This window comes from Brevibacterium sp. LS14 (genome assembly GCF_012027885.1).
In the GTDB taxonomy this organism is placed as follows: Bacteria; Actinomycetota; Actinomycetes; order Actinomycetales; family Brevibacteriaceae; genus Brevibacterium; species Brevibacterium casei.
The window spans coordinates 229,124-280,134 of record NZ_SJXG01000047.1; the positions used below are offsets into that span (position 1 = coordinate 229,124).

The following is a 51,011-nucleotide window of genomic DNA, read 5'->3' on the forward strand; positions in this document are numbered from 1 at the left end:
CATCAGCGTGCTCATCGCCTCGTGTCTGTTCATGGGCGGCCTCGCGACGATCCTCCAGTCGTGGGGCGTGCCGTTCTTCGGGTCGCAGCTGCCGCTCGTCCAGGGCGTGTCGTTCGCCGGCGTCGCGACGATGACGGCGATCCTCGCGGGAGGCGACGGTCTGCCGGAGGTCTTCGGAGCGGTCATCGTCGCCTCGGCGATCGGCCTCATCGTCGCCCCGGGATTCGCGCTCATCGTCAAGTTCTTCCCACCGGTGGTCACGGGCACGGTGATCACGACGATCGGTCTCTCCCTCATGCCGGTGGCAGCGGGCTGGGCGATGGGCGGCAACGCCGAGGCCCCCGACTACGGGAGCATGCGCAACATCCTCATCGCCGTCGGCACCCTCGCCGTCGTCCTCCTGCTCAGCAGGATCCCGGTCGCCATGATCTCGCGGCTGTCGATCCTCCTCGCGATCGTCGTCGGCACGATCGTCTGCCTGATCTTCGGCTGGGCGGACTTCTCGAACGTGCTCGACCGAGGCGTCTTCGCCTTCCCCGAGCCCTTCGCGTTCGGCATGCCGACATTCTCCGCGGCGGCGATCATCTCGATGTTCATCGTCATCATCGTCACCTTCGCTGAGACCACCGCCGACATCATCGCCGTCGGCGAGATCGTGAAGACGAAGGTCGACTCGAAGCGCATCGCCAACGGCCTGCGCGCCGACATGCTCTCCTCCGCCGTGTCCCCGGTCTTCAACTCGTTCACCCAGTCGGCGTTCGCACAGAACGTCGGTCTCGTGGCGATCACGGGCGTGAAGTCGCGGTTCGTCGTCACGGCCGGCGGCGTCATCCTCGTCGTCCTCGGTCTGCTGCCCGTCATGGGCGGGGTCGTCGCGGCGATCCCCTCCCCTGTCCTCGGCGGCGCCGGCATCGTCCTCTTCGGAACCGTGGCTGCGTCGGGCATCCGCACCCTGTCGAAGGTCGAGTACGAGGGCAACCTCAACATGATCATCGTCGCGGTCTCGCTCGCGTTCGGCATCATCCCGGTCGTCGCGCCCGAGTTCTACAACGCCTTCCCGTCGTGGGTCGGCATCATCCTCCACTCGGGCATTTCGTCCGCGACGATCATGGCCGTCCTCCTCAACCTCATCTTCAACCACATCGGCGCGAAGTCGAAGGACCGCTCCGATCGCTCGGTGTTCGTCGCCGGCACCGGTCGCGTGGTCCGCAGGGAGGACCTGCAGCGCCTGCTCGATCACGAGGCCATCCTCGCCGAGGGCGACACCATCAAGGACGGCCGCATCGTCGACTGCAACGGTGAGGAGGTCCCGGTCGTCACCGATGACCAGCACGAGAAGATCGCCGAGGCGGTCCGCAACGGCGAGGTCAAGACCCGTGACGATGTTCGCCGGGTGATCGAGGAGACGGGAACGGAGACGCCCGACCGCTGACAGACCGGGTCGGTGAGCCTGTCGAAGGTGGAGAGCGGTGCAGAGAAGGACGGCCCAGTCAGTCTGACTGGGCCGTCCCCCTTTGAGTGGTCGTGCGGTCATGCGGTCATGCGGCTTTCTGACCCGGCTATCGAGTAGTCGTGGGAGTGGGTGGCCAAGCGGGCCTGGTCGAAAGACTGAGGAACAGGCTGGTCAGAACGGCGGGGGTTCGCCGTTGTCCCAGACCCAGCGCCGTACCTTCGAGTTCTGTGGGTTCGACTTTCGAGCGCCCGGATTCTTGGGGCCAGGATTCCGGGAGTTTCGCTCCGGGGAGTTCGTGTGCGCCAGGGTCGGATCGCCTGAGTCCTCACCGTCACGGCACCGGAGCAGCCACGGGGAGATTTCCGGCGCGTTCACCCAGCCTGGAGAGCCGACGCTTCCTTCGGGACCCGGGCACTCCTCAGCGAACATGATGTCACCCGGTTCCGGCACAGGAGTGACTGCATCGCTATCAAAGCCACTGTCGCGCTCCGAGCCACCGTCGCCACCCGCAGCGCTGCCTCGTTCCGAAACAGTGCCCGCGCCATCGTCTGTCGCTGGAGCGTCTCCCACGTTCCCGCTCACGCTCTGAGCCCCGTCGCCCATCAACCGAGCCGCGTCACCCATCAGCCGAGCGTTCTCGATGTTGACAGGGTTGTCCCCTGCAGCCACCGTCGCCCTGATTCCGTGCGGGAATCGGTACTCCAGCACGCCGTTCTCGTCCATGCTCACCGAGCACTTCCCGTCGGTCTTCGCCTGGTGGTCCTTCTTGCACAGCGGGTGGAGGTTGCCGAACACGGTGAGTCCGCCCGTGGCCGGATCATCGTGGTTGTAGGGGATGATGTGATCGACTTCGGAGGACTCCGCTCGCCGTCGACAGCCGGGCATCGTGCATCTCTGCCATTTCGTCACCAGCGTCTGTCGCACCGACTGCGGGATGTAGTAGCTCTTGGCCTTGGCGTCGATGGGAGTACCGGTGGCAGGATCGGTGAGGATCCTGGTCCAGGTCGAGCACTGGCCAGCGATCGCCCTCGCCGTCTCCGCCGGGATCGGCGACCCATCGGGGAAGGCGCCGGGCAGGTCGGACTGTCCGAGAAGAGTCATACAGGGCACGGTGGTGATCATCTTCGCCTGCAGGGCGAACCAGTACGGACCCGTCGGCATCGACACGAGCACTTTGATGCGACTGCGACCCTGTTCGTCGCGATCGACGACCGAACCGGAGTCCAGCTCGTAATCCTCGGCGACGATGCCATCGGACTCGGCAAGTCTGCCGGAACCGTCATGGGGAAGTCCGTCAGCGCGGAGTCCGTCAGCGCGGAGTCCGTCAGCGCCGGCCCGGGCGCCGTCCTCGGCCCCGTCCCCGGTTCCGCCGCCGACCGAATCGGTGCTCTTGCCGGCCGGGATGCTCGTGGCGGTGTCGACCGCCTCGGCGATGGAATCATCGATGTCGTCGACGCTGCGGACGTGCTCGAGGTCGAGCGGGATCTGCCGAGTCGTCGTCGCCCCAGTTTCGGTGTCTTCCGCGAGGACTTCGATGCGGACCTGGGGACGGGTGCATGTGGCGATGTCGAACATCAGCGCGTCGATCGCACGATCGTCTTCGATGACGGCACCCTCGGGCAGCTGGTCGGCGAAACAGGCCGTGTTGCCGTTTCGGATCGCCTTCGCGAATGCCTCGATCCGCAGATAGTAGGCCTGCAGGTCGGCCGAGGGTCCGACGAGGGAGACGCTGGCAGTCCCGTCGGGATACGTCGTAATGGACACCCGTCGTTTCTCGTGCGCCGTCTTCGTGCGATCGGGTTCGGGCTGGATCGCATTGATCCGTGTGCCCAGGGACTTCGCGAACGTCTCCGGGGTGATGTCGGCACGCCTCCCGGCAAGGTAGTCGTCGATGTTCGGCAGCAGTGCGAAGCGCACGTCCTGGCACAGCCGCGTCGCGACGTTGACGTGTTCGATGGTGAACTCGCCGTCGAGGCAGCGCTGATAGAACTGCGGCAGCCCGTGAACGAGGATCATCGACGCGGTCACGTGGCTGTAGGTGCGCGAGGTCGTCGCGCCGAGGACGGTGGCGAATTCGGCAAGGTCCTCGGTGTGGGAGTACATGTGCACCCAGTTGTAGAACGTCGAGTCCGGCCGAAACCGCGGGAACCCCGGCAGATGCTCGGGTTCCGGGGAATCTGCGCCGAGTCCTGCTCCACCGAGTCCTGCTGCAGAGACTGCTGCTTCGCCGGCAGCGCCGACAGCTGCTTCGTCGGGGGAGGCATCGGTGGGTCCGTCCGCGTTCGAGGACTCCGCTTCGTCGGTACGGCCATCGGAGTTCGCGGACTCACCCTCGTCGGTCACAGCCTCCGCAGACGCACCACTGTTCGAAGGGCCTTCGAGCTCGTCGCTCTCGGGAACCTCATACCTGTGGGCGGTGTCGATGAACGACGCATGTGCATAGGGCTCATCGGGCCGGGGATTGAGGAGGCGGAGGTGCTCGATGACTTCGTCGAGGAACAGCCCGGCAGTGGTCCGCATCGCGTCGAAATGCGCGCGGTCACAGGCGGTGTAGACAGAAAGGGCGTCGGCGAACGGGGAATCGGGGTCGACATCGAAACGAGGAGTGCGCGGCTGATTCGGCTGGTCATCACCAGCGGCATCGCAAGCGGCCCCATCAGGGTTCGAAGGGTCCTCCACTGCCGGTCACCTGCCTTTCCACTTCAGTGTGGATCGTTGATTCCAGTGTAGGTCACGTCACAAATCGTGTCAATCCTTTTTTCGAAATCTCTTCGAACGTCGAATTCATTGAATTTCGGACGCTCAGTGATTTTCGGCTGCCAATCGGCAGGCTGGGGCAACCTATCGGCAGGCTGAAAGGACGGACCGACTGGACGGCCGAGCAGGCCGACTGCACGGCCGAGCAGGCTGAATCGGCAGCCCAGAGTGCAATTCGTCGTTCTGGAATCAGAGGCGGACAGGTGGGAAACCCAGTCCCCGCCCTCACCCCTCGCGCGTGACCAGCCCCGGCAGCTCCGCCATCGAGTCGAAGGTCGCGTCGGCGCCGGCGGCGAGCAGGGTCTCGGGCGTCTGGTGCACGGGCGACGGCGGGCAGAAGCCGAAGACGTAGGATCCGGCGGCCCGCCCCGCGATGACGCCGGTCGGGGAGTCTTCGATGACGGCCGCCTCGGCGGGGTCGACTCCGAGCGCATGCGCGGCGGCGAGGTAGACGTCGGGGGCGGGCTTCGACCGCGGCAGCTCCATGCCGGAGAAGATCCGTCCTTTGAAGACGTCGTAGAGGCCGATCTTCTTCAGCTGCAGTTCGATCTTGGGCCGGTCGGCGCTCGAGGCGCACGCGAGCCTGCCGGGGTAGGCCTTCTCGATGATGTGCACGGCGTCGACGACGCCGGGGATCGCCTCGAGGCGGGCCTCGAGCTCGACGTTGCGTCGCTGTCGGAAGTCGGCGAGCCAGTCGGCGTCGATCCGCACGCCCGTGTGCTCCTCGATGACGTCGGCCTCGTCGCGGAGCATCTTGCCGACGAACCTGGCGACGGCCTCCTCCTGGGTCAGGTCCCATCCCATGTCCGCGAGCATCCCGCGCAGCACCTCGTTCGTGATGCTCTCGGAATCGACGAGGACGCCGTCACAGTCGAACAGCACGGCACCGAACTTCGGGCTCAGATCCATAGTCCGATTCTGTCATCCCACCGTGGCCGCCGCGTGCGGGTGTCCCGTGCATCGCTCCCAGGCGACCGCCCAGGCGGGGAGGTGGAGCATCACCTCGCCGAGGCGGCTGTGCCCGCCCGCACGAATCGTGCACCGCCGTTGGGGTGGCCCGGTCCCCAGTGACTGCGGTCGCCCGGTCGCCCTGTAATCTTCGGCGGCCCCAGGACCTCCGGCCACCCGCGGAACCCCGGTCCTGGGGAACGAGGGCTCCTTGGGAACTCCGGCGCCTGAGGAAACTCGGATCACCGGGAAGATCCGGTCCGGTGGAACCCCGGTTGACCAGGGATCCCGACGACGGTCGGGATTCGGGGGGCAAGCCCCGCCTCGGCGAGGGGATCAGACGACGAACGCCGAGTAGAGGAGGAGTCCAGACCCGATCGCGCACCCGACGATGACGAGGGCGAACAGGGTGAGCCAGCCGCCCGCGGGGATCGCGGAGACGCGGCTGAGGATGAACGCGTCGGACTGCTGGACGTTCCGACGGCGGGTGTGGACGCGGATGACCTTGACGAGGTCCTTGAGCGAGCCGAGGGCGAGCGCGACGCCGAGCCCGGCGACGAAGACCGCGATCCACTCGGGCGGCAGGAAGACGACGAGGAACTGAGCGGCCACGGCCGTGCACACGGCGATGACGACGCCGGCGACGTTGCGGATGAAGATGAGCGCGATGAGGAGGACGAGTGCCCCGAGTGAGAGCGCGAGCGGTGCCCAGCCGTAGATCGCCGAGGTGATGAGGACCAATCCGAGCACCGCCGGTGCCGGATATCCCCAGAATCCCGCCCATGTCGCGGAGAATCCGACCCGACCGAACGAGTTCATCTGCCCCGAGTGGTCGAAGTTGAGCGAGATCCCGCGCACGACCCGTCCGGTCGTCAGCGCCGCGAAGGCGTGACCGAGCTCGTGGACGAAGGTGACGAAGAGCCCGAAGAACCGCCAGATCGCCGGCGTCATCGTGATGATCAGAGGCACGCCGAGGATGATGAGCAGCTGCGTCGGCCCGAGCTCGAGTCCGTCCCCGCGCCCGAAACCGGAGGTGATGGCCTCCCACCACGTCTCCACGCCCTGCCTGAGATCCATCGTCACCTCGTCGATCCTCGCTCGCCCCGTCCCGGCCCAGTCCTGAGCGCCCAAGTCTAGGAACGGAGTCTGAGTGACGCGCTCAGCTCGGTGGGAGGCTGTCCACAGGTCGGGCGGGCAGCACTGTCGGCGAAGCCGGAACGAACGACTCCGATCGACAAGTCCCCTTTCTGCGTCGGAGCCTCGGGGGCTGTGTGAGAACGCGGAGCTTGCCCCACTACGATGGGAACAGGTCAGCCATGACGATGAGGAGTCCCCCATGCCCCGCAGTCGCGCGTTCGCCCAGGTCGATGTCTTCTCCCGCGAGCCCTTCCGAGGCAATCCCGTCGCCGTGATCCTCGACGCCGAGGGACTCACCGACGACGAGATGGCACAGATCGCGAACTGGACGAACCTCTCCGAGACGACGTTCGTCCTCCCGCCCACCGATGAGCGGGCCGACTACCGCCTGCGGATCTTCACCCCCTCCCGCGAACTGCCCTTCGCCGGACACCCCACGCTCGGCTCGGCCGCGGCATGGCTGGCCGCCGGCGGCACCCCGCACAGCGAGACGACGGTCGTCCAGGAGTGCGGCGTCGGCCTCGTCGACCTCCGCCGCAGCGGCCCCGACAGCAGCACGACCACCACTGCCGACCTCTCCTTCGCCGCTCCCGATCTCCTCCGCTCCGGACCGCTCGACGAGGACGACGTCACAGCCATCGCCTCGGCGCTCGGCGTCGACCGGACCGAGATCCTCGACCACGCGTGGGTCGACAACGGTCCCGGCTGGGCGGCGGTGCGCCTCGACGCCGCGGAGAGGGTCCTTGCCCTCACCCCCGACTTCTCGGCGATCCCGGACACGAAGCTCGGCGTCGTCGGCGCCCACCCGGCGGACTCCGAGCACGCCTACGAGGTCCGCGCCTTCGTCCCCGGCGTCGGCGTCGCCGAGGATCCCGTCACCGGCAGCCTCAATGCCTCGGTCGCGCAGTGGCTCATCGGGCAGGGGCTCGTCCCCGATTCCTACACCGCCACCCAGGGCACCGCGATCGGCCGCGCCGGGGTCATCAGCATCAGGTCCGAGCGCCCGACCCCGGGCGACTCAGACCCGAACCCCGACGAGGCAGCCCCCACCAAAACAGCCCCCGCTCCCGCCCCGTCGATCTGGGTCGGCGGCCCGACGACGGTGCGCATCACCGGCACGATCGAGGCGTGAGGAGCTGACGATGCCGCACACCCGCCCCTCCACGGACCTGCCGCTCACCCGTACCCATGCCCGGATCTGGTTCGCCCTCCAGGCCCTCGCCGGAGCCGCATGGTGGTTCGGCGTCTTCACCGTCCCCGGCATCCGCACCGCGACGCTCGGGTCCCTCGAGCCGGTCGTCGTCGCCGTCTTCGACATCCCGCTCTTCGTCCTCGCCTCCGCGACCGTGGCCCTCGGCGTCCGCCTGGCCGTGTGGGTCGTCGTCCCCTGGACGATCCTCGTCGCGCTCGGTACGACCGTCTACGCGACCGTGACCACCGAGGCGGGCCTCGGTGCCGTGGCGATGATCGCCGCCGCCGTCGCGAGCACGATCGCCGGTGCCCTCATGCTCGCCGGCCGCGTCCCGACCGAGCGGCTCCTCTTCGGTCCGTTCGCGTTCTCGAGCTCCCGGACCGAGGACGAACGCTCCCTGCTCATGCGCACCGGCATCCAGCTCGTGTGCTTCTGGGGCGTCTTCCTCGTCATCCTCCCGTGGATCATCTCCGCGCTCGAAGAGCGCTGGGTCCTCGAGGTGAAGTTCCCCGTCCTCGTCGTCCTCGCCGGCTTCGCCCTCCTCGTCCTCGCGAGCGCGCTCGGCATCTGGGCGGCGGTGACGATGGCGCGCTACGGCGGCGGCACGCCCCTGCCCGCGGAGATGCCCAACCGTCTCGTCGACGACGGCCCCTACCGCTTCCTCCGCAACCCGATGGCCGTCGCCGGGGTCGCCCAGGGCGTGGCGATCGGCATGTTCATCGACTCATGGCTCGTCATCGCCTACGCCCTGGCCGGGTCCCTGCTCTGGAACTGGATGATCCGCCCCCTCGAGGAGGCCGACCTCCGCGACCGCTTCGGTGCCGACTTCGACGACTACTCCGCCGAGGTGGCCTGCTGGGTCCCGACGCCCCGATCGACCGCGCGCAGCGAGTCCGACTGAGTCCTACCTCCCCTCACCGAGGTGACGCCTCGTGGACGGTGACCGCGTAGCCGTCAGGGTCGGCGAAGGTGAAGGTGAGCCCGAACGGGCTCGGGGCCGGTTCCCGGAGGATCGGCACCCCCGCCTCGGCGAGGGAGTCATGCAACCCTGCAGCGTCCTCGCAGGCCAGCCACAGCGCCACCCCGACTCCTGGCCGCTCGACCGCGTCGAGATCGACCCCCGGCAGGGGCTCGCGCACGGCGAAGGGGATCGGCGTCGTCTGGAAGACGACGGCCCCGGGCGGGCTGGCGTCGGCGCGCTCGAGGCCGAGCCGGCCGGTGTAGAACTCTGCCGACGCCTCGACGTCGCGGACCTGCAGGGCGACGAAATCCACTCCTGTGACATCCATGGTCTCTGTCCTCTCTCGTGTCTCGAACGGCTCCGTTCTCGCACCGACTCGATTCCTATGTCAGGTTTCTGACACTGCGAATGTATGTCAGAATATTGACATGAGTCAAGAGTCTCCGCGCCTCGAATCGAAGATCGGGTATCAGCTCAAGCACCTGCAGTCTCTGCTGCGCGCGCACATGGACGACGTCCTGCGTCCGCTTGAGCTCTCCATTCCCCAGTACGCGTGTCTCGAACTGCTCCAGCGGACTCCGGGGGCGTCGAACTCGGATCTCGCCCGCGGCGCGTTCGTCACCCGGCAGGCGATGAATACGCTCCTGCGCGGGCTCCAGGACCGCGGGCTCGTCACCCGTCCGGAGACGGTCGACACGGGACGGTCGCGTCCGACGACGCTGACCCCCGCGGGCGAGGACCTCCTCGCTCAGGCGGTCGTGCGCGTCGAGGAGGTCGAAGCGCTCATGGTCAGCGGACTCGATCCGCAGGCCAGGCGACGCCTCGGCGAGGCTCTCGATCGGTGCATCGATTCGTTCGAGGGCGCCAAGGGCTGACCTCTGCGACATGAGTCAGCTCGGCTCACCGCACCGCGAATTCGGCGGGCTCCCTTTCGACGCGCTTGGGCAGGAGGAGCATGACGAGGAGCGCGAGCGCGGCTCCGAGCCCGGCGCCGAGCGTGTTCGTCACGAGGTCGCTGATCGTTCCGAAGCGCGTCGGGGAGAGCAGGGTGAGCTGCGTGGCCTCGATGAGGCAGGTGAACGCGGCACCGGCCACCCAGCCGATCCACCAGCGCCGCACGCCGAGCTGGAATGCGAGCAGAAACCCGAAGGGCACGAAGAGTCCGACATTCGCAAGCATCTCCACCCGCTCGTAGCTCAGCCACTCCGTCGCCTCATGGGAGGCGAAGAAGGCGAGCAGGCGGGCGATCGGTGACCCCGGCGACGTGTCGAGCTGCTGCGGGGTGAGGGTGATGAGGGCGATAAACGCGGTGTAGAGGATGAGCAGGCCCATAGGAACCGTGCGCACGCGCTGCCTATAGCCTCTCATCCCCGTCAGAGTACGGGCCGATCCTGAGACGGACCGGTGACCGGGCGGGCCTCTGGGTCCGGTCCGCCCCGGCGCATGACGGCACGAGGCCTCACGCGAAGCGCGCGCTGAGGTCGGCGACCCGCCGAGCCCGGTCCGCGGTCTTCATCCGTCCGGCGCGCTCGAGCAGGCTCATCCCATGCAGGGCACCCCAGAAGACCTCGGTCGCGGTGTCCTCGCCGATGACGTCGGCAAGCACCGTGAAGGTGTCCCTGAGCTCGGGTTCGTTGTCCGCTTCGGCGAAGCGCGCGCCGATCGGCTCGGCGAACATCGCCTCGTAGACGGCGGGGTGCGCGTCGGCGAAATCGAGGTAGGCGTGGGCGAGCGCCTCGACGACCCCACGCGAATCGGGTCTAGCTTCAGCGCCCGCCGTCTCGATCGCCGCCTGGCACCGCTGCCGCAGGTCGGTGAACCCGTCGAGGGCGACGGTGCGCATGATCTCGGCCTTGCCTCCGGGGAAGTGGCCGTAGAGGACGGGCTGCGAATAGCCGATCGCCTCGGCGAGGCGCCGAGTCGTCACCGCCGACCAGCCTGAGGAGTCCGCGCTTGTGCGGGCGGCCGCGAGGATCGCGGCACGCCGCTCGTCGAGTCGTGTCTGTCTGTCCGTCACCGCCAGCCTCCCTCGATTCCCTTGCGCCGCTGTCCGTCCCGCCCTACTCTAGCAATGATAGAATTCCTAGCATTGCTAGATTGTGAGCATGGCTCGGTCGAAGGCGCCGAAGAACACTCGAGGCAGCACACGAGCGCGAACCCGAACCAGCACACGCCATCACACCAGCACCAGCACATGTCACTGGAAGGACCGCACCGTGGACGTCATTCTCGGAATCCTCGCGACGACGATCGTCGGCATCATGGTCGGCGTCGAGCTCGCCGTCGCCGTCGTCGTCAATCCGATCACCCTCCGCCTGCCCGCCGGCCCGTCGCTGACGGCCCGAGCCGACGGTGCCCGCATGCTCGGGGCGGTGATGCCCGTGTGGTACATCGCCTCGCTCGTGCTCACGGGCGCGTTCGCGGCGCTGACCTGGGGCTCGGCATCGGCGGGGACGGCCGGTATTGCCGCCGTGCTGCTCGCCGGCAGCGTCATCATGTCTGTGGCCCTGCTCGTCCCGATCAACAACCGCACCCGGACGTGGAGCGCCGAGTCCCATCCCGCGGACTGGCGAGAGCAGATCGGGCGGTGGGACCGGCTCCACATCGTCCGCGTCGCCGTCATCGTCGCCGCCTTCGCCCTCCTCGCGTCGGCGGCGACGCTGCTCTGATCGGCGCTGAAGGCTCTGACCGGCACTCCGGCGCCGAAGCGCCCGCGCCTCAGAGTGCGGGTTCCACCTCGGCGTTGTTCAGCGTCGCAATGTCGATGACGGCGCGGAAGTAGACCTCACCGGCGACGACACGGTCGTAGGTCGAATCCGCCTCGGTGATCCCGATCGTCTCGATCTGGGCGGCGATGCCGTGCTCGGCGCAGAAGTCGAGCATCTCCTGGGTCTCGGCGATGCCGCCGATGTTCGACCCGGCGAGCACCTTGCCGCCGCCGATGAGCGAACCGAAGGAGAGCTCCTGCTTCTCCGGCGGGAGGCCGACGACGGCCATGACGCCGCGCGGGGCGAGGAGCCGCAGGTACTTATCGACGGGGATGTCGGCGCTGATCGTGTTGAGGATGAGGTCGAACTCGCCGCGGTGCTCGGAGAAGAAGTCCTCCTCCGCCGTCGAGAGCATCCGCGTGGCCCCGAGGTCGATCGCGAGCTGCTCCTTCTTGAGGCTGCGGGAGAGCACGGTGACCTCGGCGCCCATCGCCGCGGCGATCTGCACACCCATGTGCCCGAGTCCGCCGAGCCCGAGGACCGCGACCTTCTTCGGCGCCCCGTCCTTGAGCTCGCCGGCACCCCAGCGGTGAAGCGGCGAGTAGGTCGTGATGCCCGCGCACAGCAGCGGGGCGGCGACGTCGAAGTCGAGGCTCTCGGGGATGCGGAGGACGAAGCGCTCGTTGACGACGACCTTCTCCGCGTACCCGCCCTGCGTGACCGTGCCGTCGACGTCGGTCGAGTTGTACGTGCCGACATTGCCGCGCAGGCAGTTCTGCTCCTGATCGGCGAGGCATTCGGCGCATTCGCCGCACGAGTTGACGAGACAACCCACGCCGACGCGGTCGCCGACCTTCCACTCGGTGACCTCGGATCCGACGGCGGAGACGACGCCGGCGATCTCGTGGCCGACGGTGAGCGGGAAGCTCGCCTCGCCCCATTCGTTGCGGATCGTGTGGATGTCGCTGTGGCAGATGCCCGCGGCCTTGATGTCGATGACGACATCGTCGGGGCGCGGGTCGCGGCGGTCGATCTCGGCGACGCGGAACGGCTGATCAGGTCCGGTCTTCTGCAGTGCCTTGACGGTGATCGACATGGGTTCCTCCAGTGCTCGAGACAGGGATGAGTGCGGACTCCGCACACACTACATCCTGCCGCTGACATGTCCCCCTGCGTCAAGGCCCGTGTCCCTACTTCGCCGCCGCCCGTTCCCCGATCGTGAGGTCGAGGGGGAAATCGACGGGGGCACCGGAGAAGAGGAGCCTGCCCGCCGAGGCGGCCGCCTCCCTGATCGCGTGCGCGGCGGTGTCCGCGTGCGCCTCCGGGGCATGGACGATGACCTCGTCGTGGAGGAAGAAGACGAGGTGGGCGCTCCGCGAGAAGGCCGGACCCGAGGCGGTCGCGGGCGAGTCCTCGACCGTAGGCAGCCGGGCGAGGCGCTGCCGGAGGTCGGCCAGCCACGCGAGCGCCCATTCAGCCGCGGTGCCTTGGACGACGAAGTTGCGGGTGAAGCGCCCCTGGTCGCCGGCGGCCCGGCGCGCGCGGTTCTCATCGGCGGTGGTCGCATCGACCTGGTCAGCCCGGGACTGGACCCGGCGCCAGCCTTCACTCGGCTCCGGGGAAGTCCGCCCGAGCCACGTCGTCACCACTCCCCCGGTCCGTCCCGCCTCGGCGGCGGAGTCGACGAGATGCATCGCCGCGGGGAAGGACTGGCGCAGTCGGGGCACGAGGCGCCCGGCCTCCCCGGTCGTCGACCCGTACATTGCGCCGAGGACGGCGATCTTCGCCTCCTGCCGCGTGGCGACGATGCCCTCGTCGACGAGACCGGAGTAGAGGTCGCGGCCGGACCCGGCCTCGGCCATCGCCCGGTCGCCGGACATCGCGGCGAGCGCCCGGGGTTCGAGCTGGGCGACGTCGGCGGAGATGAGCCGCCACCCGGGATCGGCGCGCAGGGCAGGGCGCAGCTGGCGCGGGATCTGCAGCGCCCCGCCGCCGCTCGCCGCCCAGCGACCGGTGACGACGCCGCCGGGGACGTAGACGGGACGGTAGCGGCCCTCGGCCACCCACTCGGCGAGCCAGTGCCAGCCGTTGGCCGAGAGCAGCCGTGCCATCCGCTTGTAGCGGAGCAGCGGTTCGATCGCCGGGTGGTCGGATTCGGCGAGCTCCCACTTCGCCGTCGAGGACACGTTGATCCCGGCGTTGCGCAGGGCGGTGAGCAGTCGGGTCGGGGAGTCAAGACTCACCCGCGAGTCGTCGAGGGCGGTGCGGACCTCCTCGGCGGCGGCGAGCATCTTCGCAGGCTTCGCCCCGGCGGCGGGCCTCGGACCGAGGAGGTCCTCGAGGATCCGCTCGTGCTCGGTCACGTCCCACGGCACGCCGGCCGCGTGCATCTCCGCGGCGACGAGGCCGCCCGCGGACTCCGCGGCGAGGAGGAGCCACAGCCGCCCTGGGTCGGTCGCCGTCTCGAGCGCCGCCTGCTGGCGGGCGAATTCGGTGAGCGCGGCGTCGATGCCGTGCGGGACTTCCTTCGGACGTCCGCGTCCTCCCGCGACGTCGAAGAGGGTCTCGGCCTGTCCGACGGAGGGTGCCGTGACGGGCCCCGCGTCCCATTCGTCTGCCGCGGTGAGCGCCGAACGGTCGGTGACGAGGGAGGATCGGGCGAGGATCGCATGGGCGAGCCGGAGGTCATGGGCGCGGTCGATGCGCACCCCTGCCGCGAGGAGCGCCGGATACCACTTCGGGGTGTCGCTGACGACCCACCTCGGCGGTGGCGTCGACCGTCCGTCTGACAAGGAGACCGCCCCCTCGGGGGCTCCCGACCCAGCACCGCCCTCACGGTCGCGGACGAGGTCGGGCAGGGCCGCCTCGGCGAGGGTCGTCCTCCCGATCTCCTCACCGTCCGGTCCGAGGTCGACGACCGTGACCCGGTGGTCACGCATCATGGGCGCGTCCGCCTCCGATTCCGCGCGCCCGAGCACCGTCCACGCGGGAGTCGGCGCGGTCTCGGAGAGCATGGACCCACCCTACTGCGCGGCCCTGACGCGGCGAGACCGTCTCAGGCTGGCGGGAGGAGCACCGCGGTCCCCGAGGTGCCAGAGACGATGATCAGGCCGGATTCGATCCGCAGCTCGGAGTACCCCAGCGGCCATTCGCCGACCTCCGCTCCCGTCTCGTCGAGGAGAACAAGGCCGTCGGGTCCCCGGTCGAAGAGGAGCAGCGAGCCGTCGGCGCTCACTCCCAGGAGTCCGATGATGCTGCCCGGAAGGTCCTCGATCTCACCGGCCTGCGTGAAGTCGCGCTGCCGTTCGTCCTGGAAGAGGGCGGGCGTCCCGGCGGCGCTCACGCCGACGACGGTGCCCGCCTTCCGATGGTCGGCGATGGGGAAGGTCACCCCGTCGCGGGGAGACGGGACGAATGGGTACTGCGAGACGCCCTTCGTCCGGTCGATCTCGTTGCCGCGCAGGTCGAAGTACGCGTACTCGGGGTCGGTCTCCTGGACGTTCTCCACATATCCGTCGCTTGCCCACGTGATCTCTGAGGCGTCGGGCACCGGCTTCGAGAGGACGTTCTCTCCGGCCGCCATGTCGATGACCGACACCCGGTTCACCGACACCTGGGTGACGCCGAGGTGATCGTCGCCGAGCACGGTCACTTCGGCACCCGAGGCGATGGGCTGGCGCCACGCCTCGTCGCCGCGCTCCCCGCTGGTTCCCAGCTCGAGGCCGACGACGTCGTTGCTGTCCGTCTGGACGACGACGCCGGCACCCGCCCAAGCCAGCGGGCGGACGCTCGAGACCGCGGCCCCCAATCCGAGTGCCTGCCGTTCGGTTCCCGTCGCCGGGTCGTAGAGGCTCCAGGCTCGCTTCGCGCTCAGCCACTGCGTCCCGACGACGACACTCGCCGAGGCGGCGGCCGGGACCGTCGACTCCGGATTCTCCGGCAGCAGAGCTCCCCGCCCGCAGGTCGCATCGTCGATCTCCCAGAGGATCCCCCCGCCGCGCAGCTGTCTGCCCATCACCGTCGCGCCACCGCCGATGCCTCGTTCGACTTCGACGACCACATCGTCGGTCACGGCGCAGACCTCGTTCGGCGTCGCGTACTGGTCAACGAACCCGGCCGCGTACGCATCGTCGAGCCACGTGCCCGCATCGCCGTGCGGGGTCAGCTGCAGATCCGCCTCGGGCGGCAGGTCCGGATCATTCGGATCGGGAGTGCAGGCGGAGAGCACGAGGAGTGCGACGGCAAGCGCGGTGATCGTGCAGACAGTGGGACGACTCGAGGACATGGAAGCGAATCTATCCCCGAATCCGCTCTCAGAGCTTCCGGCGCTGTTCCGATTCCGGCACAGAGTCGATTCCGGCACAAATCCTGGTCCGGAACAGCGCTGCTTCCGGCGCAGCCTCACCCGAGTGCGAGGGCGAGCGCGAACCCGAGTGCGGCGACGACGCTGGCCCAGCACCGGATGAGGTTCCAGCGGTTCCACCTCGCCTCGAAGCCCGTGCGCGCAGCCGCGCAGTCAGCGGCGGTCTCGATCCTCGCTCGGACGAGTCGGGTGTTGAGCGGGACGTTGACCGTCATCGTGATGATGAGGGAGCCCAGCGACCCGGCAGCCCCGACCCAGAGGAGCGGCACGGTGCCCGTTTCGACCGAGCCGACCACCGCGGCGGCGAGCGCCGTGAGCGGGGCCCCGAAGAAGACGACGAGGAACGAGGGCCCGAGGATCGCCTCGTTGACGGCGCGGAATCCGCGGACGAACTCCTCGTCGCTCAGCCGGCGGTAGGCCGGGGAGACCGCGCAGACGAACGCGAAGAGGAGTCCCGCGAGGAGTCCGTTGAGGACGACCGCCGAGGCGGCGAGCAGTGCCGTGGTCATGACCGTTCCCCTGCCCCGGGATCCGTCCCGCCCGCGCCGAGGAGTCCCGCGATCGTCTCCTCGATCGTCGTCGTCACCGTGACCGACCGGTCCCCGCGCGGGGCGAGGAGTCCCGCCTCGTCGGCGCGGTAGAGCTCAGCGAGGCTCTCGGCGACGTGCGGACGGAAGCCTGCCTCGGTCAGGGCACCCGCCCACGCGGGGGCGGGAACGAGGTCGACGGTGAGCTCACGGCCGAGACCGCGCCCGAGCACCTCGGCGACCTCCTGTTCGGACCGGGTGGGCCCGATGACGTCGACGGTCTCGCTCGTCTCCGGCGGCTCGAGCAGCGCCCGGGCGGCGGCCGCACCGAGGTCGCGGGTCGCGACCATGGGCACGGGCACCTCGGCGGAGGAGGCGAAGACGGGGTAGAGCCCGGTGGCCCGGGCGAGGTCGATGACGTCGGCGACCTTCTCCTGGAAGTGCCCCGAGCGCAGTGCGGTGAGCCTCGTTCCGGTCGCCCGCAGCGCCTCCTCGAGGCGGTGGAGTCCCGTGATCGGGCCCGTGCCCGTCGTCAGGTCAGCGCCTCCTGAGGAGAGCATGACGACATGGGGCACGGCTGCCCGGGCCACGGCTGCGGCGATGGAGGCGATGAGCCGGTCGGCGTGGGCGTCGAGGTCGTCGGCACCGAGGTCGAACGGGAGCAGGGCGAAGAACCCCGCGGCTCCGTTCAGCGCAGCAGCCAGACCCTCCTCGTCGTCGAGGGCGGTGACGACCGCCTCGGCGCCGGCCTCCTCCCACACGGCCGCGTCGGTGTCCTGGCGGACGATGACGCGGACCTCGGCCCCTGCCGCGAGCAGGGCCCTCGCGGTGGCCGATCCGACGCGTCCCGTTGCTCCTGCGATGACGTACATGGTCTCTCCCCTTCTGCTCTGTGGCTGCTCCGTGGCTGCTCGTCCGCTCTGCGAACCGTTCAGCCTGCACCTCTGACGCTACTGAGCACCTCTCGGTCGATCCATGCCCGAACGACCGCACTTCTTGCTCGATCGTCCGAGAACCGCAGACGATCGGTGGGATCGTGTGCGACGATGCGGTCATGGCGACAGGCCCCAGCAGAATGGACACAGTCCCCCGGAGCACCGGCACCGTGCCCACGCCGGGAGGTGCGGACGACCGGCTCGCGCGCGTGCTCGCGAACCTGCGGATGCGGTCGACGTTCTACTGCCATGCCGAGTTCGGGGACCCGTGGTCGCTCGAGATGCCCGCGATCCCCGATTCGCTGAGCTTCCACGTCCTCATCGCCGGCACATGCTGGCTCCGTCTGCCGGGGGCAGGCTCCAACGGATCCACCCTCGTCGAACTCGCCGCCGGTGATCTCGCCCTTGTCCCGCACGGGGCCGGCCATGACCTCCTCAGCGACCCCGATTCCCCGCGCGGACCCCGCGTCGACCTGCTCCCCCAGGACTACCTCAGTGAGAGCTACTCCCGCCTGCGCTACGGCGGACCGGGGAGGACCACGACGCTCATCTGCGGGGTCGTCGCCTTCGACGATCCGGCCGCACGCGAACTCATGCGGGCCCTTCCGCCCGTCCTCCACGTCGGCGGGGACTCGGCCGCCGTCGCCTCCTCGGTGCGCGAGACCCTGCGACTCATCGCTGCCGAACTCGCCCACCCGCAGCCGGGCGCGGAGACCGTGGCGACCCGGCTCGCCGACGTCCTCGTCGTCCAGGCGATCCGCTCGTGGATGAACTCCGACGCCGAGGCGAGCGCCGGGTGGCTGCGCTCCCTCCAGGACGAGCGCATCGGCCGGGTCATCGAGGCCATCCATGCATGCCCGGGCCACGAGTGGACGCTCGAGCGGCTCGCCAGGGTCGCCGGGATGTCCCGGTCGTCGCTGTCAGCGCGGTTCGCCGAGCTCGTCGGCGAGGCCCCGATCGCCTACCTCACCCGCTGGCGGATGAGCATCGCCGAGTCCCGCCTGCGCGAGACCGACGTCACCGCGGCCCGCCTCGCCGGAGAGCTCGGCTACCGTTCGGAGGCCGCGTTCAGCCGCGCCTTCACCCGCGCGAACGGCCGCACCCCCGGTTCCGTGCGGAGGGAGAGCGCTGCGCACAGGCGGAGCGCTGAGCAGAACGCGAGGCCCCGGTGACCTGAGCCGAGCGCCCGGTGACCTGAGCCGCAGAACCGCAGCCGAATGACCCGAACCGCTGCGAATTCACCGAATCGTAGCATTTGCGCAGGCCGGAGCGGTGCGAAGATGCAGGCATGGACACTTCGCAGCAACGACCCACTGCGAGTCACCGCAGCCGACTGATCCTCGGCGCGAGCCTCGCCTTCGTCATCGGCGCGACGATCATGATCCTCCTCCACGAGACCGGTCACGCGGTCATGGGTGCCCTGCTCGGCTACCACCCGCAGCAGCTGCCGTTCGGAGTCGACTACACCCCGGCGCCGCCGCCGGAGCCCCACGTCCTCACCCTCCTCGCCGGCCCCGTCTTCAGCTTCGTCACCGGTGTCATCGGGGTCATCGTCGATCGCGCACTGACACCGTTCCGGAACCGTCCGTTCTGGCGTCTCGTGTGGCTGTGGACGATCTTCACGAGCATCCAGGAGGGTCTCGGCTACCTCCAGGTCACCGCCCTCATGCCCGCCGGCGACACCGCGCAGGCCTTCACCCTGCTCGGTCTGCCTCCCGGCGCCTTCATCGCCGCCACGGTCATCGGCTGGCTGGGCCTGCCGCTCACGGCGTGGGCGTTCGCCGCCCCGATCCGCGAGCTCGCCGCCAGCGACCGTGATCGCACGGCGATGGCCGTGTGGGCGTGGCTGCTCGGCACCGGCGTGCTGCTCGCCCTCATGGCGCTCTACGTCGTCCTCAGCCCCATCGACGACTCCGGCGCCGTCACCGCGGTCCTCGCCGGGGCCGCGGCGATCGGCGTGTTCGCGCCGGTGTCGATGATGTTCCGTCCCGGGGCCGGTGCGGAGACCGCCCCGCAGTTCCGGTGGCCCCACCTCGGCGGGTTCGTCCTCCTCGCGGTCCTCGTCGCCGTCAACCTCGTTCTCACCCGCGGGTGGTTCTGGCCCTGATTCGGCCGGCACTGATCCCGGCGGCCCGGACCGTGTGCCCCTGGCCCGGGTGATCCGGACACGCGAAGAGCCCCTCACCGGAATCCCGATGAGGGGCTCTCGTCCGCTGGTGCGCGAGGGGGGACTTGAACCCCCACGACCTTGCGATCACTGGCACCTGAAGCCAGCGCGTCTACCAATTCCGCCACTCGCGCGAACAAGAGAAGACTCTATCATCGCGGGCGACCGATCCGGAAACCCGCAGAGGCTCGGAACGGGCCGAACGTGGCGACCTTCACATTTCACTCCCTCCGTGAGACCCCACAGGAGCCCGGCCCGACCCCTGCATTCCGCGCACCGGCGGGTGAGCGCGGGTCCCTGTGACCTCCTCGGCGGGCGTCGCATCCTTCCTCATCGACCGATCAGTCACCTCGGTGCTCTCAGGTGCCGTCCCGCCCGTCCTGCCAGGCTGAACGCACACGGTGAATCCTCGCCGAGGTGGGTCCCTCTCGCGCTTCGAACGTGAGTTGAGGCCGCCTCCGCGTTAGGATTGGGTGTTGGTGTACCCGAAACGGCGCCCGCCGTCGGAGCAGGGCACGCCCGTACAGAAGCGCAGGACAGACCATGTGCCCGGGTTCGACCGCGAACCCGACCACGACAACGACGGACTTGGACTTGAGGAGGTGCCATGGGGATTCTCGATCGCTTCGAGAGGGGACTGGAGAACGTCGTCAACGGCGCCTTCGCGAAGGCCTTCCGCTCGCAGGTCGAACCCGTCGAACTCGGCGGAGCACTGCGCCGCGAGGCCGACAACAAGGCCGCCGTCGTCTCCCGCGGCCGCACACTCACGGCCAACCACTACACGATCGAACTCTCGCCCGCCGACTTCGAGCGCCTCTCCGGCATCGAGACCGAGCTGCGCGCCGACCTGCGCCAGGTCATCGGCGATCACGCGATCGAGCAGGCCTACAGCTTCGTCGGACCCGTCTCCGTCGACTTCGTCGAGGCCGACGACCTCGACACCGGAATGTACCGCGTCGTCTCCTCGACGCAGCGCCCCGACGGCTCCCCGGCCGCGCAGCCGGCCAACCGCGGCGGCTACGACCCGGCCTCCCGGTCCCACAGCATCGTCGAACCCGCGCCGAGCTCCGGCCCGCGCCCCGTCGCCCAGCGGCACCGCACTCCCGAGCCGGCACGCTCCTCGACGCCGATCCGCCCGGCCGCTCCGGCCCGGTCGCGGACCATCGAGGCGAGTGTGACGATCGACGGGCGGACGTACCCGCTGCGCCAGGGGGCGAACGTCTTCGGCCGCTCGTCGAACAGCTCGGACTTCGTCATCGACGATCCCGGCGTCTCCCGGCGCCACTTCGAGATCGTCGTCGAGGGCGACCACGCCGTGGCCAACGACCTCGGCTCGACCAACGGCACGCTGCTCCACGGACGCAAACTCACCTCGGCCAACCTCACCAACGGTGACGTGCTCACGGCGGGAGACGCCGAGGTGCGCTACACCGAACAGGACTCTCTGTGAGCGAATTCACCGTCACCGTCTTCCGGTTCGCCTTCTTCGTCATCCTCTGGCTCTTCGTCTTCGGGGTGGCGGGCGTGCTGCGACGGGACATCTTCGGAGCCAAGCGCGGCACACACAAGCCCCGAAAGGCCAAGAACTCGCAGGACTCCGCGCGGCAGTCGGCCCCTGCCCCGAGCCGGCCCGCCCCGCAGCCGCGACCGACCCCCGCTCCGCCGCGGGCCAACCCCGGCTCGATCCGGGTCACCGCGGGACCGCTCGCCGGCACCTCGCTCATCCTCTCCGGCGCACCGGTGACCTTCGGCCGCGCCCCTGACAACACGATCGTCATAGGCGACGACTTCGCTTCGAGCCATCACGCCCGCATCATCGCCCGGGGCGGCGCATGGGTGCTCGAGGACCTCAGCTCGACGAACGGCACCTTCGTCGACGGCTCGAAGATCACCGCGCCCTTCGATCTCGGCATCGGCAACCAGATCACCATCGGCCATACGACGTTGGAGACCCAATCGTGACGACCGACGGAACGATCACCCTCCGCTCTGCCGCTCGGTCGCACACCGGGCTCGTGCGCAAGAACAACCAGGACTCCGGCTACGCGGGTCCGAACTTCCTCCTCATTGCGGACGGAATGGGCGGTCACGCCGGCGGCGACGTCGCCTCGGCGATCACCGTGGCCCGGCTCGCCGAACTCGACGACGGCGTCGCCGGCGACGACGCCCTCGAACTCCTGCGCGCCTCGATCCTCGACGCCAACGACCGCATCTGCCGCGGCGTCGCCGAACAGCCGGAGCTCGCGGGGATGGGCACGACCGTCACCGCGCTCCTGCGGGCGCCCGGCAACCGGTTCGCGCTGGCCCACATCGGCGATTCGCGCGGCTACGTCTACCGCGACGGCGAACTCCACCCCGTCACCCACGACCACACGTTCGTCCAGATGCTCGTCGACGAAGGCCGCATCACCGCCGACGAAGCCGACACCCACCCGCAGCGCTCCGTGGTCATGAAGGTCCTCGGCGACGTCGGCACCTCCCCCGACCTCGACCTCTCCCTGCGCGAGGCCTACGTCGGCGACCGCTGGCTGCTCTGCTCCGACGGGCTCACCGGGTTCGCCGACCTCGGCGACATCACCCGTGTCCTCGCCGAGGTGGCCGACCCCGACGAGGCGTGCCGTCAGCTCATCGACCTCGCCCTCGCCGGCGGGGGCGCCGACAACGTCACCGTCGTCATCGGCGATGTCATCGAGGGCAGCGTCGACGTCCCGCAGGGCATCGCGGTCGGCTCCGTCCACGTCAACCCCCAGTATGCGACGATCGGCACCCGCCCCGAGGGCGAGGCCACCACCGCCCAGCACGACTTCGGCGGCGGCGACGTCCCCACCGACACCGTTCCCCTGCAGACCGTCACCGACGCCTCCGGCCCCGGTGAGACCGGTCAGGAGCCCACCGCCGAGGTGCCCGCCGGGTCCGTGCGCACCGCCGTCGACACCGAGACCGAGACGAGCGAAGGAGATGACCTCGACGGCGACGACGAGGGTGAGAAACGCTCGTACCTCGGATGGATCATCGCCGGCATCGTCATCATCGCCCTCGCCGTCGGCGGCTTCTTCGCGTACAACTACATCAGCAACCACTACTACCTGACGAACGACGGCGGCCGCGTCACCCTCTACCGGGGCCTCGACACGACGCTCGGTCCCATCGCACTCAGCCGCCTCGAGGACACGACCGACATCCAGGTCGAAGCGCTCAACACGTTCTCCCAGGACCGCCTGCGCGGATCGATCCAGGCCGATTCGCGGGAGGAGGCCGACCGGATCATCGACAACCTCCGCCAGGAGGCCGCGAACTCCGGCACCGTCTCCGGCAACGCCGAGGATGCGACGAACCCGAGCGACCCTGCGCCCTCTCCGCCGGACGGACAGAGCGCGGAGCCCAGCGACGCGATCACCCAGGAGTCGCAGTGACCTCGGACTCCGTCTCCCAGGCAGCCCGGCCCAGGCCCTACCGCCTGGCCGAGCTCGGTCTGCTCATCCTCGCGATCGCCGCCTCGTCGAGCGCCTACGCGCTCGTCGGCCTCGGCGTCGACGACGAGGTCCCCACCGACATCTACCAGTACATGGCGTGGCTGGCGGCCCTGGCCGTCATCCTCCACGTCGTCGTGTGGTGGAAGGCGAAGTACGCCGACCCCGTCCTCGTCCCCATCGCCGTCCTCCTCAACGGACTCGGACTCGCGATGATCCATCGGGTCGACCTCGGCCGCAGCGAGTTCCTCGACAGCGCCACCCAGCAGCTCATCTGGATGACCCTCGGAGTGGGCCTGGCCGTGGCCGTCCTCGTCCTCCTCCGCGACCACCGCTGGCTGCGCCGATACACGTACGTCTCCGGCTTCCTCGCACTCTTCTTCCTCCTCCTCCCCCTGGTCCCGGGACTCGGACGGACGATCAACGGCGCACGGATCTGGATCGGCATCGGGCCGCTGTCGTTCCAGCCCGGAGAGATCGCGAAGATCCTCCTGGCGATCTTCTTCGCCGGCTACCTCGTGAGCTTCCGCGACCAGCTCGTCCTCGCGGGACCGAAGATCCTCGGCATCCGCTTCCCGCGCCTGCGCGACTTCGGCCCGATCATCATCGCCTGGGTCGCCAGCGTCGGCATCCTCGTCTTCGAGCGCGACCTCGGCACCTCGCTGCTCTTCTTCGGCCTCTTCGTCGCCATGCTCTACGTCGCGACGTCGAAGGTCTCGTGGATCATCCTCGGCCTCGGCTTCTTCGCCGCCGGCGCCGTCATCGCCACCCTCCTCTTCTCCCACGTCCAGCAGCGCATCGACGGCTGGCTGGGCGCACTCACCCCGGAGGAGTTCAACAAGACCCCCGGCGGCTCCTACCAGCTCGTCCAAGGGCTCTTCGGGATGGCCAACGGCGGCCTCGTCGGCACCGGGCTCGGCGAAGGACGACCGAACATGGTCCCCTACGCGGAATCCGACTTCATCTACGCGAGCTTCGGCGAGGAGCTCGGCATGGCCGGTCTCTTCGTCATCCTGCTCTGCTACCTCCTCATCTTCGAACGCGGCATCCGGACCGCGCAGAAGCTGCGGGACGGCTTCGGCACCCTGCTCGCCACGGGACTGGCCTTCACGATCGCCCTCCAGGTCTTCGTCGTCGTCGGCGGTGTCACCCGCCTCATCCCGCTCACGGGCCTGACCACGCCGTTCCTCGCCCAGGGCGGATCCTCACTGGTGGCGAACTGGGTGATCATCGCCCTCCTGCTCCGGATGTCCGACAACGCCCGCCGCCCGGTCGAGGAGTTTCACACCGGCGTCCTCCGGATCACCGAGGACCCCGACGCCCCGCCTCGGCGGAGGAAGAAGGCGGACGAGGGACCGGAGGACCCCGCCGACAACAGCCCTGTCGGCAACGGCCCTGCCGACAACAGCCCCACTGACAACGGCCCCGCCGACGAAGCCGTGACGACGAACCTCAGCACCCGCGAGCGCACCCAGGGAGGTGAACGATGAAGAAGTCACTCACACACATCGGCGTCGTCGGATTCGTCATGTTCGCCCTGCTCTTCGCGTCGACGAGCTGGGTGCAGTTCATCACGGCGGAGTCGCTCAACACCAACCCGCTCAACACGCGGCAGATCCTCGACCAGCTCTCCCGCGACCGGGGACCGATCCTCGTCGACGGCACCCCCATCGCGTACTCGGAACCCGTCGACGACAAGTACAAGTTCCAGCGCAAGTACGGCTCCGACGGGCTCGACCCGCGCGCCTACGCGGCGGTCACCGGCTACTACTCGATCGTCTCCGGGGCCTCCGGCATGGAGCGCGCTGCGGGAGAGTACCTCTCCGGCGAGTCCGATGCCCTCTTCTACGACAAGGTCGGCAGCATCTTCACCGGCGAGCAGCCCCGCGGTGCGGCCGTCGAACTCACCATCGACCCCAAGGTCCAGGAAGCCGCGTGGAACGGCCTCGGGAACCAGACCGGCGCCGCCGTGGCCCTCGACCCGAAGACCGGCAAGATCCTCGCGATGGCCTCGACCCCCGGATGGAACCCCAACCCGATCGCCAGCCACGACCCCAAGAAGGCCAGGGCCGCGTTCGAGAAGCTCGACAACGCCCCCGACAACCCCGCCTACAACCGCGCGATCGGCGGCAACCTCTACCCGCCCGGATCGACCTTCAAGGTCCTCGTCGCCGCTGCCGCCCTCGAGTCCGGGGACTACACCCCCGACTCGAAGCTCAACGGCCCCGCGACCCTCGATCTGCCGCAGACGACGGCGACGATCAGCAACTCGCATGCCGGCGCATGCCGCGGCGGTGGGCGACCCACGCTCGCGCAGTCGCTCGCCGAATCGTGCAACACCTCGTTCGCCTCGCTCGGCATGGACCTCGGTGAGGACACGATCGCCGAGCAGGCGAGCAAGTTCGGCTTCGGCAAGGACCTCGAGATCCCGCTCAGCGTGACCCCCTCGACGTTCCCCTCCGACCTCAACCCGCCCCAGCTCGCGCAGTCCTCGCTCGGACAGTACGAGGTCCGGTCGACGCCGCTGCAGATGGCGATGATGACCGCAGGGATCGCGAACGGCGGATCGATGATGAAGCCCCAGCTCGTCAACCGCGTGCTCAACGCCGACACCCTCGAACCGATCACGGAGACCCGCCCCACCGAGCTCTCACGGCCGGTCTCCGGACAGACGGCGGACGAGCTGACGACGATGATGGAGGGCGTCGTCACCGACGGCACCGCCTCGGTGGCGAAGATCCCCGGCACCAAGGTCGCAGCGAAGACGGGCACCGCCCAGCATCAGCAGGGCGCAGCGCCCCACGCCTGGTTCATCTCCTTCGCCCCCGCCGACGATCCGAAGATCGCCGTCGCGGTCGTCGTCGAGAACGGCGGAAACGCGGGCAGTGAAGCATACGGAGCGACGGTCGCGGGACCGATCGCCAAGGACATGATGGAAGCGGTGGTCGACAAATGAGGCCGAGCGAAGGCACCCAACTGGGCAACCGGTACACCCTGACCTCACGCATCGCCGTGGGCGGCATGGGCGAGGTCTGGAAGGGCGTCGACTCGGTGCTCGGCCGCGAGGTCGCGGCGAAGATCCTCAAGGAGGAGTACCTCTCCGACTCGACGTTCCTCGCCCGCTTCCGCGCCGAAGCGCAGAACATGGGCCGGGTCTCCGATCCCGGCATCGCCGGGGTCTACGACTACGGCGACGAGGACGGTTCGCCCTACCTCGTCATGGAGTACGTGCCCGGGGAGCCCCTGTCGACGATCATCGAACGCAGCGCCCCTCTCTCCGAAGAGGACACGCTGAGCATCGTCGCGCAGGCAGCTCAGGCGCTCGGCGCCGCCCACAAGGCCGGCGTCGTCCACCGCGACATCAAACCCGGCAACATCCTCATGACCCCGGACTTCCGGGTGAAGATCACCGACTTCGGCATCGCCCGCGTCACCGACCAGGCGCCGCTGACGAAGACCGGCCAGGTCATGGGCACCGCCCAGTACCTCGCTCCCGAACAGGCCACCGGCAAGGGCTCGGGTCCCGGCTCCGACCTCTACGCGCTCGGCATCATCGCCTACGAGGCACTCGCGGGCCAGCGTCCCTTCACCGGCGACTCGCAGGTCTCGATCGCGATCGCCCAGGTCAACCAGCAGCATCCGCCGCTGCCGACGACCGTGTCCGAACCGGTCCGCCGCTTCGTCGACTCTCTGCTCGAGAAGAAGCCGGAGCGTCGTCCCGATGACGCGATGGCCGTGTCCAAGGCGGCCGGACTCATCGCCGCAGGCGACATCGCCGGGGCCGAAGCCGTCCTGCCGCAGATGCGTCACGGCAATGCCGCCTCCGAAGCGCTCACCCAGGTCTTCAACGACCCCGAGCCCGTGCCCTCGACGCAGGTGCTGCCTGCGACCTCGAGCAACGACGCCACCCGCGTCTACAGTGCCGACGGTCCGGCCGGGCCAGGCGGACCCGGCACGGGCTACGGTGCCGCGGTCGACCCCAACGATCCAGGCGGTCGGGACGACGAGGTCGACGATCGGAAGTCGAAACGGGGGAAGATCCTCATCTGGGTCCTCGCGATCGCAGCCCTCATCGCCGTCGGCGCCCTCCTCTGGTTCTTCCTCGGGGGCCGCGGCGAGCCGACGCCGACTCCGAGCACGAGCGCTCCGACGACCTCGCAGGCCCCGCAGGAGATCGAGATCGACCGCAGCGACTACATCGGCCAGTCCGAGTCGTCGGCGACAGCGAACCTCGAACGCCTCGGCCTCCAGGTCGACACCGAGACGATCGATTCGAACCGCGCTGCGGGCACAGTCGCCGATGTCGGCGAGGCCGACGGCGGCGGGTACACCTTCACCGAGGGCGACACCGTCACCCTCTACATCTCGAGCGGTCCCGCCGAGGAGCCGGCACCCCGCCCGACGCGGACGTCCGGGTCCGACTCGGGGTCGGACTCCGGCTCGTCCTCCGGTTCCGATACGGGCTCGAACTCGGGCTCCGGGAGCGGGTCGAACTCGGGCTCGAACTCCGAGTCGAGCAGCGACTCGAACTCCGGTTCCGATTCGAACTCGGGCTCCGAGTCGGGGTCGGACTCGGGCTCAGAATCGGGCGCGAACACGGACAGCGGCTCGTCCTCGGACTCGGAGACGTCGACCGGCTCGAACGCGAACGCCACCACCGGCAGCGGTGCGAACGCCAACGGCAACTCGGGCCGGGGCGGCGGACAGGGCGGTACCACCGAGGCGAACGGGACCGAGGGTTGAGAACCGTTCGGACGGACCAACAGTAGACTTGAGGAATTGCTGAGCAACCACCTCGAACGGGGTGAATCACGCGGAGGAAGTAAATGACTGAGCCCAAAGTGCTGTCGGAGAGGTACGAAGTCCGTACCCTCCTCGGCCGTGGGGGCATGGCAGAGGTGCACGAGGGCGTCGACACCCGTCTGGGGCGGCGCATCGCGATCAAGCTTCTGCGGTCCGATCTTGCGCGCGATCCGTCATTCCACACCCGCCTCAAGCGCGAGGCGCAGTCCGCTGCCGGTCTCAACCATCCCGGCATCGTCGCCGTCTACGACTCCGGGGAGGAGGAGTTCGTCGAATCCGGCGGCTCGAGCGTCTCCGTTCCCTTCATCGTCATGGAGTACGTCGAGGGCCAGACCCTGCGAGAGGTCCTCAACGAGCACGGCACCCTCACCGTCGACGAGGCGCTCAACGTCGTCGCCGGAGTCCTCGCCCCGCTCGAGTACTCGCACCGCAACGGCATCGTCCACCGCGACATCAAACCGGCGAACGTCATGCTCACCCCCGAAGGCGACATCAAGGTCATGGACTTCGGGATCGCCCGGGCGCTCAAGGACAACAGCGGGCTGACGCAGACGCAGTCCGTCGTCGGCACCGCACAGTACCTCTCCCCCGAGCAGGCGCGCGGCGAGGTCGTCGACGCCCGCTCCGACCTCTACTCGACCGCGTGCCTCCTCTACGAACTCCTCGCCGGTCGGCCCCCGTTCGTCGGCGACTCCCAGCTCGCCGTGGCCTACCAGCACGTCGGGGAGACCCCGCAGCCCCCGAGCTTCTACAACCCCACCATCCCGCCCGAGGTCGACCGCCTCGTCCTCCATGCCCTGCAGAAGGACCGCGACGAGCGCTACCAGGACGCCTACACCTTCCGTGAGGACGTGCTGGCCGCCCGCGACGGCCGACCGCTGAGCATCGACGGCGGTGACGAGGACCGCACCCAGGCCTTCGCCGCCGCCGGAGCAGGTGCCGGAGCCGGGATGATGGGGCCTCCCACGGGCACTCAGGTCTACCCCGCGGACTACGAGTCGGCCCCCGAGACGGGTCCGGTCTCGACGATCATGAACCGGCAGGAGGAGCGCCCCCCGCAGAAGCGGTCGAAGGCATGGATCTGGATCGGCAGCATCTTCGTCCTCCTCGCTCTCGCCGCACTCGCCCTGTGGGTGTACGAGATCAACAAGCCACCGGAGATCGTCCAGGTCCAGGTGGCCGATGTCGCCGGGCTCGACGCGGACGCCGCCGAGGCGCAGCTGCGCAATCAGGGATTCCAAGTCACCCCGGAGGAGCAGTACAGCACCGAGGTCGACGAGGGCAAGGCGATCTCGACCGATCCCGCCGCCGGGCAGTCCATCCCGGAGAACAGCCAGGTCAAACTCCTCGTCTCCCTCGGACCGGAGAGCGTCTCGATCCCCGAGGTCGCCGGCAAGACCGAGGAGGAGGCCCGCCAGATCCTCAAGGACGCCAAGCTCCAGGCCGGCACGCACATCACCCAGAACTCCCCGGACGTCAAGAAGGGCGTCGTCATCGAGACGAAGCCCGGCGAGGGCGAGAAGGTCGATGTCGACTCGAACGTCGACCTCGTCGTCTCCTCCGGCATGGTCAAGGTCCCCGACGTCACCGGTCAGACCGCCGACGAAGCGTGCAACACGCTCAAGGGTGACGACTACAAACTCGGCTGCAAGGTCGAGGAGGTCGAGACGGCTGACCAGGACGAGGGCAAGGTCTACGAGCAGTCGACGCCCGGCGGCACCGACGTGGCGCAGGGGTCGGAGATCACCGTGACCGTGGCGAAGAAGCCCCCGGAGCCCACCCCGACGATCCCGTCGGTCCCCGGCGGCATCCCGACCTCACCGTCCGATGACGCCGGCGGCGACGGCAACGACAACGGCAGCGGCGGCACCGAGACCGACGGCGCCGTCGGCGGCGGGGAGTCGTGGTTCGACGGCTGGTCCGACGGCCGTCGCGGCAACAACGGCAACGGCAACGGCCGCGACTGAGTCAGCCGAGAGTGACGAAGAGGTCGGTGCGCAGATCCGCCGGGTCCATCTCCGGGTTCGGCTCAGTCACGTAGACCTCGAAGAACGGCATGTCCGGATGGTGTCCGGCGGCCACCAGGGCCTGCATGTGCGCGTTCCACGCCTCGGCGAGGCCGTCGAACCCGCCGAGGTGGGAGATCGCCCCGATCGACCCGCCGGGCAGTTCGGCGGGGATCGCGGTGAGGTCGTCGCCGAGATCGAGCGCCTGGCTCAGCCCCGTGGCGACGGGAACGCCGACCTGGATGTCGACGGTGTCGGTGGGCGGGCGCGTGTAGAGCGAGAACGCCGGCCCGGCAGGCTCCACGCCCGCCTCGGCGAGGGCGGGGAAGAGGCGCGAGAAGACGGCGTCGAAGAGGGCGGGGAGCTCGTCCATCGGATGGCCCTGCGCCTCGACGACGACCGTGGGCACCGGCTGGGCCTCGAACACGGTGAGTTCGCGATACGGCTCGGTCGGGATGTAGCTGGGCTCGGGCATGGGGATTCCTCTCGCTGGCGGCCGCCGTTGGACGGTCTGGATGAGTGTGGAACCGATCCTAAGCGCTCGGCCGATGACGGGAAAGCTCTGCCGGTGACGGAGACGTGATCGCGCTGGCCAGCGGCGACATCGACGCAGCACGCTCGGCGGCGCCGGCGAGCCCACAGACTTCGAGCCAGTTGCCGAGCATGAGGTACCCGGATTCGGTGAGCACCGATTCGGGGTGGAACTGGACGCCGTGGAGCGGGGCGGTGCGGTGCTCGATGGCCATGACGACGCCGTCGGCGGTGCGCGCGGTCACGGCGAAGGTCTCGAGGTCGATCGTCTCATCGACGATCGCCAGCGAATGGTAGCGGGTGACCGTGAGCGGAGACGGGCACCCGGCGAAGACGCCCTGACCCTCATGGGTGATGACCGAGGTCTTGCCGTGCATGAGGACCGGCGAATGCGTCACCGTCGCCCCGAACACCTCGCCGAGGGCCTGATGGCCGAGGCACACGCCGAACAGCGGCTTGCCCGCCTCGGCGGCCCAGCGGATGACGTCGGGGCACACGCCGGATTCGGCGGGCACACCGGGACCCGGGGACAGCAGGATCCCGTCGTAGCCGCGCGCCAGCTCCACGGCCGCCTCGGCGCCCAGATCGTCGTTGCGGATGACGTCCGCCTTCGCACCGAGCTCGCGGACGTAGGAGACGAGGGTGTAGACGAAGCTGTCGTAGTTGTCGACGACGAGGATCGAGGTCATCACGCGCCTTCGTCGGTGACGGTCGCGTTGTTGAACGGCATGTAGGGTGCGACGGCCGGGAAGACGTACTGCATGAGGAGGAGGACGACCGCGGCGATGAGGATGAGCGCGAAGACGAGCTTGACGAACCACGGTCCGGGCAGGAGCCGCCAGATGAATGCGTACATGTCAGGCACCACCGTTCTTGCTGACCTTTTCGTAGGCCTTCGAGTCCTTGATCGAGTCGGGCGCACCCTCGGAGGCCGGGGTCCACTCCGTGAGTTCGGCGTAGGCGATGTAGCGCTCGCGGGCGGAGAACATCGGGTTGCACGCGGTGAGCGTGAGGATCCGGTCCTTGCCCTTGTACTCGGGCTGGTCGGGCACGGGGGCGAGGACCTCGACGGCGTCGGGGAGGATGATGTCGAAGTTGCGGAACGTGTACGTGTAGAACCCGTCCTTCGTCTGGACGACGATCTCATCGCCGGGCCGCAGCTTCGCGATCTGGTTGAACGGCTTGCCGTACGTGACGCGGTGGCCGGCGACGGAGAAGTTGCCGACCTCCCCGGGCATCGCCGAGTTCGGGTAGCGGCCCACGCCCATCCGGTTGAGGACGGGTTCGAGGTCGACGCCCTCGGCGAGAGTGCGGTAGTAGTCGTCGCCGAAGCGCGGGATGTAGAAGATCCCGAACGCCGTGTTCTTCTCCACCGGTTCCGCGACGACGGGTTCGTCGGGGTCCGCGGGCAGTTTGTTCGGGTCCTGGTTCGCCCAGTCCTTCGTCAGCTGGTCGGCGAGGACCTCGTTGTCGCGGTCGGCTTCGATGTCCGTCCACCACAGCTGCCACGCGACGAAGAGGATGAGGACGAGACCGGCGGTGATGCAGAGTTCGCCGAAGGTGCGGATCGTTCCGCGGATCGGGCCGAGCGGCTGACGCTGCGGCGGCTGCTTCCTCCGGCCCCCTCCGCCCCGTCCGGAGCCGCCTCCCCCGCCGAGGTGGGGCTCGCCTGCCGCGACCGCGCCCTGTGCCGCTGTGGCCGGGACGCCCTCCGCATAGCCGGTCTGGGGCCGGGGGTGCTGGGGCTGGCTGTACTGGGGAGCGGTGTACTGGGCGGCCGTGTACTGCGCCGGCATCGCCTGGGTCGCAGGGCCGTCGCCGAGGGGCGGGGCATCGGAGTAGGACGCGGGGGCGGCACCGGCGGCTTCGGCTTCCCGACGGCGCAGTTCGCGGCGGCTCGGCAGGGGCGCGTCGTAGCCACCCGCTGCGGCGGTGTCTCCCGGTCCGCGGGAGGCGCTCTCACCCTGGCCGGAGGAGGCGGTCGCATCGGTGCGCATCGGCTCCGTCGCCGGGCCCGGGTCGATGGGCTGCGGGGCGGGCTGGCGTCGCTGCGCCGCGCGAATGGTGGGTCTCGAAGACGATTCGCTACCCGAGGAGAGACTGTTCACCACTTCTGCACCGTGCCTATGACCTTTGCAATCCGGGGCTCGACCAGTGATCGAGCGGGGACACCCTACAGAACTTTATCGCATGAACGTGACGCGGTGTCCCCTTCACAGCTCGTCTCGGCTTCGCACACAGCTGACTCTGAGCCTCCCGCGCGCAGTGCCGAAGCCGCTGACTCCGGGCGCCGTCGTGGCGTCGCCGAGGCGCGGGCGAGGTTTTTCGCGCATGCTCGCCTCCCGAGTAGACTGGGTGCGATCATCCCCGACCAGAGCATCGGCGACCCGCCCGGGTTCGCTGTCGAAGGAGTTCACGTGGCCAAGTCCAAAGGACGGACCTCGCGCCCTCAGCGCACCTCGCGCACCACGGCGAAGCCCGAGTCGACGACCGACGACGCGGCCGTCGTCGAGGAGACCGACGTCGAGGTCACCGCGACCGACGCCACTGGAGACACCGAAACGGTCGAGGTCACGGAGATCGAGGTCACCGAGACCGACGCGGACGAGGACACCGACGCTGAAGAGACGGACGCTGACGACGACGCAGCCGCCTCGGCGAAGGACGAGAAGAAGTCCGAGGGCACGGCGAAGGACTCGAAGGACAGGGTCTCGAAGGACAAGGACTCCAAGGACTCGAAGGCTGACTCCGCGAAGTCCAAGGACGCGAAGGGCGGGAAGAAGACCGCGGCGAAGCGGACCTCGCGCTCGGGGAATCCCGCCAAGCGCTCGCAGGGCCGGAAGACGGCGAGCTACACCTCCGAGGCCGGTCAGCAGACGATCAAGCCGAACCCGCGCTGGTTCCTCCCCGTCCTCATCGGCCTCCTCCTCGTCGGCCTCATCTGGCTCGTGACGTTCTACATCACCCAGGGCGCCTTCCCCGTCGAGGCTTGGGGCAACTGGAACATCCTCATCGGCTTCGCGTTCTTCGTCGCGGGCCTCATCATGTCCACCCGCTGGCGATAGCGCCGCGCCGCTGCGCAACCGCCACGCTGTCGCTCACCACGCAACCCTCCACTCGCCCCGAACCGTACGGGCAGGTGGAGGGCTTCGTCGTTTCCAAACACGCTGAGTCCTTTCCCCAGGCCGCGACGTTTTCCTGTGCATAACTTTTCTTAACGCTCTCACCTGCGGAAACACACTCGTGTAAGTTTTCCACCATGTGGATAAGCCCTGTGGACAAAGCACAGATGCAGTGCCCGGTGGAGCATCGTGGGGACCGACCGCACCCCGGAGGTCACGGACGAGGCGCGTCGCTCAGGTGCCCGGTGGCGTCGATCAGAGACCCGGCGCCCCACCGGCGGCAAGGGTCTTGACGACGGCGGCGACGGCCATGAGGACGACGAGCGCCCCGGCGACGAGCCAGAACACGAGCGCAGACCGCTCCCGTCTGACGAGCAGCGCCGCGCAACCGAGGACGAAGCCGGTGAGCAGCCCGCCGAGGTGGGCCTCCCACGAGACTCCCTCGACGAGGAACCCGTAGCCGAAGTTGAGGACGACGAAGAGGACGACACCGGTGATGTTGCGGTCGAGGCGCTTCGTCGGGACGAGGAGGACGCCGATGATCGCGAACACGGCACCCGAGGCGCCGATGTTGTTCGTCACCCAGTCCCGGCTCCACGGTTCGGCGAGGAGGAGGACCATGACGGAGCCGCCGATCGCGCCGAGGAGGTAGACCGCAAGGAAGCGCCACCGCCCGAGCGCCCGCTCGACGAACGAGCCGAAGAAGAAGAGCCCGATCATGTTCGCGAGCAGATGGATGGGAGAGGGCTGCTCGTGGACGAGGGCGACGGTGAGCAGGCGCCACGGCTGGTCGAGGGTGAGAGCGGGGACGAAGCTCAGCCGGTGGATGAGGTCGAGACCCGGCAGCAGCTGGAGGAGGAACGACAGTCCCGTGACGATCATGATCGTCCGTGTCACCAGGGGGATGGACACGGACAGGGCCCGGCCTGATTCCCTGGCCGGGCCCTGTTCTGGTGTGCTCATGGCACCATCGTACTGGTGCTCAGGCGTCCTTGATCTCGACGGATTCGATGACGACCGGCTCGACGGGCTTGTCCATCGCCCCCGTGCGCACGCCTTCGATCTCGTCGACGACCTTCTGCGAGGACTCGTCGGCGACCTCGCCGAAGATCGTGTGCTTGCCGTTGAGCCACGGGGTCTCAGCGGTGGTGATGAAGAACTGCGAGCCGTTGGTGCCGCGGCCCATCTGCTTGCCGGCATTGGCCATCGCGAGCAGGTACTTCTTGTCGAACTGGAGTTCGGGGTGGATCTCGTCGTCGAAGACGTATCCGGGACCGCCGGTGCCGGTGCCGAGCGGGTCACCGCCCTGGATCATGAAGTTCGAGATGATGCGGTGGAAGCCGACGCCGTCGTAGAAGGGGCGCTTCGTCGGCTCACCGGTCTGGGGATCGGTGAACTCGCGCTCACCCGTGGCCAGCTCGACGAAGTTGGCGACCGTCTTCGGAGCATGGTTGCCGAAGAGGTTGATCGTGATGTCGCCGTGGTTGGTGTGCAGGACCGCTGTGTTCGTTGCAACTGTAGACATGCCCTCATTCTTCCATGCCGCACACAGGTCTGCGGTTCCATCAAGGTGGGTTTGTACGACTCTGCCAGCGTATCCGCAGGCAAATTCCTGGCCCTGAGGTGGCGTGCGCCCCCGGGCCAGGCCGTAGACTGGGGAGTGATCAGTTGCCCCTGACCCGGAGGATTGGGAATGTTCATGTCGAAGAAACCAGCTCGGAAGCCGCTCGCGTCGAAGCTCGATTCCGCGAAGAAGACGTCGCTCCGGTTCCTGGCCGACGCGTCGGATGCGGCGGCGCCCAAGCTCCGCGAGGCAGCCGACAGGGCGAATGAGCAGGTCGGTGTCTTCACGGAGAAGGCCCGTCCGCAGGTCGAGGCTCTGGCAGAGAAGGCCAACCGTCAGGTCCACGACATCGCCGACCGGATCGAGGCGTACCGCCCCGAAGCCACGGAGAGGGCCGGGAAGGTCGCCGGAACGGCTGCCGCCTCGCTCGCGGCGATGGAGACCCCGCAGCTCATCGACAACCTCGCTGTGCGCCTCACCGGTGACAAGAAGGCGATGAAGAAGGCCCGCAAGGCCCTCGCCAATGCCGGCAAGCGGATCCAGAAGGAGACCGCACAGAAGTCGAACACGAGCAAGAAGGCCCTCGTGTGGACGCTCGTCATCGGCTCGGCCGCCGGCATCGGCTACTACGTGTGGAAGAAGGCCCAGCCGGTCGAGGATCCCTGGTCGACCCCGCTGCCGAACAACCGTCCCGCTGACGCCCGCCCCGTCGGCTCGACCCCGGCCTCGCGCCAGGGCACGACGCCCACGGTCTCGCAGGCTCCGGTGCCCGAGTCGAAGACGGATGCCACCCCGGCTCCGAAGCCGACGACCGCGCCGAAGCCCGCGACTCCGAACCCCGCGGCCGGCGACCCGAAGGACACCAACGCCAAGCACTGAGACGCACCGACCGTCGCCGGTGACGACCGAGGCGGCCACCCGTTCGGGTGGCCGCCTCGGTGCTGTCCCGCCGCAGCCGGAGAGCGTCCCGTCCCCAGCCGGGGCACGCCTCAGTACACGGCGCCCGGATTGAGGATGTTGTCCGGGTCGAGCGCGGCCTTGATCCGGAGGTTGAGCTCCATGACATCGGTGCCGAGGTAGTCGGCCAGCCACGGCTTCTTCAGCCGTCCCACCCCGTGCTCGCCGGTGATCGTCCCGCCGAGTGAGGTCGCCAAGTCCATCACCTCGCCGTAGGCGATGTCGGCCCGCGCCCGCTGTTCGGCGTCCGTGGGGTCGACGATGAGCAGCGGATGGGTGTTGCCGTCCCCGGCGTGGGCGATGACGGAGATGAGGACGTCGCGGTCCTCGGCGATCCGCTCGATCCCGACGACGAGATCGCCGAGGCGGGGCAGCGGCACGCCGACGTCCTCGAGCAGGAGGGTGCCCTTCTTCTCGACCGCGGGGATCGCCATCCGCCGGGCGGTGACGAAGGCCTCCCCCTCGTCGGCGTCGTCGGTCGCATAGACCTCGCTCGCCCCGTTCTTCGCACAGAGCTCCTCGACGGTCGCGATCTGTCCGGACGCATACTCGCCCGGTTCATCGGACTGGATGACGAGCATGCCTGCGGCCTCCCGGTCGAGGCCCATCCGCAGCTCGTCCTCGACGGCATTGATCGAGGCGCGATCCATGAACTCGAGCATCGACAGGCGCATCTGCGCACAGATGTCGAGGACGGTCTGGGTCGCTCCCTCGAGGGTGGGGAACGTGGCGACGAGGGTCGTCGGCGGCAGCTGCGCGGGGATGAGGCGCAGGGTCACCTCAGTGATGATGCCGAGAGTGCCCTCGCTGCCGACGAAGAGCTTCGTCAGGGACAGCCCCGCGACGTCCTTGACGCGGGGCCCGCCGAGCTCGACGGCGCGGCCGTCGGCGAGCACGACCGTCATCCCGAGCACGTAGTCCGTCGTCACCCCGTACTTGACGCAGCAGAGCCCGCCCGCGTTCGTCGCGACGTTGCCGCCGATCGAGCAGAACTCGTACGACGAGGGGTCCGGCGGGTACCACAGGCCGTGCTCGGCGGCCGCGGCCTTGACCTCGGCGTTGAAGGCCCCCGGTTGGACGACGGCGATGCGGGTCGCAGGGTCGACGGCGATCTCCCGCATCCGGTCGAGGCAGACGATGATGCCGCCCTCGACCGCGGAGCTGCCGCCCGAGAGGCCGGAGCCGGCGCCGCGGGGGACGACGGGGATCTTTGCGGCCGCGGCGATGCGGACGACGGTCTGGACGTCCTCGGTCGAGGTCGCGCGGACGATGGCCAGCGGCATGCCCGCATCAGGGTCGTTCGCGCGATCCCACCGATAGGCGTCCATCGAATCGGGGTCGGTGACGATCGCCTCGGCGGGCAGGGCTGCGGACAGGGCGGATAGGACCTCGGCTGACATCATTCTCCTCGGATCAGGGCGACGTGGGTCTCACTCTACGTGAGCCGTGTCACAGTGACGAGGGCGGGGTGCGCAGCGACCTCGATGCTCAGCGCGGACAGCCCTCAGGCGAGCCGGCGCGGACCCATCCGCCCGGCGATCCGGGCCGCGAGGAGACCGGCGACGGTGAAGGACAGCGTCGCTGCCAGCACGAGGAGCTGCGGGACGACCCAGCCGTGGGTGACCGTGGCGAGCCAGCCCGCGAACGGCGGGGCCAGGGTCGCGGCGAGGTAGCCGCCGCCCTGCACCCGCGCCGAGCCGGATGCCGTCTCCCTGTCGCTGCCGGCGGTGCGGGCGATGATCGAGAGGATCGCGGTGAACCCGCCGCCCTGGGCGATGCCGCCGGTGACCGCCCAGACGACGTACGCATCGGGGGCTGTGAGCATGCCGAGAGGCAGGGAGAGCCAGAGGGCGGCGACGATCGCCACGGGCACCCACGGCCGCGACCGCGCGGCGAGCAGGGGCACGCCGAAGGCGCCGACGATGGCCGAGACCTGGAAGAGGGAGGCGGTGCCGCCGGCGAGCGCCGGGTCGAGGCGTGCGGTGTCGGCGAGGATCGAGGGCAGCCACGTCGTCGTCGTGTAGTACGCGATCGACTGCCCGGAGAAGGTGATGACGAGGAGGACGACGATGCGCCGGAACTCCGGGGAGACCTCCCGCCACGGCCGTTTCGCCTCCGCTGGGGTCGGGGCACCCGCCTCGGCGCCGGCAGTGTCCCCGGCAGCGCCGTCGATCGGGGTGCGGCGGATCCGGGTGCGGATGAGGATCATCCAGTAACCGAGGCCGAGGAGCGCGAGGACCGCCCACAGACCGATCGCCCACCGCCAGCCGACGAGGGCCGCGAGCGGGCCGGTGCCGATGAGGGTGACCATCGAGCCGACGTTCATCATCGCCGAGTAGAGCCCGGTGACCATGCCGACCTGGTTCCACGGGACCTCGCGGCGGATGATCACGGGCACGACGATGTTGCCGAGGGTGATCGCGAGTCCGATGACGCCGGTGCCGAGCAGGATGAGCCAGGTCGGCCCGACCGAACGCAGCACCGTGCCGAGCAGCACGCCCGACAGGCACATGAGCACCGTCGTCTCCGCGCCGAGGCGGCGGATCGTCTTACTCGCCAGCGGCGTGGCGAGGGCGAAGAGGAGGACGGGCAGACCCGTGAGGAGGCCCGCCCCGGCCGCACTCAGTCCGGTGTCCGCACGGATGTCGCCGAGCACCGCGGTCGGGGCGATGATCGGGGTGCGCAGGTTGAGCGCGAGGACGACGATGCCCGCGACGATCCACGGGAGCATCGCGGGACGCAGCGTGCCCGTCACATCCTCTCGGGCACGCGGATGCCGAGGACGCTCAGTCCCGCCTCGAGGACGGAGAGCACGGTCGCGCTCAGCCGCAGGCGGGAGGCCCGCAGCTCAGGCGTCGCCGCCGTGAGCACTGGGCACTGCTCGTAGAACGTCGTGAACGCCTGCGCGAGGTCGAAGAGGTACGTCGCCATCCGGTGCGGCTGGGAGCCGGCGGCCACCTCGGCGAGGGCATCGGGGAACCCGAGGATCGCGAGCGCCAGCTCACGTTCGGACTGCTCGCCGAGGTGGATCGGGGAGTCGGCGAACGTGATGTCCTCAGCGGCAGCCCTGCGCAGGATCGAGCGGATCCGGGCGCCGGCGTACTGGAGGTAGGGCGCGGTGTTGCCGATGGGCGCGAGCATCCGGTCGAGGTCGAAGGTGTACGAGGTGTCGTGGGCGACGGAGAGGTCGGCGTACTTGACCGCGCCGATGCCGACGATGCGGGCGACCTCATTGGCCTCCTCGGGGCTGAACTCGACGTTCGACTCCTCGAGGGTGACCTTGGCGCGGGCGATCGCCTCGTCGAGGAGTTCGGCCAGACGCAGCGGCTTGCCCGAGCGGGTGCGGAGGATCTTCCCGTCGGAGCCGAGGACATTGCCGATCTTCACGTGCTCGAGGACCATGTCCTCCGGCACCCAGCCGGCGGCCCGGGCGGTCGCGAAGACCATCTCGAAGTGGAGGGCCTGCGGGGCGCCGACGACGTAGAGGACGCGGTCGGCGTGAAGGACCTGGGCGCGGCGGCGGACCGCGGCGAGGTCGGTCGTCGCATAGCCGTAGCCGCCGTCGGACTTGCGGATGATGAGCGGCAGCGGCTGCCCGTCCCGGCCGGTGTAGCCCTCGGGAAACACGCACAGCGCCCCGTCGCTCATCCGCGCCAGGCCCTGGGCCTCGAGGTCGTCGCAGACCGCTTCGAGATCGTCGTTGTACGTGCTCTCCCCGGCGAGGTCGGCATCTCGGAGGGTGACGTCGAGGAGGGAGTAGATGTGGTTGAAGTACTCCCGGGAGTAGCCGACGAGCCGATCCCAGAGTTCGAGGGTCTGGGCGTCCCCGCCCTGGAGGGCGACGACCCGGGTGCGGGCGCGGGTCGCGAAGTCCTCATCCGCGTCGAACTTCGCCCGGGCGGCCTGGTAGAAGGCGTTGGGGTCCTCGGCGATCGTCTGCGCGGTCTCCGAGTCGATGCCGACGTCGAGGAGGTGCTCGATGAGCATGCCGAAGGGGGTGCCCCAGTCGCCGATGTGGTTCTGCCGGATGACGGTGTTGCCGAGGTATTCGTGGGTGCGGGCGAGCGCATCGCCGACGACGGTGGTGCGCAGGTGCCCGACGTGCATCTCCTTCGCGACGTTCGGCGCCGAGTAGTCGATGACGATCCGCTGCGGGTCCGAAGGTGCGTCGACGGCGGTCGCGTCCTCGGCCTCGAGGACGCCTGCGAGGAACTCGGGGAGGAAGGTGAGGTTGATGAACCCGGGACCGGAGATCTCCGGGGGCTGACAGACGCCTGCGAGGTCGAGGTGCTCGACGATCTGCCCGGCGATCTCCCGCGGCTTGGCCCCGAGCTCCTTCGCCAGCGGGAGGGCGACGTTGGCCTGGAAGTCGGCGAACTGCGAGCTCCTGATGACGGGATCGCGGTCAGCGAAGTCCTCCCCGAAGGCGGCAGAGAGGGCAGCGGCGAACCGGTCGGTGAGCAGAGAGGTGAGCGTCGGCATGTCCTCATTCTATTCGCGCCGACCCGACCCGCGGCACCGGTCCGTGCACGCCGCTCATCGGCTGTAATGTGGATCACGTGACTTATCTCAGGTACCCCCACTCAAGCGGCGATCTCATCGCCTTCATCGCCGACGACGACGTCTGGCTCGTGCCGACCGAAGGCGGCCGGGCATGGCGGCTCACCGCCGATCGTGCTCCGGCCCGCAGTCCGCGATTCTCCCCGGACGGCTCCCACGTCGCCTACGTCTCCCACCGCGACGGTCATCCCGAGCTCATGGTCGCCGAGGTGGCCACCGGTGCCCTGCGCCGGCTCACCTGGCTCGGCGGGACCGCGACGACGATGCTCGGTTGGGAGGACGATTCCCACATCCTCATCGGTTCGAACGCGGGCGAAGCCGAGGTCCGCGACCATGTCGTCAAGCGCGTGGGCCTGGGTGGTGAGGTCGAGCGCCTCACGTGGGGTCGCGCATCCGGGTTCGCCCGTCACCACTCGGGTGCCACGGCGCTCTCGACGCCGTACAGTCGTCCCCCGGCCCATTGGAAGCGCTACCGCGGAGGCACCGCGCCGAGGCTGTGGCTCGATCGGGCCGGCGACGCCGACGGTGCGGGGACGCAGTGGCAGCGGCTGCTGCGCGACGAGGCCGCGCCGCTGAGCGATCCGCTGTGGGTCGGCGACTCACTCGTCTTCACCTCCGACCGGGCCGCGACGTTCCCCGACGATGCCGACGAGCAGGCGAACCTGTGGATCTGGGACGGACTGGCCACGGCTGCCGGCGACCGCCTCGGCGAGCCCCGGCAGCTCACCCACCAGACGGAGGCCGACGGGTACGTCCGCGATGCGACGAGCGACGGCAGAAGGATCGTGTGGCACTCCCGCGGCGAGATCAAGGTCCTCGACTCCCTCGACGGGCAGGTCCGCACCCTCGACGTCACCCTCCCGGGCACGCAGGTGCAGCCGCGCTCGCTCGCCGCCGATTCCGGGGTCGGTGCCATCGCCCCTGACCACGGCGGCAATGCCTCGGCGATCGAATGGCGGGGGAAGGCGTTCTGGCTCGCCCACCGGGAGGGTCCGGCCAGGGCCCTGGCGGCCGAGTCGGCCGTGCGGGTGCGTGAACCCGTCGTCCTCGGGACCACGGGCGCGGTCGCCTATGTCACCGACGTCGACGGAGAGGACGCGATCGAGGTGCGGGAGACCGAAGGGTCGAAACCGCCTCGGCGGATCGGGGCCGGGGCTCTCGGACGCGTCCTCCACATGTCCGCCGATCCCGCGGGACGGATCCTCGCGACGATCTCCCACGACGGGACGGTCCGCCTCGTCGAGGTCGCCGGCGGCGGCAGCCGTGTCGTCGGCCATTCCGGCTTCGGAGAGGCGACGAGTCCGCGCTTCTCCCCCGACGGGAGGTACCTCGTCTGGGCGCAGCCGACGCAGGGCGAGGGGGATCTCAACCGGCTGATGATCACCGAGGTGCGCTCGGATGAGGAGGGCAGGCCGCTGACGACGGGACGGTTCAACGACTTCTCCCCCGCGTTCACGCGCGATGGGAAGTACGTCGCCTTCCTCTCCGACCGGACCTTCGATCCCGCGTACAACCAGCATTCCTTCGACCTCTCCTTCAACGGGGTGACCCGGCCGTGGCTGCTGCCGCTCTCGGCCACCGACCCCGCACCCTTCGGGCCGAGCACCGCCGGATGGGCGATCAGCGAGCTCACCGAGGAGAGCGAGAAGGGCCAGAAGAAGTCCGGAAAGGACACCGTGAGCACGGTCGAGCCCGACCTCGACGGCGCCGAGGAGCGGATCGTCCCGTTCCCCGTCTCCTCCGGAGTCTTCCGGGACCTCGAGGCCGCCGACGGCGGGGTGCTGTGGATGCGCAAGGGCGATGCCGAGGACGGCGAGCTCGGCGACCGGTACGCGGGTGTCACGGGGGACAAGCCGCGCGAGCAGGTCCAGTACTTCGACTTCGCCAAGCGCAAGCTCGTCACCGTCGTCGACAAGGCCGACGACTATCGGGTGAGCGGCGACGGAAAGCTCATCGTCGTCACCGACGGCGACGACGTCACCGTGCGCCCCGCGAACCGGAAGGTCGAGGCCGATGACGACGAGTCCGTGACCGTCGACCTCTCTCGGCTGCGCTTCGAGCTCGACCAGCGGGCCGAGTGGCTGCAGATGTTCGAGGAGAACGCCCGGATCATGCGCGACCACTACTGGCGGGCCGACATGAACGGCGTCGACTGGCAGGGGGTGACCCTGCGATGGCGCCAGGTCGCGGCGAAGGCGCTCACCCACGACGACCTCGTCGACATCCTCTGGGAGACCGTGGGCGAGCTCAACACCTCCCATGCCTACGTCACCCCGGCCGAGCCGCTCGGCGATGAGTCGAAACGGCTCGGCTTCCTCGGCGCGGATCTCGCCCGCACCGACAAGGGCTGGGAGATCGTCCGCATCCTCCCCGGTGAGACGAGTGAGCCGGCGGCGAGGTCGCCGCTGCGTCAGGCCGGTGTCGGGGCCCAGCCCGGGGACGTCATCGTCGCCGTGGGCGGGCAGAGCGTCGATGAGGACCTCGGTCCCGCGCCGCTGCTCGTGGGGGCAGCCGACCAGATCGTCGAGCTCACGCTGCGCACCGGGCGCAGGGAGCGCACGGTCGCGGTCGTGCCGGTGAAGTCCGAGGAGAAGCTGCGCTATCAGGACTGGGTGCGCTCGAGGCGCGAGTACGTCAGGGAGGCGACGGGCGGCAGGCTCGGCTACGTCCACATCCCCGACATGATGGCCGGCGGCTGGGCCCAGCTGCACCGCGACATCCGGCAGGCGATGGCCGCCGACGGCGTCATCGCCGACGTCCGGTTCAACCGGGGCGGGCACACGAGCGCGCTCGTCGCCGAGCGCCTCGCCGACCGCGTCATCGCATGGAGCGCCACCCGGTCGTACGACGAGATGGTCCCGGATCCGGAGAACACGCGCCGCGGACCGGTCGCCTTCCTCGCCAACGAGTTCTCCGGCTCCGACGGGGACATCATCAATGCCCGGGTCCAGGCGAAGGGCATCGGACCGGTCATCGGGGTCCGCACGTGGGGCGGTGTCGTCGGCATCGACGGACGCTATGACCTCGTCGACGGGACGAAGGTCACCCAGCCGCGGTATGCGTTCTGGCTCGAGGGCAAGGAGTGGGAGGTGGAGAACCACGGCGTCGACCCAGACATCGAGGTCGAGCACGATCCCTCGCAGCTCTTCGCCGAGGCCGATCCGCAGCTCGACCGGGCCATCGCCGAGGTGCTCGCCCGCCTCGAGGAGACCCCCGCGGTCACTGCACCCGAGATGCCCGAACCCCGTGTCCGCAACCGCCGCCGAGGTGGTGCTGGGGAGTAGCGGCTGGCTCAGGTGGGGCCGGGGATCGGGTTTCCCCGGCCTCAGCCTTGCGCGTCGACCGGGGCGAGCGCCCAGAGGCCGAAGGCGAGGAGGACGAAACCGGGGATGACCCCGGCGAGCACCGGGATGAAGGCGGGTGCCGGGATGAAGAACGCGATGAACCCGGCGATCCCGCAGAGGGTGACGACCCCGGCGAGGAGATGGAAGCGGCGGAGTCCGAACACGTGGCCGAGGGCGAAGAAGTGGGTCCCGACGACGACCGAGACCCACGCGACGCCGAGCTCCGGGTACCCGAGCCCTGCGAGCAGCTTCGTCCCGCCGAAGAGCGCGAGGGCTTCGACGGCGACGATGATCCAGAAGCTCGTGCCGAACGCCTTCGCGGTTCCGGCCTGCGGGGATCCCCGCCTGCGACCATAGCTGCGGAAGGCGAGGAAGAGGATCGCTGCGAAGGCGAGGATCCCGACGACGAGGACCATGATCCGACCGAGCGTCGAGAAGCCTGAGCTGTTGACGACGAGGAAGACGAGGCCGAACGCCCCGCCGATGAGCGCACCGATCTCCGCGCCGCGCGCCGGTTGGGGACGGACGGTGTCCGCGGGTGGGGGCGAGGCTGGAGGGTCGGTCGGCGGGACGTCGGGGATCTGCGTCATCGTCAGCTCCGTTCGAAGCGGTAGAGGAGGTAGAGGTACCCGTCGTCGGTGGCGAACACCTCGGCGAGGTCGAGGGGGACCGGGGGATCGAGGGCCGGACCGTGGACGATGCGGGTGCCCTGACCGCCGACGATCTCGGGCGAACGGGTGAGGCAGAGCTCGTCGGCGCAGCCGGCGCGGACGAGTTCGGCGAAGACGCTCGGTCCGCCCTCGCAGACGATGCGTTCGAAGCCCCGCTCCCGCAGTGCGACGAGCGCGAGCGTGAGGTCGACGGTGTCGGCTCCGGCGACGATCACCTCGGCGACCTCTGCGGCCTTCGCCCGCGCCTCGGCGGGGGAGGACTCGCTCGTGATGACGATCGTTCGCGCCCATTCCGGGGCGTCGGCGAAGAGCGGGGAGGAGAAGTCGAGGGCGAGGCTGTCGGTGACGACGGCGATGGGCGCGGTCGGGCTCCGGCCCTCCCTGAGCCCGCGCCAGCGGGAGTCGTCCTCGGCCGGACCGTACTCCTCGGTGCGGGCGGTGCCTGCTCCGACGAGGATGACGTCGGCAAGCGCACGGTTGAGCGCGAAGACCGCACGGTCGACGTCGTTGCCGAGCCCGCCGGCGCGCCCGGCGACGGTCGCGGCGCCGTCGACCGAGGCGACGAAGACCGCGCGGACCCACGACTGCGCGTCGGCGGGTGACCGGGCGTCGGCGGGGAACGCGAAGGCCTCGGGCAGGCTGAGGTCCGCGGTTCCGCCGTCAGTCGCTCCGGGGAGGAGCCGGCGGACGGTGGGGATCTCGGTCATCGCCGATCACGCTCCTTGCCGCTGGATCCGAGGATCTGAGCCTCAGCCCTGTGTGCCCTGTCCGACTGAGTCCTGTGTGCCGTGAGCGTTCGAGTCCTGTGGGGTCGAACTCTGTGTGCCCACGTTCTCCGGACTCGACCCCTGTGCGCTCGAGCTCTGCGTGGTCGCGCCCTGCGAGTTCGAACCGAGCACCGAGGTCGGATCGTCGAGGAAGTCCTGCGTCGGGACGAAGAACAGGCCGCCGGTCAGGGCTGTCGAGAAGTCGAGGATCCGGTCGTGGGTGGCGTCGCCGTGGCCCAAGAACATGTGTTCGAGCATCGTCTCCGTGACCTCGGGGTCGGCGGCGTAGCCGATGAAGTACGTGCCGAAGTCCCCGGATTCGACGGAGCCGAAGACCATGTTGTCGCGCACGATCTTGCGTTCCCTGCCATCGGGCCCGGTGATCGTGTTGAGGACGATGTGCGAGTCGGGGGCCTTGTCCTTGTCGGGGAACTCCATGTCGGAGAGCTTGTGGCGACCGAACGCCGCCTGCTGATCCTCGACGGTGATCGAGTTCCACTTCGGGAGGTCGTGGATGTACTTCTGGACGATGACGTAGCTGCTTCCGGCGAAGTCGGGGTCCTCGTCGCCGACGAAGACGGAGTCGACGGCGAGCTGGTCCTCGGGGTTCGCGGTGCCGTCGACGAAGCCGAGGATGTCGCGCTGGTCGAAGTAGCGGAAGGCGTGGACCTCGTCGACGACGTCGACGGACTCGGAGATCTGGTTGATGAGCTGCCGGGCGAGCTCGAAGCTCATGTCGGTGCGCTGGGAGCGGATGTGGAAGAGAAGGTCACCGGGCGTCGAGGGTGCGACGTGGGTGCCGCCGCGCAGCTCTTTGAATGGGTGGAGCTTGGCCGGTCGCTTCTCGGGGTAGAGACGATCCCAGAGATCGGCGCCGATGCCGGTGACACACGAGAGGTTCGCGGCCTTCGCGCGGAAGCCGACGGCGCGGATGACCCCGCCGATCCCGCCGAGGAACTCCCGGATGGCGTCCTCGGCACCCGGTTTGACGGTGACGACGACGAAGACGGCCGACGGTGCCGGCGGTTCGAGGACGTGCTGGGGGCTGACTGCGCTCGGGGGTGATGCGTACTGGAAAGTCACTGATCCGTCTCCTGTTCCGCGGCCCACGGAGGAGTGTGAGCCGAACGACAATCGTCCTTGGTCGGTCAGTATACGCGGAGAACACGGCTTCGACATTGACACCGGCTGAAGTCATCCGCGCGCAGTTGATCTGCGCACCGACGATCGCCGACGACGGCATCGTCGCAGGTGGACGCCGGTCCGGTGTGGGGGCGCTCTCGTCTCCGGCCCAGTGGTGGATGGATCTCGTGGCCGGTGGCTAGACTGACCGGCACCAGCGTTGACGAACCTGCACCGATGACGGCGGACCTGTACCGACGACGAACCGGCACCGACGACGACGAATCTGCCAGTCCCAGAAACCCTGGCAGACTCAGAAACCCCGGCAGACCCAGAAACCGACGAGAGCGAGGAGCGCCATGACCGAGACGAGCGCGATCCGGGTCAAGCGGATCTACGAGGATCCGAGTCCCGACGACGGCGCACGCGTCCTCGTCGATCGTCTGTGGCCGCGCGGGGTGAGCAAGGAGCGCGCCGACCTCACCGAGTGGCTCAAGGACGTCGCCCCCTCGACCGACCTGCGGAAGTGGTACGGCCACGATCCCGCGAAGTTCGACGAGTTCTCCCGCCGCTACCGTGATGAACTCGACGACGACGAACACGCCGAGGCGTTCGCGACCCTGCGCGACTTCGCACGGAAGGGCACGCTCACCCTGCTCACCGCCTCGAAGGACGTCGAGATCAGCGAGGCCGCCGTCCTCGAGCACGTCCTCACCGGCGGCTAGTCCCGGTCCGTCGCCTACGCTGTGACCATGGACCTGACGTGGGAGCAGATCGTCGTCGATGCCGCTGATCCGCACGCTCTCGGCCGGTGGTGGGCCGAGGCGCTCGGCTGGGTCGTCGTCGATGAGAGCAAGGACGAGATCGAGATCAGGGAGAGCCCCGATCGCCTGCCCGGCCTGCTATTCGGGCGCGACACGAACGCGAAGTCCGTGAAGAATCGCCTCCACCCGGACTTCCGTCCCGCCGATCAGGCCGCCGAGGTGGCCCGCCTCCTCGACCTCGGAGCGCGCCGGGTCGATGTCGGGCAGTCCGGGGACGAACCGTGGGTCGTCCTCGCCGATCCCGAGGGCAACGAGTTCTGCGTCCTCTCCTCACGGAGCTGACAAGGGCGCGCACGACGCGCACACGGGCGCCGCAGAACACGACGACTCAGAACACGGGCGCCTCAGAACACAAAGCCCCAGACCAGGACGGCGATGAGGACGATGAGGACGACGAGCGTCCACACGCTGCCGAAGTTGACCGTCCACCCGATGCCGACGCGCTTGGGGACGAGGAATCCGGGATCGCGCGGACAGAAATAGAGGAGTCCGAACTTCCAGTTCGCATCATCGTCTCGCAGCTGCTGCTTCTCCGCCTCGCTGAGCGAACTCATCGTCGAATCTCCTCCTCGTGTCTCGGCCTGCTTCGTAGGAGCCATCCCTGGTCTGGCCACGGTCCCGGACCTCTGTCCTCGACCGTTCCATCTCGGTGTCGCCCCGACCTGGGCCCGCTCTGTCCCGGACCGGCCCGGTCTGTCCCGGACCGGCCCGGTCTGTCCCGGACCGGCCCGGTCTGTCCCGGACCGGCCCGGTCGTGTGGACCCGTTGTCAGGCCCTCTTCGCCGTCGACGACGCCTGCGGTCAGGCTACGCCCCATACCCCTGTGACGAAAACTCACTGAAATTTTATTGGACACATCTGTCCAATATGCCTTAGGGTCGAAGCATGGGCAGGAAGAAGACCTTCGACGAACAGGCGGTGATCGACGCCGCGATCGCCGTGTTCAGCGAGCACGGGTACACGGGAACCGATGTCGGTCTCGTGTGCGAGCGGGCGAACATCGGCCGCTCGAGCTTCTACAACACCTTTGACAGCCTCGACGCGGTCTTCCTCCGGGCCCTGCGGGACTACACGGCGACCGGCATCCCGGCGCGCGAGCACCTGCTCACCAGCGACCGGCCCGCTCCCGCGCTCCTCTTCGAGCGCCTCGGCGGGGAGCTGGCGCAACAGTGCGCGGACGAGAAGCGGATCGGCTGCCTGTCGGCGAACACGGCCGCCGAGCTCGGACGCGAGGTCGACGCCGTCTGCACGATCCTCGATCCCGACCGGGCCGCGTGGCTCGAGACCTACCGGACCCTCATCGCCCGCGGCCAGGCGGAAGGTCACCTGCGCTCGGAGCTCGACCCGAAGTCGACGGGCGAACTCGTCCAGAGCGTCCTCGCGGGACTCCGGGTCTCCGCCCGCGTCATGCCCGCCGAAGATGTCGACGCCCAGGCCCGCACCTTCGTCGCCGCTCTGTGCACCCCGGCCGGCGCCGAAACGTTCTGAGGCTCCGAGCCCACCACGCACGGCACCAACACCACACACGCTTCCGCAGCCACCGCGCACGCTTTCGCCACCGTCCGCACGACAACCACCCACACGAGACAACCCACACGCGACACCACCCAGACGAGGGGACCTGAGCTCATGACGTCATCGACCACCGGCACGACCACCTCGGCGACCGACGATTCATCCACCCGACCCCGAGTCCCGGCCCAGGTCTACCTGCTCGCCGCCGCGATCTTCTGCCTCGGCACCTCGGAGTTCATGATCGCCGGCCTGCTCGAGCCGATCAGCGCCGACCTCGGCATCTCGATCCCCCAAGCCGGCCTCCTCATCACGGGATTCGCCGTCGGCATGATCGTCGGGGCACCGGCGATGGCTCTGCTGACCCTGCGACTGCCCAGGCGGGCGACGATGATCATCACGATCGTCGCGTTCTCCGCCCTCCACATCCTCGGCGCGCTGGCCCCGAACTATCCGATCCTCATGCTCAGCCGCGTCCTCTCCGCCATCGCGTGTGGCGGATTCTGGGCGGTCGCCGCCGTCCACACGACCCGCATCGCCCCAGTTCAGGTCCGCGGTCGAGCCCTCGCGAGCCTCGTCGGCGGCCTCACCGTCGCCAACCTCGTCGGCGTGCCCATGGGGGCGTGGATCGGTGCGCAGTTCGGATGGCGGGCCACCTTCTGGGCGATCGCGATCGTCACCGCTGCTGCCGCCGTCCTCATCGCCGTGATGACCCGGCAGAGTGCGGATCGGGACTCCGCCGCCGAGGCGGCCGACCGTTCCGCAGTCCACCTCCCGACCCTGGTGCGGGCCGAACTCGCGGCGTTCCGGGGACCGCGGATCTGGCTCGCGCTGTCCACGACGGCACTCTTCCAGGCGTCCGTGTTCGCGGCGTTCTCCTACTTCTCCCCGCTGCTCACGCAGATCGCCGGCATCCCGCACGACTTCGTCCCGGGCGTGCTCGCCGCCTTCGGCATCGGTGCCTTCATCGGGGTCGTCGTCGGTGGACGGCTGGCCGACCGCACCGTCTTCGGCAATATCGTCGGCAGCCTCACAGCGCTCGCGCTCAGTCTGCTGGCCCTGTGGCTCGTCGCCGGGGTCGGGTGGGCCGCGATCGTCGTCATCGTCCTCATCGGAGCGAGCGGCTTCTCGATCGCCGGTGCCCTCAACGCCCGAGTGTTCCAGATCGCGACCGAGGCGCCGACCCTGGCCGCGAGCGTGAATACCTCCGCGTTCAATGTCGGCAACGCCCTCGGTCCTGCCGCCGGGGCTGCGGTCATCGCGCTCGGGTGGGGCTTCCGCGCCCCGGTCGTCGTCGCGATCCTCCTTGCTCTGGCCGCCCTCGGCGTCGCCGCCGTGGCCATCCGCGGGGAGCGGGCATGGCGGCAGCGTCAGATCGCCGAGGTGGGGGCCGAGACCGCGCCGAACCCGACGGACGGTGACCCCGACCGAAACACCTCCTCCTGCGGGGCGGCCGGCAAGGCCGAGTGACCACGGTCCGGGCGGTGCACGTGCCGGTTAATGCTCAGAATGTGTGTACAGGATCGGCCTCTTGCCCACTAGGCAGAAGGGCAAGTCCGGGTTGAACATGCTCGGTAGAAGTTGAACATGCTCGGTTGAACGGCAGCGCCTTGCCGAGTACGTGCTCCTGGTTGCACGAGGGCGACCTCGTCGCTGAGGCGGTGGGAGGTGCGCGCAATGCGCTCCGAAGTCAGGACTGCCCGATGTCAGGAGTGTCCCCAAGCCAGCACTGCCCCCGAACCTGTGCTGCCCTCGCATCTGTGCTGCCCGCGAACCTGTACTGACGGTCGATACCGCCGACCGGCACCGATTGCGGCGGACGACAGCGGATATCGGCCCATGTCCGAATCTCGTGTCAGTGCCGTCTGCCACCATATAAACACAACAACACACAGACCACTATCAACGACCAGGAGACCACCCACACACCCCCTCACACCCACAACCACAACCGCCATTCCCATTCCGTACGACCCGATTCCCCTCCACCGTTGCACCGCTCTTCCCCGACAACGACGTCAGAGACAGGTGACACACCATGCGCGACACCACCGCTGATCTCAGCGGACCCGACGACCCCGGCACGGGCACCCCCGGCCCGGTCGCTTCGTCGCGCTACACCCTGCACCTGGGATCGAACCTCACCGACCTCGCCACCGCCTCCACCACCGTCGACCTCGCCCACCTCACCGTCTTCGAACTCACCGCCGGCCACATCCTCGCCGAGATCATCCACGACCATGACCACCCCACCCCCACCGACGGGTCCCCTTACCGGTTCGCCACCATCGCCGAAACCCTCAACCGACACAACGGACAACCGGACTCCAGCCACGTCGCAAACGATGCCCCTACCCGACCTGAATCAGCCGACGCCACATCGAACACTGCCCCTTCCGCACCCGCAGATTCCGGTCACGTCCCCGTCCCCGCTGACGAATCAGGATCACCCCGGCTTTCAGCACCGGCAGACTCGACGATCGAACACCCCACAATCCAGGACCTGCCCGACTTCCCCGGATACACCCCGGACACGACCTTCTCAGCGTGGGTCCATGACCACGTGGCCACCGAGCACCTCGGGGCGATCTCCACGATCCTCGGCACCAC

General features: G+C 69.1%; 46 protein-coding genes, 1 tRNA gene and 1 pseudogene (1 of these 48 cut by a window edge). 23 read left to right on the plus strand and 25 right to left on the minus strand.

Annotated features, from left to right (window positions below; all coding sequences use genetic code 11):
• Positions 1–1,432, plus strand: the 3' portion of a protein-coding gene (locus EZE58_RS09075; RefSeq protein WP_009379791.1) for a nucleobase:cation symporter-2 family protein. The gene continues 179 nt to the left of window position 1, outside the view; 1,432 of the gene's 1,611 nt are visible here — the last part of the coding sequence; the start codon falls outside the window, past its left edge; the stop codon is at positions 1,430–1,432.
• Between the two features lie 192 nt (positions 1,433–1,624).
• On the opposite strand, the gene EZE58_RS09080 is transcribed toward EZE58_RS09075, so the two are convergent.
• The 3 genes from EZE58_RS09080 to EZE58_RS09090 form a co-directional block, all read right to left on the minus strand.
• The gene (locus tag EZE58_RS09080; protein WP_167560316.1) at positions 1,625–3,973 is read right to left on the minus strand and encodes an HNH endonuclease signature motif containing protein; all 2,349 of its coding nucleotides are present in this window, start codon (positions 3,971–3,973) and stop codon (positions 1,625–1,627) included.
• A gap of 462 nt (positions 3,974–4,435) precedes the next feature.
• Positions 4,436–5,119, minus strand: coding sequence for an HAD family phosphatase (locus EZE58_RS09085; protein ID WP_063248765.1), 684 nt, complete (start codon positions 5,117–5,119; stop codon positions 4,436–4,438).
• Positions 5,120–5,494: 375 nt separating this feature from the next.
• Entirely contained in the window at positions 5,495–6,235 is a 741-nt protein-coding gene (locus tag EZE58_RS09090) for a M50 family metallopeptidase (RefSeq protein WP_063248766.1), read from the minus strand.
• Positions 6,236–6,494: 259 nt separating this feature from the next.
• Here EZE58_RS09090 and EZE58_RS09095 point away from each other — a divergent pair, with 259 nt between their 5' ends.
• Together EZE58_RS09095 and EZE58_RS09100 are read left to right on the plus strand one after the other, a co-directional pair.
• On the plus strand, positions 6,495–7,427 hold the full coding sequence (locus tag EZE58_RS09095) for a PhzF family phenazine biosynthesis protein (RefSeq protein WP_063248767.1): 933 nt from the start codon (positions 6,495–6,497) through the stop codon (positions 7,425–7,427).
• A gap of 10 nt (positions 7,428–7,437) precedes the next feature.
• Positions 7,438–8,388, plus strand: coding sequence for an isoprenylcysteine carboxylmethyltransferase family protein (locus EZE58_RS09100; protein ID WP_167560318.1), 951 nt, complete (start codon positions 7,438–7,440; stop codon positions 8,386–8,388).
• Between the two features lie 13 nt (positions 8,389–8,401).
• Here EZE58_RS09100 and EZE58_RS09105 read toward each other — a convergent pair whose 3' ends face one another.
• A complete protein-coding gene (locus EZE58_RS09105; protein WP_063248769.1) occupies positions 8,402–8,776 on the minus strand; it encodes a VOC family protein in 375 nt (124 codons plus the stop codon).
• Between the two features lie 100 nt (positions 8,777–8,876).
• Between EZE58_RS09105 and EZE58_RS09110 the strand changes: the two genes are divergently transcribed.
• Entirely contained in the window at positions 8,877–9,323 is a 447-nt protein-coding gene (locus EZE58_RS09110; protein ID WP_063248770.1) for a MarR family transcriptional regulator, read from the plus strand.
• A gap of 25 nt (positions 9,324–9,348) precedes the next feature.
• On the opposite strand, the gene EZE58_RS09115 is transcribed toward EZE58_RS09110, so the two are convergent.
• Both EZE58_RS09115 and EZE58_RS09120 read right to left on the minus strand, forming a co-directional pair.
• Entirely contained in the window at positions 9,349–9,795 is a 447-nt protein-coding gene (locus tag EZE58_RS09115; protein ID WP_063248771.1) for a VanZ family protein, read from the minus strand.
• A 112-nt stretch (positions 9,796–9,907) separates the two neighbouring features.
• Positions 9,908–10,465: a TetR/AcrR family transcriptional regulator gene (locus EZE58_RS09120; protein WP_063248772.1), complete on the minus strand. Its 558-nt coding sequence runs from the start codon at positions 10,463–10,465 to the stop codon at positions 9,908–9,910.
• 199 nt (positions 10,466–10,664) lie between these two features.
• On the opposite strand from EZE58_RS09120, the gene EZE58_RS09125 reads away from it, so the two are divergent.
• Complete coding sequence (locus EZE58_RS09125; protein WP_179952601.1) at positions 10,665–11,117, plus strand: DUF1772 domain-containing protein; 453 nt, start codon at positions 10,665–10,667, stop codon at positions 11,115–11,117.
• A 49-nt stretch (positions 11,118–11,166) separates the two neighbouring features.
• Here the strand turns inward: EZE58_RS09125 and EZE58_RS09130 are convergent, their stop codons facing one another.
• The 5 genes from EZE58_RS09130 to EZE58_RS09150 form a co-directional block, all read right to left on the minus strand.
• Positions 11,167–12,252 carry an NAD(P)-dependent alcohol dehydrogenase gene (locus EZE58_RS09130; RefSeq protein WP_119297087.1) on the minus strand — a complete coding sequence of 362 codons (1,086 nt, stop codon included), beginning with the start codon at positions 12,250–12,252 and terminating at the stop codon, positions 11,167–11,169.
• Positions 12,253–12,346: 94 nt separating this feature from the next.
• Positions 12,347–14,170: a bifunctional 3'-5' exonuclease/DNA polymerase gene (locus tag EZE58_RS09135; protein ID WP_119297088.1), complete on the minus strand. Its 1,824-nt coding sequence runs from the start codon at positions 14,168–14,170 to the stop codon at positions 12,347–12,349.
• Between the two features lie 41 nt (positions 14,171–14,211).
• The gene (locus EZE58_RS09140; RefSeq protein WP_119297089.1) at positions 14,212–15,441 is read right to left on the minus strand and encodes a hypothetical protein; all 1,230 of its coding nucleotides are present in this window, start codon (positions 15,439–15,441) and stop codon (positions 14,212–14,214) included.
• Between the two features lie 116 nt (positions 15,442–15,557).
• The gene (locus tag EZE58_RS09145; RefSeq protein WP_063248776.1) at positions 15,558–16,028 is read right to left on the minus strand and encodes an anthrone oxygenase family protein; all 471 of its coding nucleotides are present in this window, start codon (positions 16,026–16,028) and stop codon (positions 15,558–15,560) included.
• Positions 16,025–16,918 (minus strand): NmrA family NAD(P)-binding protein, encoded by an 894-nt coding sequence (locus EZE58_RS09150; protein ID WP_009379811.1) that lies wholly within the window; start codon positions 16,916–16,918, stop codon positions 16,025–16,027. The genes EZE58_RS09145 and EZE58_RS09150 overlap by 4 nt, the downstream gene beginning before the upstream one ends.
• A 203-nt stretch (positions 16,919–17,121) precedes the next feature.
• On the opposite strand from EZE58_RS09150, the gene EZE58_RS09155 reads away from it, so the two are divergent.
• Positions 17,122–18,153 carry an AraC family transcriptional regulator gene (locus tag EZE58_RS09155; protein ID WP_009379812.1) on the plus strand — a complete coding sequence of 344 codons (1,032 nt, stop codon included), beginning with the start codon at positions 17,122–17,124 and terminating at the stop codon, positions 18,151–18,153.
• A gap of 116 nt (positions 18,154–18,269) precedes the next feature.
• Complete coding sequence (locus EZE58_RS09160; RefSeq protein ID WP_063248777.1) at positions 18,270–19,088, plus strand: hypothetical protein; 819 nt, start codon at positions 18,270–18,272, stop codon at positions 19,086–19,088.
• A 107-nt stretch (positions 19,089–19,195) separates the two neighbouring features.
• Here the strand turns inward: EZE58_RS09160 and EZE58_RS09165 are convergent.
• Positions 19,196–19,282 (minus strand) — tRNA-Leu (locus EZE58_RS09165).
• Between the two features lie 473 nt (positions 19,283–19,755).
• On the opposite strand from EZE58_RS09165, the gene EZE58_RS09170 reads away from it, so the two are divergent.
• The 7 genes from EZE58_RS09170 to pknB all read left to right on the plus strand — a co-directional run bounded on the left by EZE58_RS09170 (position 19,756) and on the right by pknB (position 29,388).
• Entirely contained in the window at positions 19,756–20,598 is an 843-nt protein-coding gene (locus EZE58_RS09170) for a DUF3662 and FHA domain-containing protein (protein WP_009379815.1), read from the plus strand.
• On the plus strand, positions 20,595–21,110 hold the full coding sequence (locus EZE58_RS09175; RefSeq protein ID WP_009379817.1) for an FHA domain-containing protein: 516 nt from the start codon (positions 20,595–20,597) through the stop codon (positions 21,108–21,110). Before EZE58_RS09170 ends, EZE58_RS09175 begins: the two co-directional genes overlap by 4 nt.
• A complete protein-coding gene (locus EZE58_RS09180; protein WP_009379819.1) occupies positions 21,107–22,561 on the plus strand; it encodes a protein phosphatase 2C domain-containing protein in 1,455 nt (484 codons plus the stop codon). The genes EZE58_RS09175 and EZE58_RS09180 overlap by 4 nt, the downstream gene beginning before the upstream one ends.
• The gene (locus tag EZE58_RS09185; protein WP_009379820.1) at positions 22,558–24,108 is read left to right on the plus strand and encodes an FtsW/RodA/SpoVE family cell cycle protein; all 1,551 of its coding nucleotides are present in this window, start codon (positions 22,558–22,560) and stop codon (positions 24,106–24,108) included. Before EZE58_RS09180 ends, EZE58_RS09185 begins: the two co-directional genes overlap by 4 nt.
• Positions 24,105–25,574, plus strand: coding sequence for a penicillin-binding transpeptidase domain-containing protein (locus EZE58_RS09190; protein ID WP_009379822.1), 1,470 nt, complete (start codon positions 24,105–24,107; stop codon positions 25,572–25,574). Before EZE58_RS09185 ends, EZE58_RS09190 begins: the two co-directional genes overlap by 4 nt.
• The gene (locus EZE58_RS09195; RefSeq protein ID WP_009379823.1) at positions 25,571–27,361 is read left to right on the plus strand and encodes a protein kinase; all 1,791 of its coding nucleotides are present in this window, start codon (positions 25,571–25,573) and stop codon (positions 27,359–27,361) included. The genes EZE58_RS09190 and EZE58_RS09195 overlap by 4 nt, the downstream gene beginning before the upstream one ends.
• An 83-nt stretch (positions 27,362–27,444) precedes the next feature.
• Positions 27,445–29,388 (plus strand): Stk1 family PASTA domain-containing Ser/Thr kinase, encoded by a 1,944-nt coding sequence (pknB, locus tag EZE58_RS09200; protein ID WP_009379825.1) that lies wholly within the window; start codon positions 27,445–27,447, stop codon positions 29,386–29,388.
• A gap of 1 nt (position 29,389) precedes the next feature.
• On the opposite strand, the gene EZE58_RS09205 is transcribed toward pknB, so the two are convergent.
• The 4 genes from EZE58_RS09205 to EZE58_RS09220 are packed head-to-tail and all read right to left on the minus strand — an operon-like array spanning position 29,390 to position 31,955.
• The gene (locus tag EZE58_RS09205) at positions 29,390–29,902 is read right to left on the minus strand and encodes a GyrI-like domain-containing protein (protein ID WP_009379827.1); all 513 of its coding nucleotides are present in this window, start codon (positions 29,900–29,902) and stop codon (positions 29,390–29,392) included.
• 58 nt (positions 29,903–29,960) lie between these two features.
• Positions 29,961–30,647 carry a gamma-glutamyl-gamma-aminobutyrate hydrolase family protein gene (locus tag EZE58_RS09210; RefSeq protein WP_009379829.1) on the minus strand — a complete coding sequence of 229 codons (687 nt, stop codon included), beginning with the start codon at positions 30,645–30,647 and terminating at the stop codon, positions 29,961–29,963.
• Positions 30,647–30,814, minus strand: coding sequence for a hypothetical protein (locus EZE58_RS09215; protein ID WP_040342208.1), 168 nt, complete (start codon positions 30,812–30,814; stop codon positions 30,647–30,649). The genes EZE58_RS09210 and EZE58_RS09215 overlap by 1 nt, the downstream gene beginning before the upstream one ends.
• 1 nt (position 30,815) lies before the next feature.
• Positions 30,816–31,955, minus strand: a complete 1,140-nt coding sequence (locus EZE58_RS09220) for a class E sortase (RefSeq protein WP_009379832.1) — start codon at positions 31,953–31,955, stop codon at positions 30,816–30,818.
• 420 nt (positions 31,956–32,375) lie between these two features.
• Between EZE58_RS09220 and EZE58_RS09225 the strand changes: the two genes are divergently transcribed.
• Positions 32,376–33,023, plus strand: coding sequence for a cell division protein CrgA (locus EZE58_RS09225; RefSeq protein WP_009379834.1), 648 nt, complete (start codon positions 32,376–32,378; stop codon positions 33,021–33,023).
• A gap of 312 nt (positions 33,024–33,335) precedes the next feature.
• Here the strand turns inward: EZE58_RS09225 and EZE58_RS09230 are convergent, their stop codons facing one another.
• Positions 33,336–34,043 (minus strand): rhomboid family intramembrane serine protease, encoded by a 708-nt coding sequence (locus EZE58_RS09230; protein WP_240941207.1) that lies wholly within the window; start codon positions 34,041–34,043, stop codon positions 33,336–33,338.
• A 19-nt stretch (positions 34,044–34,062) separates the two neighbouring features.
• Positions 34,063–34,605, minus strand: a complete 543-nt coding sequence (locus EZE58_RS09235) for a peptidylprolyl isomerase (RefSeq protein ID WP_119297093.1) — start codon at positions 34,603–34,605, stop codon at positions 34,063–34,065.
• 174 nt (positions 34,606–34,779) lie between these two features.
• On the opposite strand from EZE58_RS09235, the gene EZE58_RS09240 reads away from it, so the two are divergent.
• Complete coding sequence (locus EZE58_RS09240; protein ID WP_227006995.1) at positions 34,780–35,523, plus strand: hypothetical protein; 744 nt, start codon at positions 34,780–34,782, stop codon at positions 35,521–35,523.
• A gap of 110 nt (positions 35,524–35,633) precedes the next feature.
• Here the strand turns inward: EZE58_RS09240 and EZE58_RS09245 are convergent, their stop codons facing one another.
• The 3 genes from EZE58_RS09245 to argS form a co-directional block, all read right to left on the minus strand.
• On the minus strand, positions 35,634–37,001 hold the full coding sequence (locus tag EZE58_RS09245; protein ID WP_167560320.1) for an FAD-linked oxidase C-terminal domain-containing protein: 1,368 nt from the start codon (positions 36,999–37,001) through the stop codon (positions 35,634–35,636).
• A 104-nt stretch (positions 37,002–37,105) separates the two neighbouring features.
• On the minus strand, positions 37,106–38,356 hold the full coding sequence (locus EZE58_RS09250; RefSeq protein ID WP_338067250.1) for an MFS transporter: 1,251 nt from the start codon (positions 38,354–38,356) through the stop codon (positions 37,106–37,108).
• Positions 38,353–40,083 (minus strand): arginine--tRNA ligase, encoded by a 1,731-nt coding sequence (argS, locus tag EZE58_RS09255; RefSeq protein ID WP_009379847.1) that lies wholly within the window; start codon positions 40,081–40,083, stop codon positions 38,353–38,355. Before argS ends, EZE58_RS09250 begins: the two co-directional genes overlap by 4 nt.
• Before the next feature lie 77 nt (positions 40,084–40,160).
• Between argS and EZE58_RS17695 the strand changes: the two genes are divergently transcribed.
• A complete protein-coding gene (locus tag EZE58_RS17695; protein ID WP_167560322.1) occupies positions 40,161–43,445 on the plus strand; it encodes a S41 family peptidase in 3,285 nt (1,094 codons plus the stop codon).
• Between the two features lie 41 nt (positions 43,446–43,486).
• Here EZE58_RS17695 and EZE58_RS09265 read toward each other — a convergent pair whose 3' ends face one another.
• Genes EZE58_RS09265 through EZE58_RS09275 form a run of 3 tightly spaced genes read right to left on the minus strand, consistent with a single transcriptional unit; the run spans position 43,487 to position 46,026 of the window.
• Positions 43,487–44,095: a hypothetical protein gene (locus EZE58_RS09265; RefSeq protein ID WP_119297096.1), complete on the minus strand. Its 609-nt coding sequence runs from the start codon at positions 44,093–44,095 to the stop codon at positions 43,487–43,489.
• A gap of 2 nt (positions 44,096–44,097) precedes the next feature.
• Complete coding sequence (locus EZE58_RS09270) at positions 44,098–44,883, minus strand: pyrimidine reductase family protein (protein WP_167560324.1); 786 nt, start codon at positions 44,881–44,883, stop codon at positions 44,098–44,100.
• 42 nt (positions 44,884–44,925) lie between these two features.
• Positions 44,926–46,026 (minus strand): Dyp-type peroxidase, encoded by a 1,101-nt coding sequence (locus EZE58_RS09275; RefSeq protein WP_167560326.1) that lies wholly within the window; start codon positions 46,024–46,026, stop codon positions 44,926–44,928.
• 35 nt (positions 46,027–46,061) lie between these two features.
• Here EZE58_RS09275 and EZE58_RS09280 point away from each other — a divergent pair, with 35 nt between their 5' ends.
• From EZE58_RS09280 to EZE58_RS09290, 3 genes are all read left to right on the plus strand, one after another.
• The gene (locus tag EZE58_RS09280; RefSeq protein ID WP_167560328.1) at positions 46,062–46,268 is read left to right on the plus strand and encodes a hypothetical protein; all 207 of its coding nucleotides are present in this window, start codon (positions 46,062–46,064) and stop codon (positions 46,266–46,268) included.
• Positions 46,269–46,424: 156 nt separating this feature from the next.
• On the plus strand, positions 46,425–46,790 hold the full coding sequence (locus tag EZE58_RS09285; protein ID WP_167560330.1) for a DUF488 domain-containing protein: 366 nt from the start codon (positions 46,425–46,427) through the stop codon (positions 46,788–46,790).
• A gap of 27 nt (positions 46,791–46,817) precedes the next feature.
• A complete protein-coding gene (locus EZE58_RS09290) occupies positions 46,818–47,171 on the plus strand; it encodes a VOC family protein (protein WP_167560332.1) in 354 nt (117 codons plus the stop codon).
• Between the two features lie 62 nt (positions 47,172–47,233).
• On the opposite strand, the gene EZE58_RS09295 is transcribed toward EZE58_RS09290, so the two are convergent.
• The gene (locus tag EZE58_RS09295) at positions 47,234–47,443 is read right to left on the minus strand and encodes a DUF5808 domain-containing protein (protein ID WP_167560334.1); all 210 of its coding nucleotides are present in this window, start codon (positions 47,441–47,443) and stop codon (positions 47,234–47,236) included.
• 331 nt (positions 47,444–47,774) lie between these two features.
• Between EZE58_RS09295 and EZE58_RS09300 the strand changes: the two genes are divergently transcribed.
• From EZE58_RS09300 to EZE58_RS09310, 3 genes and pseudogenes are all read left to right on the plus strand, one after another.
• A complete protein-coding gene (locus EZE58_RS09300) occupies positions 47,775–48,377 on the plus strand; it encodes a TetR/AcrR family transcriptional regulator (RefSeq protein ID WP_063248792.1) in 603 nt (200 codons plus the stop codon).
• A gap of 141 nt (positions 48,378–48,518) precedes the next feature.
• Positions 48,519–49,871: a Cmx/CmrA family chloramphenicol efflux MFS transporter gene (locus EZE58_RS09305; protein WP_167560336.1), complete on the plus strand. Its 1,353-nt coding sequence runs from the start codon at positions 48,519–48,521 to the stop codon at positions 49,869–49,871.
• 568 nt (positions 49,872–50,439) lie between these two features.
• Positions 50,440–51,011: pseudogene (locus EZE58_RS09310) on the plus strand (hypothetical protein); the annotation flags it as partial.

Bases quoted from the DNA above. Each gene is read 5' to 3' on its own strand.
- EZE58_RS09105 (WP_063248769.1), bottom strand. From the start codon at position 8,776: ATGGATGTCACAGGAGTGGATTTCGTCGCCCTGCAGGTCCGCGACGTC.
- argS (WP_009379847.1), bottom strand. From the start codon at position 40,083: ATGCCGACGCTCACCTCTCTGCTCACCGACCGGTTCGCCGCTGCCCTC.
- EZE58_RS09110 (WP_063248770.1), top strand. From the start codon at position 8,877: ATGAGTCAAGAGTCTCCGCGCCTCGAATCGAAGATCGGGTATCAGCTC.
- EZE58_RS09130 (WP_119297087.1), bottom strand. From the start codon at position 12,252: ATGTCGATCACCGTCAAGGCACTGCAGAAGACCGGACCTGATCAGCCG.
- EZE58_RS09240 (WP_227006995.1), top strand. From the start codon at position 34,780: ATGTCGAAGAAACCAGCTCGGAAGCCGCTCGCGTCGAAGCTCGATTCC.
- EZE58_RS09205 (WP_009379827.1), bottom strand. From the start codon at position 29,902: ATGCCCGAGCCCAGCTACATCCCGACCGAGCCGTATCGCGAACTCACC.
- EZE58_RS09210 (WP_009379829.1), bottom strand. From the start codon at position 30,647: ATGACCTCGATCCTCGTCGTCGACAACTACGACAGCTTCGTCTACACC.
- EZE58_RS09085 (WP_063248765.1), bottom strand. From the start codon at position 5,119: ATGGATCTGAGCCCGAAGTTCGGTGCCGTGCTGTTCGACTGTGACGGC.
- EZE58_RS09195 (WP_009379823.1), top strand. From the start codon at position 25,571: ATGAGGCCGAGCGAAGGCACCCAACTGGGCAACCGGTACACCCTGACC.
- EZE58_RS09150 (WP_009379811.1), bottom strand. From the start codon at position 16,918: ATGTACGTCATCGCAGGAGCAACGGGACGCGTCGGATCGGCCACCGCG.
- EZE58_RS09230 (WP_240941207.1), bottom strand. From the start codon at position 34,043: ATGAGCACACCAGAACAGGGCCCGGCCAGGGAATCAGGCCGGGCCCTG.
- EZE58_RS09140 (WP_119297089.1), bottom strand. From the start codon at position 15,441: ATGTCCTCGAGTCGTCCCACTGTCTGCACGATCACCGCGCTTGCCGTC.
- EZE58_RS09235 (WP_119297093.1), bottom strand. From the start codon at position 34,605: ATGTCTACAGTTGCAACGAACACAGCGGTCCTGCACACCAACCACGGC.
- EZE58_RS09135 (WP_119297088.1), bottom strand. From the start codon at position 14,170: ATGCTCTCCGAGACCGCGCCGACTCCCGCGTGGACGGTGCTCGGGCGC.
- EZE58_RS09295 (WP_167560334.1), bottom strand. From the start codon at position 47,443: ATGAGTTCGCTCAGCGAGGCGGAGAAGCAGCAGCTGCGAGACGATGAT.
- EZE58_RS09170 (WP_009379815.1), top strand. From the start codon at position 19,756: ATGGGGATTCTCGATCGCTTCGAGAGGGGACTGGAGAACGTCGTCAAC.
- EZE58_RS09290 (WP_167560332.1), top strand. From the start codon at position 46,818: ATGGACCTGACGTGGGAGCAGATCGTCGTCGATGCCGCTGATCCGCAC.
- EZE58_RS09090 (WP_063248766.1), bottom strand. From the start codon at position 6,235: ATGGATCTCAGGCAGGGCGTGGAGACGTGGTGGGAGGCCATCACCTCC.
- EZE58_RS09300 (WP_063248792.1), top strand. From the start codon at position 47,775: ATGGGCAGGAAGAAGACCTTCGACGAACAGGCGGTGATCGACGCCGCG.
- EZE58_RS09220 (WP_009379832.1), bottom strand. From the start codon at position 31,955: ATGCGCACCGATGCGACCGCCTCCTCCGGCCAGGGTGAGAGCGCCTCC.
- EZE58_RS09285 (WP_167560330.1), top strand. From the start codon at position 46,425: ATGACCGAGACGAGCGCGATCCGGGTCAAGCGGATCTACGAGGATCCG.
- EZE58_RS09190 (WP_009379822.1), top strand. From the start codon at position 24,105: ATGAAGAAGTCACTCACACACATCGGCGTCGTCGGATTCGTCATGTTC.
- EZE58_RS09160 (WP_063248777.1), top strand. From the start codon at position 18,270: ATGGACACTTCGCAGCAACGACCCACTGCGAGTCACCGCAGCCGACTG.
- EZE58_RS09270 (WP_167560324.1), bottom strand. From the start codon at position 44,883: ATGACCGAGATCCCCACCGTCCGCCGGCTCCTCCCCGGAGCGACTGAC.
- EZE58_RS09095 (WP_063248767.1), top strand. From the start codon at position 6,495: ATGCCCCGCAGTCGCGCGTTCGCCCAGGTCGATGTCTTCTCCCGCGAG.
- EZE58_RS09080 (WP_167560316.1), bottom strand. From the start codon at position 3,973: ATGCGGACCACTGCCGGGCTGTTCCTCGACGAAGTCATCGAGCACCTC.
- EZE58_RS09265 (WP_119297096.1), bottom strand. From the start codon at position 44,095: ATGACGCAGATCCCCGACGTCCCGCCGACCGACCCTCCAGCCTCGCCC.
- EZE58_RS09100 (WP_167560318.1), top strand. From the start codon at position 7,438: ATGCCGCACACCCGCCCCTCCACGGACCTGCCGCTCACCCGTACCCAT.
- EZE58_RS09215 (WP_040342208.1), bottom strand. From the start codon at position 30,814: ATGTACGCATTCATCTGGCGGCTCCTGCCCGGACCGTGGTTCGTCAAG.
- pknB (WP_009379825.1), top strand. From the start codon at position 27,445: ATGACTGAGCCCAAAGTGCTGTCGGAGAGGTACGAAGTCCGTACCCTC.
- EZE58_RS09155 (WP_009379812.1), top strand. From the start codon at position 17,122: ATGGACACAGTCCCCCGGAGCACCGGCACCGTGCCCACGCCGGGAGGT.
- EZE58_RS09145 (WP_063248776.1), bottom strand. From the start codon at position 16,028: ATGACCACGGCACTGCTCGCCGCCTCGGCGGTCGTCCTCAACGGACTC.
- EZE58_RS09305 (WP_167560336.1), top strand. From the start codon at position 48,519: ATGACGTCATCGACCACCGGCACGACCACCTCGGCGACCGACGATTCA.
- EZE58_RS09245 (WP_167560320.1), bottom strand. From the start codon at position 37,001: ATGTCAGCCGAGGTCCTATCCGCCCTGTCCGCAGCCCTGCCCGCCGAG.